Below are 57,054 nucleotides of genomic sequence, written 5' to 3' on the forward strand. Positions count from 1 at the left end.
AGGGAACGGCTCCGCTGACGCTCCGCCAGATTCCCCCGCGAGCGTGGAATCGAATTCCGCAAGCGGAATTCTGGGTGCGTGTCAATTCGCGCAAGCGCGAATTGGGGAATCCCGCAAGCGGGATTCCTGGGGCTGGCAGTGGGGGGTGGGTGCGTCAGGCGCGGGTCTGTGTAGGGCTTGGGATTCCCGGCTATCATCTCTGTAACGGATGTGACGGACCGTCGGACTGATGGGGTGCCGGCCTCGCGGTGGTGACGGGTTCCGCTGCGCTCCACCCTGAACTCCTCCCCCGCTGGCTGGCCTGTCCCGACATGTTTGCCAATGGCCTGTCAGCCTACAGGGTAACCGGCCGTTCGCGAGTGAGATTGAGTCACTGTGTCACCCTCGGGCGCAGGAGTTGGTGTGCGGGTGATGCATCACGAGTTGTGGCTGTGTAGAGTCTGGGATTAGGTGCTACACCCTACCGCCGCGCACCTTGCGCCTGGATTCTATTTGCTATTACGCGCTGCATTCCGCGAAAGGGAGAGCACGGGGCATGGCCGTGAAGTTGCGTGATCACCAGATCGAGGCCGTTGCTGCCATTGTGCGGGGTCTTGATGTTCCGCCGGGTGGTATTCCCTGGAATGGTCTTCGTGGGCAGGTGCACGCCGCGTGTGGGACGGGGAAGACCATCATGGCGGCGGCGTCGGCGAGGCGGCTTGTGCCCAGGGGGCGTGTGCTCGTGCTGGTGCCGACGCTGGATCTGCTGGCGCAGACGGTGAGGGCGTGGCATGAGGCCGGGCACAAGGGGCCGGCGGTTGCGGTGTGTTCGCTTCAGGACGATCCGGGGCTGTGGTCGTTGAAGGTGCGCTCCACGACGAACCCGATCCAGTTGGCGCTGTGGCATGGGCAGGGGCCGGTGACCATCTACGCCACCTACGCGTCTTTGGGTGTACTGGCGGAGGCTTTCGAGGGTGTCTACGGCCAGCAGTTGGCCCCGGTGGACTTGGCGGTGGTTGATGAGGCGCACCGGACGTCAGGGTCGATGGGGAAGGCTTGGGCGGCCATCCATGACCAGAGCGTCATCCCGGCGTACCGGCGGCTGTACCTGACGGCCACACCGCGGATCTGGGAAGAGCGGCTGAGCCGGGAGGTTGCTGAGGGAGTGCGGGATCCGCTGCCGCGGGAGATGGCAGCGTCCATGGACGACGAGACCGTCTTCGGGCCCGTCCTGTACAAGCTCAGCTTGGCGTCGGCCGTCTCGCGGGGGTTGCTGGCGCGGTACCAGATCATCGTCCTGGAGCTGAAGGACCCGGTCGTCACCCCGGAGAAGCTGATGGGCGAGGAGCGGCACAGCGAGGAAGTGCGCGGGCAGCGGCTCGGAGCCCTGCAGGCCGCGCTCCTGCACACGATGGCGCAGCACGACCTGTCGACGTGCATCACCTTCCACCACCGCACCATCGAGGCACAGGCCTACGCAGAGGGCTTGGAGCGAGTGGCGGCGAAGCTGCACGCGGATCAGCCGGAGACGTACCCGGCTCGGATCTGGGCCGACTGGCTGTGCGGCGAACACGTCCCCGAACGTCGGCGGGAGGTTCTCGGCTCGTTCGGGTCCACGGCGCAGCGGGCCGTGCTCTCCAACTGCCGTGTCCTGGGCGAGGGCGTCGACATCCGCGCGGTGGACTCCGTCGCCCTGCTGGACCCCAAGGGCGCGCCGCACGACATCGTCCAGGCCATCGGCCGGGCACTCCGCCAAAAGCCCGGACAAGGCAAACTCGCCTCCTTGATCGTGCCCGTCTTCCTCCAGCCCGGAGAGCAGCCCGAGGACATGTTCACCTCCGGGTCCTACCGGCCCCTGGTGAAAGTCCTGGAAGGACTGCGGGCCCACGATGAAGAAGCCGTGGAACTGCTGGCCATTCCCCAAGAGCCCCGGAAGGACGTCGCCCAACCGTCCGTGAACATCGGCACGCCGCCCGAGGAAGGCGAAGCCGAATCACGGCTGCTGCTCCGATTCGCCGCCCCCAGAGATCCCGTGACGGTCGCCGACTGGGTCAGCTTCAACGTGATCGACACCGAACGCCAGGACTGGGCCCGCGCCTGGACGAAACTCAAGACATACGTCGAACGGGTCGGGAACGCCCGCGTGCCCTACGCACACCGCGAAGGCGCCACACCACTAGGACAATGGATCGCAGAACAACGACGCGCCCACACAGCCGGACAGATGACCGGCCAACGCACCCGACGGCTCGAACAACTCGGCACATCTACGCGGGCGACCGCTGGAACACCGCCGATCTGGGCGCGTCGAAGCTGATGTGGCTTCCCCTGACCATCAGGGGTACTGACCGAGAACTGAACTGTTCCGGTTAATGGAACATGTTCTGCCGTGCTCGGGGTGTGTCGTCTATCCAAGGAGTGCCGCATTCGATTGCTGCACCCGCGCTTCCGGAGGTCGCCCATGCCGTCCCATTCGTCCCGCACGCCATCCCCGGAGACGAAAAAAACGGCCCACGCCCTCTGGGAGGCTGAGCAGTCCGGTACGCCATGTCCGCCGGTACGCGACCAGTTGCCTGCCGGAGATGTGAGCAGCGCCTACGCCGTGCAGCGCCTCAACGTCGAGCGCAAGCTCGCTCAGGGCGGTCGCCTCGTCGGTCGCAAGATCGGTCTGACCTCGCCTGCGGTGCAGGCCCAACTCGGCGTAGATCAGCCGGACTTCGGCGCGCTGCTGGCGGACATGGCGGTACCCGACGGCGGGACGGTGCCCTACGGACGGCTGCTCCAGCCCAAGATCGAGGCAGAGGTCGCGCTCGTGCTGGCGGCCGGCCTGCCGCACCCCGACACGACGGTCGCCGACGTGCTGCGAGCAGTGGACTTCGCCCTCCCCGCCCTGGAGATCGTCGACAGCCGGATCGCGGACTGGGACATCAGTCTGATCGACACGGTCGCCGACAACGCCTCCTCCGGCCTGTTCGTCCTCGGCGCAACACCAGTGCCGCTGACCTCTGTCGATCTGCGCGCCGTGCGCATGACGCTCAGTCGCGACGGCGAGGAGGTCTCGCACGGCACCGGCGCCGACTGCCTCGACGGCCCCCTGAACGCGGCCGTGTGGCTCGCGTCGACGCTGGCCGGGATGGGCGATCCGCTGCGCGCCGGCGACGTCGTGCTGACCGGCGCCCTCGGCCCCATGGCTGTCGCCACCCCCGGCAGCCGCTTCGAAGCGGTCATCTCCGGACTCGGCTCCGTACGCGTCGGCTTCGCACCCGCATCCGACCAGAAGGCAGGGCAGCAGTGACCACCACAACACCTTCTCCCCGTACCAAGGTGGCCGTCATCGGCTCGGGGAACATCGGCACCGACCTCATGATCAAGGTTCTGCGGCTATCGGAGAGCCTGGAGATCGCTGCCATGGTGGGCATCGATCCGGATTCCGACGGTCTCGCCCGGGCGAAGCGCCTCAAGGTCGCCACCACGCACGAGGGCATCGACGGCCTGGTCGGCATGGACGAGTTCCAGGACGTGAGGATCGTCTTCGACGCCACCTCCGCCGGCGCTCACCGCCACCACGACGAGGTGCTGCGCGCGCACGGCAAGACGGTGGTCGACCTCACCCCCGCCGCACTGGGACCGTACGTCGTCCCGCCGGTCAACGGCGCCGCGCATCTGGACGCGACGAACGTGAACATGGTCACCTGCGGCGGCCAGGCCACCATCCCGATCGTCGCCGCCGTGAACGCCGTCACGCCCGTGCACTACGGCGAGATCGTCGCCTCCATCTCGTCCCGCTCGGCCGGTCCGGGTACCCGGGCCAACATCGACGAGTTCACCGAGACCACGTCGTCTGCCATTGAGAAGGTGGGTGGCGCGGCGCGCGGCAAGGCGATCATCATCCTCAATCCGGCCGAACCGCCGCTGATCATGCGTGACACCGTGCACTGCCTGGTCTCCGACTGCGCCACGGAGGCCGTCACCGCGTCGATCGAAGAGATGGTCGGGCGGGTGCAGGCGTACGTGCCCGGTTACCGCCTGAAGCAGAAGGTGCAGTTCGAGCGGGCGGCCGCTGACGACCCGCTGCACACCCTCGCCCGCGGCGGTGGCGACGCACTGAAGGTGTCCGTCTTCCTGGAGGTGGAGGGCGCCGCCCACTACCTGCCGGCCTACGCCGGCAACCTCGACATCATGACCTCGGCCGCGCTGCGCACCGCGGAGCGCATGGCCGGCCTCCCCCACTCTCGGCTTCGCTCGAGCGGGGGGACCCCCATCGCCCCGGAGGTGGCGTCCCGATGACCCGTCTGTACGTCCAGGACGTCACCCTGCGGGACGGCATGCACGCCGTCCGCCACCGCTACACCGTCGACCAGGCCCGCACCATCGCCGCCGCCCTCGACACGGCCGGAGTGTCCGCCATCGAGATCGCCCACGGCGACGGATTGTCCGGCTCCAGCATCAACTACGGCGTCGGCGCGCACACCGACTGGGAGTGGATCGAAGCGGTCCTGGACGCCGTACACCAGGCGACCCCCACCACTCTGCTGCTCCCCGGTATCGGCACCATCCACGATCTGAAGCAGGCCCACTCCCTCGGCATCCGCTCGGTGCGCATAGCCACGCACTGCACCGAGGCCGACATCTCCGCCCAGCACATCGCCGCCGCGCGCGAGTTGGGCATGGACGTCGCCGGGTTCCTGATGATGTCCCACATGGCCGAACCGGCCGAACTCGCCCGCCAGGCCAAGCTGATGGAGTCCTATGGCGCGCACTGCGTCTACGTAACCGACTCGGGGGGCCGCCTCACCATGGACGGCGTCCGCGACCGCTTCCGCGCCTATCGGGACGTCCTGGACCCTGCCACCGAACTGGGCATCCACGCCCACCACAACCTCGGCCTGGGCGTGGCCAACTCGGTCGTCGCCGTCGAGAACGGCGTCACCCGCGTCGACGCCTCCCTCGCAGGGCAGGGCGCCGGGGCGGGCAACTGCCCCCTGGAAGCCTTCATCGCGGTCGCCGACCTGATGGGCTGGGAGCACGGCTGCGACCTGTTCCCCCTGATGGACGCCGCCGACGACATCGTACGACCGCTGCAGGACCGCGAGGTGCGGGTGGACCGCGAGACCCTCACTCTCGGCTACGCGGGCGTGTACTCGAGCTTCCTGCGGCACGCCGAGAAGGCCTCCGAGCGTTACGGCATCGACACCCGCGCCATTCTCGTCGAGGTCGGACGCCGCAAGATGGTCGGCGGCCAGGAGGACATGATCACCGACATCGCCCTCGACCTCGTGTCCCAGGCGTCGTCGGCCTGACGACGGGGAGGGGTGGGGCGGTGGGTGCCTTCGCGGGACACGCTGAGTGATCTCGTGTCTTGTGCCTGCTCCTCATCGCTGTTGGCGCGGAAACCCGGCAGGGGCCTGATCGACCGGGATCAGGCCCCTGCCCTGGTACTGGCTCCGGTGCCGGCCGTCGGCCCCTGATGCCTGCTTCAGTAGGCGACCGTGAATCGGTCGCGGATGTGTGAGGGACTCTCCAGCTCGTCGACGATCGCGATGGCGTAGTCGTCGAACGAGATCCCGGGCAGCGTCCCGTCCGGGGTTTGGAGCAGTTCCCGACCACCACGACGGAAACGGCCGGTGCGCTCACCCGGGCCGATTCCGGGCGGCGGAGCGAGGTAGATCCAGTCCAGGTCGTCGACCTGCTCCAGCAGCTTCCAGAAGTGCGCCGCGGCGGCGGCCGATTTCGCGAATTCCGCGGGGAAGACGTCCGTGTCCATGACGCGTGTCTTCGTGCCCGGCACGAGCAGGGTTCCGCTTCCGCCCGTGACGAAGTAGAGCGGCGCCTTCGATTCCCTGACGGACGAGATCAGCCGGGCGTGGTCTGTTTTGGCGTACTGGATCGCCGTGACGACCACGTCGTGGCCCGTGATGACGGGCACGAGCTGGGCGGAGTCGTTGGCGTCGGCCTCGACGGTCCGTACCGACGGGTGGGATGCGACGAGCTCCGGATGGGTTGTCACGGCGGTGACCCGGTGTCCCCGTGCGATGAGCTCGGCGATCAGGGGGCGGCCGACGCTGCCGGTGGCACCCACCACCGCGACGTTCAACGACGGACCGGACGTGCTGTGTGATTCAGCCATGGACTTTGCTCACTTTCATCACTGCGACCATCGGCGCTCCGTAGAGCATGTCCACCCACCAGATCGAATCCGCCCTGGCTCGCCTTCCGGAGCGCGGCGGGACAGTCGTCGTCCAGCCGGACGGCCTCGTCCGCTCCCCGCTCCTTGAGGGCGTCGAGCACGGCGGGGTTGCGGCCCGCCACCACCCGTCCGGCACCGAGGACTTTGGCCGCCTGGATCGCAATCCGACCGACGCTGCCCGTGGCCCCGAGGACCAGAACCTGCTCACCCTGGCGGAGACCGGCCTTCCGGGTCAGGGACAGCCGCGCGGAGATTCCGGCCACGCCGATCGCGAGCGCGGCACCGTCCGCCAGCGCGTCCGGGATCTCCTGCACCGAGTCCGCCGAGGTGACCGCCCGCTCAGCGAACGAGCCATGTGGCAGGTGCGTGCGTCCGAAGTCGACGCGAGTTCCGTCACCGACGGTGCCGACGCCCTCGGAGCCTGACACATAGGGAACCGGCGGAGGTTGGTTGACTCCGGCCGCGACCACCAAGTCATGCGGGTTGACCCCGGCGGCCGTGACGGTCACAACCGTGCCGTGCTCGGTCGGGCGGGGTTCGTCGACCTCCTGCAGCGCAGGGGCCCCTCTGGCTCTTGTAATGACAGCTGCTCGCATGACGGCGACGCTAGGCCGGACGGCCAGAGCTGCCGAGCGCCGGTTTCGGCTGCTGGAACCCCGGAGGCGGCACGATGACGCCCGGAGCCCGTGGCGTGGCCGGGGCGGCGCCGGTGCGCTCGGTCGAGACGTGCTCGACATGTCCAGGGGGATCGGATTCAGCTTTGTTTCTGCCGCGTGGACGCCAACGCGCGAGTGACGGGGTTCCGGGGGGTGGAACAACCTCCTGCCGTCACAACGGTGGCGTGTGAATCATGGCGGTCTGCAGCACATGTCAAGTGAGGAGTGAGCATGGCCGACGCACCGATCACCACGACCAAGGTCGCGGTCGGAGAGTACGAATTCCAGCTGAACGCTTCCGGTGACAAGTCCAAGCCGGCCCTCCTGTTCCTGCACGGTTCCGGACCGGGCGCGACCGGCCTCTCGAACTGGGAAGCGGTGCTGAAGGATCTCGGGAACGACTACTACTGCCTCGCGCCGGACGTCATCGGCTTCGGCGACTCCAGCCACCCCGAGCCGCCGCCGCAGGGCATGGCGGCCTTCACCCAGCTCCGAGTCGACACCCTGATCGGGCTGCTGGACGAGCTGGGACTGGAGAAGGCGGTCCTCGTCGGCAACTCCATGGGCGGCATATGGTCGCTCGGTGCGACGCTGCAGGCGCCGGAGCGGGTCGAGAAGATCGTTCTCATGGGTTCCGGCGGTTCGCCGATTCCGCCCGGTCCCGCGATCCCGTCGCTGGCCCTGTTCTACGACAATCCGACGACTGAGGCCATGCAGCACCTGCTGGAACAGTTCGTCTACGACCCGCAGCTGTTCGGCGGGGACCTGCGAAAGATCGCGGAGCAGCGGATCCCGCGCGCCGTGCGGCCGGATGTGGAACGCTCCCACCGGGCCACCTTCGTAGACGTCCTCGACCGGCCGTGGGCGCTGACGCCCGAGGACGCGGCCAAGATCGAGCAGGATGTTCTCGTCATCCACGGGCGTGAGGACCGGTTCGTTGTCTTCGACGGCGGCAAGTGGTTCTTCGACCACCTCCCGAACGTGCGGCTGTACGGCATCGGGAAGTGCGGCCACTGGACGCAGATCGAGCAGCACGACCGTTTCGTGGCCGCCGTGCGCGGCTTCGTCAGCGGGAGCCTGTGACAGTGCCGCTGTACGAGCTCGACGGGATCGCACCCGCCGTCCACCCGGACGCGTTCGTCGCGCCCACCGTCGTACTGATCGGCGACGTTGTCATCGAGGCGGGCGCGTCGGTCTGGTACAACGCGGTCCTGCGGGGCGACTACTCCCGCATCACAGTGCGCCGAGGAGCCAATGTGCAGGACGGCAGCGTGCTGCATGGACCACCCGATCTGCCCACGGAGATCGGTCCCGGCGCGACCGTGGGGCATCTGTGCGTCGTGCACGGCGCGGTCATCGGGGAAGAGGCACTGATCGGGAACGGCAGCACCGTGCTCGACGGTGCGCGGGTCGGGGCGCGGTCGCTCGTCGCCGCGCATTCGCTGGTACCGGCCGGTTCGGACTTCCCGGCGGAGGCCCTGGTGGCGGGTATTCCGGCGGTGGTCAAGCGGTCCATCGTCGGAACGACCGCCGAGCAGTGGATACTGAACAACCCAGGTGTGTACGAGGTGTTGGCGCGAAGACACGCCGCGGGAATCAAACCAGTTCGGTGAGCATGGGCGGGAGCTGCCCCGGGATCGGCCCGATCAAGGCCGGTTCCGGGGCACTGCCGTTATCGGTGGCGTTCATGGCGATGAGTTCCAGTGACCGGCACTCGACATTGTGGCCGCTGCCGGTAATTCCGACAGTGCATGCATGACTGTTCTGATCATCGGCGCCTCGGTGGCGGGCGTGCGTACGGCGCAGGCTCTCCGGCAGGGGGGCTTCCAGGAGCGCATCACCCTCGTCGGCGAGGAGCGGCACCAGCCGTACGACAAGCCGGCCCTGTCCAAGGAGGTGCTGGCCCCCGACCGTGCGGGCGAGCCTCCCGTCCTGCTGACGAAACAGGAGGCCGACGAACGCGGCATCGAGCTGATGCTCGGCGTGAAGGCGGTCGGTCTCGACCTCACCGAGCGGCGCGTGGCGACCGACGGGGGCGAGCGGTTGCCGTTCGACCGGCTGGTCCTCGCCACGGGGGTCACCCCGCGCACACTGCCGGGTACCGGCGACCTCTCGGGCGTCCACACACTTCGGACGGCCGACGACGCGTGGGCGCTGCGAGCCGAACTCGACCGTTCGCCCAGGGTGGTGGTCATCGGGGCTGGCTTCATCGGCGCCGAGTTCGCTGCAGCGGCCCGGGCGCGCGGGCTGGACGTCTGTGTCGTGGAAGCGCAGCCGATCCCCATGGCCCATCTGTTCGGTGAGCGGGTAGGTCGGATGCTGGCGGGCATTCACGCCATGAACGGCGTCGCGGTCGAGGCCGGCGTCGGATTCAGCAGCTTCACCGACGACGGACGGGGCCGGGTAACCGGTGTCGTCCTGGCCGACGGCCGCACCCTCCCTGCCGACCTGGTCGTCGTCGGCATCGGCGCACGTCCCGCCACGGACTGGCTGGAGTCCTCCGGGCTCGATCTCGCCAACGGGGTGGCCTGCGACAGCCGGCTGCGTGTCACGGGCGTGGGCGTGGGCGCGGTCTACGCCGCAGGTGACATCGCTCACCGGTATCACCCGATGTGCGGCAAGTCGCTGCGCATCGAGCACTGGACCAATGCCGGGGAGCACGGGGAGATCGTCGCGGCCGACATCCTCGGGCAGCAGGCGCCACGGGCCCAGGTGCCCTACGTCTGGTCCGACCAGTACGGTCGGCGCATCCAGATCGTCGGCAGGCCCGCTGAGGGCCGGCTGAGCGCGCTGCGAGGCGGCATCGAAGACAGCGGGATGACCGCCGTCTACGCCGATGAGGCGGGGCGGGCCGTCGGCGCCCTGGTCGTCGACGATCCGCGCACCTTCATGGCCTGCCGCAAGGCGGTCGCCTCCGGGGCGCAGGTCAGTGACCTCGGCCTGGGCCTGCTGGAAGCCGCGTGAGTAGTACGGCCCACGAGGCCGCCGGGCTGTTCCAGCCGACGGAACCACCGCTGTCCGGTGGCCGCGGGCCGCGCGAAGGTGCAGGACACCGCTGACGGGAGGGTGAAAGATGCTTCACGATGTCACCGTGGTCGAGGCCGGGAGCCGGGTCTCGACCATGTACTGCGGCAGGTTGCTAGCCGATGTCGGCGCCCGCGTGGTACGCCTTGAGCCGCGTGCCGGCGAACGGCCGACGGCGCAGGACGCCGGATACGAGGCCTACGTGAGTCATCTGCACCAGGGCAAGCGCGTGGTGCGGTGCGACTCCGATGAACTCGCAGACGCCCGGACCGCCGTCGCCCGGCTGGTGCCGGAACTCGCGACCGGCCCGGCCGTCGTGATCTGCGACGACGACCTGCCGGGATTCCGGGCGCTGGCGGAAGCCCTGCGCAGGGAGAATCCGCGGCTGGTCGTGGTCACCGTTTCCGACTACGGGCTCGACGGCCCGTTCGCCAAGTTGCCGGCGACCGAGTTCACACTCCAGGCCGAGGCCGGCCTCACCGTGCTCCACCCCAGAGGGGACCGTCCGCCGGTCGCCAGCGGCGTGGAGTTTGGCGAGCTCACGGCCGGAGCGTGCGCGGCCGTGGGTGCCGTGTCAGCGCTGTTGAGCACCGAGGCCGGGGCGGCCTCGGCGATCGACGTCGACGTCTCGCGTTTCGAGGCGCTGGTCGGACTGCTCCAGTTCCCCTGGCTGTTCTCCCAGCTCTCTCCCCACACGCGCTACCCGATCCCGCAGAACCCCGTTCCCGGTGTCGAACGCGCGAAGGACGGCTGGGTGTGCGTCGTCGCCGTCACGGACGCGCAGTGGAAGGCGTTCAAGGAGATGGCAAGGGTGCCCGAACTGGACGACTCCCGGTTCGACATGGTCTCGGACCGGCTGTACAACGGCACCGAGATCACCCCGTTGGTCCGGCGGTTCACCGAGCGCCACACGGTCGAGGAACTGACCGAGCTCGGTGTGCTCCACCGTGTGCCCGTGGTCCCGCTGACCTCGCCCGACACGGTCGCCGAGCTGGCGCCGTACGCCGAGCGGAACTCCTTCGTACGGCATCCGGAAGCCGGCTTCCTACAGCCTGCACCGCCGTTCCGGATCTCGCGCCCGAGCGTGCGGACTCCCGCTGCGGCCACTGCCGAGGCGGACCCCGCGCAGCCTCTGAAGGGCCTGCGCGTCGTGGAGTTCGGCACCTTCCAGGCGGGGCCCCTGGCCACGGCCCATCTCGCCTCCCTGGGCGCCGAGGTGATCAAGGTGGAGGCGGTGAACCGCCCCGACGCCATGCGCTTCTCGGGCAATCCCATGACCGTGAACCGCTCGTGGGAGCGCGCGGGCCCCTTCCTCGGCCCCAACATCGGCAAGCGGGAGGTCACACTGGACCTCTCCGACGCCAAGGGCCTGGACCTGGCAAAGCGGTTGATCGCCACCGCGCACGTGGTGCTGGAGAACTACACGCCTCGCGTGCTTGACGACCGGGGACTGGACTTCGACGGCATGCGCGAGGTCAACCCGGACCTCATCGTCGTCCGCATGCCCGCATGGGGGCTCACGGGCAGCTGGCATAACCGCCCGGGGTTCACCTACACCGCCGAAGCGGCCGCAGGGGTCACCCAGATGACCGGGTACGAGGACGGCGAACCGGTTGTCACCGGCACGGTCACCGACCCGTTCTCCGCGCACCTGGCGTCGTTGGTACTGCTGACGGCGATCCGGCGGCGCCGCCGTACCGGCGAGGCCGTGTGCGCGGAGCTGGCGCTGGGCGATGTCGCCATACAGCTGACCGCCCGCCCGGTGATCGAAGCGTCGGCCACTGGAGAGCCGCGCACACGTGCCGGTAACAGATCCCCGCTCGCGATCCCGCAGGGGATGTACCCGTGCGCCGACGACGACTGGATCGCGATCTCCGTCACGACCGACGCGCAGTGGACGGCCCTGTGCCGTGTCCTGGGCCGCGACGACTGGGCCGCCGACGCGGAGTTCGCGACGGCCGAAGGACGCCGCGAACGGCGTGCGCAGCTCGACGACGGCCTTGCCCACGCGTGTGCCGGGGAGCCCGCCGAAAAGATCGTGGCGGCCCTTCGTTCCGCGGGGGTGCCCGCGGCCGTCATGGCCGTCGGTCTGGATCTCGCCGACCACCCTCAACTCGTTCATCGGCAGCGGCCGTTCCCGGTGCACCATGCGGTCGCCGGTACGGTGCGACACCTCGCACCGGCCATGCGCTTCTCCCACGCCCCCCGTCCGCCGGCCGTGGGCCCCGCCCCGCTGTTCGGCCAGGACAACGAGGCCGTGCTGACCGAACTCGGGTGCACCGAGGCGGAGATACGGGAGCTCGCCGACAAGCGTCTGGTGGGCGACAGCCCGTACGGAATCGCGTACAAATGACGCACATTCCCGAAGATACGGCCGCACTTGCGGCGATCTGCCGCACGTGGGCGACACGCACACCCGAAGCTGCCTGTCTCACCTACGACGGTGTGACCCGGAACTGGCGCGAGGTGTACGAACGCAGTTGCCGTGTCGCACAGGGGCTCGCCGGTTCCGCGCCGGGTGCGAGGGAGCGGGTGCTCTACCTGGGCCGCAACAGGCCCGAGTTCTTCGAGGTCCTGTTCGGTGCGTCGATGGCGGGTTGGGTGAGCGTCGCCGCGAACTGGCGGCTCGCCCCGTCGGAGTTGCTCTGCGTGGTCAACAACGCGCGCCCCAGAGTGCTGTTCGTCTCGGAGGATCTCGTCGGCAAGCTCACCCCTGTCCGGGACGAGCTTACGACGGTGGAAACCGTCGTGGTCATCGGGGACGAGACCGACGACTACGAGAAATGGCTTCTCTGCCGGGACCCGCAGGAGCCGCCTGCCGTGACCACGGACTCCGATCCCGCGTTCATGATGTACACCTCCGGCACGACCGGAGTGCCCAAGGCCGCGCTGTTCGACGGCCGGGCCGTGCGCGCGACGTTCAGCGCCGCCGGCGTCATGGGCGTCACCCAAAAATCCGTTCTGCTGGCGGCGCTTCCCCTCTTCCACGCCGCAGGGCTGAACACAGCGATCGCGGCACTGGCCGTCGGGGCCCACTGCGTGCTGTCCGCCGATGCCAAACCCCGCTCGGTGCTGGAAGTCGTGGAACGCCACCGGGTGACCACGACCATGGTCGTGCCCGCGGTTCTGCAGGCCCTCCAGGACGAGGACGTCGACCGCTACGACCTCTCCGCCCTCGACACCATCGCCTATGCCGGCTCTCCCATGGACCCCGACCTGCTGCGGACCTGCCTGCGCCGCTTCCGCTGCAAGTTCCTCCAGTTCTACGGCTCGACGGAGACCATCGGCATCACGGTGCTGCCTCCCGAGGACCACGATCTGGCCGACACCGACGGCAGACTGGGCTCGGCCGGGCTCCCACTTCCCGAAGTGACGGTACGGGTCGTCGATCCCCTGACGGAGAAGGACGTCGCCGAAGGCGTGGTGGGCGAGGTCTGGGCGAAGACACCGACGGCGATGTCCGCGTACTGGGAGGCCCCGGAGGAGACGGCACACGTTCTCGCCCCGGACGCATTCCTGCGCACCGGCGACGCCGGGTTCCTGCGCGGTGGCTATCTCCATCTGTGCGACCGGCTCAAGGACGTCATCATCACGGGCGGCGAGAACGTGTACCCGACCGAGGTGGAGCACGTCCTCTCGACTCACCCGGGGATCGCCGAGGTCGCGGTGATCGGGGCCCCCTCCCGCCGGTGGGGCGAGACGGTGCGGGCCGTCGTCGTACGGGCGCCCGCACAGCCCTCGCTGACAGAGGGCGAGGTCATTTCGTACGCCAAGGAATACCTCGCGGGCTACAAGAGCCCGACCGTGGTGGATTTCGTGGCGCAGCTCCCGAGGAACGCCTCGGGAAAAGTACTCAAGAGCAAGTTGCGTGAGCCATAGAACGTGGCCGCCATGGAGGTACATGCGCATGGACATCGCATTTCCGCGGATCGAGCCGAGTGTTGCGGAGGACTCGTTCAGGCATGGATCAGGTAGGTCGCTGCCGGTGGCCCGGATCGAGCTCGGCGGTGTCCCGAGAGGCGCGGCGATCGTGCTCTGCGACGCCGGCGCCCTGGAACGGGACGCCGCCGGGTTCATGAACGGACTGGCCGAGCACGGATACGAGTCCGTCGCCGTCGACCTGTCGCCCACCGGTGGCGACCCGACCGGCACGACCGACCGGGATCTGGTGAGCGACGTCGCCGTGCTGGTGGGGCGGTTGGGTGAACGCGGCTGGTCGCCGGCGCAGGTGGGCCTCGTCGGCTACGGCTTCGGGGGCCGGACGGCACTCTTGGCCACCGCCGAGTTCGCACTCGGCGCGGCGGTGAGCATCGCCCCGTCCGGAGTGGCGGACGCATGGTCCGACGCCCTGCCGCCGCTGATCCAAGTGGCCCGGCACGTCCGGACGCCGTGGCTCGGACTGTTCGGTCAGCAGGACCCCGGTGCCCCTGCGGACGCCCTGGCCAGGCTGGGCTCGTACCTGGGCGGCTCGCCGGCCCACACGGAAGTGGTCACCTATCCGGGCGTCGCCCGAGATTTCTATCGCGACGCCCGCGAGACCCTGGCGCACGTGGCCTCTTTCGACGCGTGGCAGCGAACCATCGAGTGGCTCGATCGGCGCGTGGTGCCGCGGCCCACGCCATTGGCCGCGGAATGGCAAAGACGTGTCGCAAGCGCGGCCCGCGCGTAATTCCTTTCACTTCTGTGAATTCGACGCCCCGGTTCCAGCCGCCGGAACCGGGGGGAGCGCCACATGCAGCTCCACGGCACGGTGCCATTGGGACAGGAAAGGACGGACTACAGGTGTCTGAATACATCGAGGTCGACCAGGAAATCCCCCGCTTCAGGGTGAACCGGAAGGTCATGACGGATCCGGCTGTGTTCGCCGTGGAGCGCGAGCGCATCTTCGACCACAGCTGGCTCTACATCGGTCACGAGACCGAACTCGCCAAGCCCAACGACTACGTCACCCGAACCGTGGCCGGGCGGCCGCTGATCCTGGCCCGGGACGCCAAGGGGAAGGTGAGGGTCTGGGTCAACTCCTGCCCCCACCGCGGTGCGATGCTGTGCCGTGAGCCGAAGGGCAACGCTCGCTTCATGACCTGCTTCTACCACGGCTGGAGCTTCAACAACTCGGGCGAGGTCGTCTCGATCCCCGACGACGCAGGCTACGGGGCCGGCTTCGAGCGACCGGGGCTGGCGGCTCCCGCGAAGGTCGGCTCCTACCGCGGTTTCGTCTTCGTCAGCTTCGATCCGGACATCGTCGATCTCCCCACCTACCTGGCGGGCGCCAAGGAGTACCTGGACCTGGTGTCCGACCAGTCCGAGGTCGGCATGAGGGTCCTGCCGGGCACGCACGAGTACTCGGTGAAGGCCAACTGGAAGCTCCTGACGGAGAACAGTTACGACGGCTACCACCTCGTCTCCACCCATCAACGCTATCTGGAGATGATCACCGCCGCCCACGGCAAGGCCGACATCTCCTTCGCCTCGAACTCCATAGCCGTCAACCTGGGCGGTGGCCACGCCGTCATGGCCGGCACTCCCGCGAGCGGCGCCGCGCTGGGACGGCCGCTGTCCGAGGAGGCCAAACACGAGAAGGCCGAACACTTCGAGCGGCTCCGTCAGACGCACGGCGACGCGTGGGTGGATCGCATGGGCGGCACCCGCAACCTGGTGATCTTCCCCAACCTGGTAGTCATCGACCTGGTCATGGGCGTGCTGATCCGCAGGATCGAGCCCGTCACGCCCGACTACATGGAAGTCAGTGCCTGGCAGCTGGTGCCACCGGAGGAGGGCGAGGAACTGCACAGGCAGCGCCTGGACAACTTCCTCACCTTCTGGGGCCCGGGCGGACTCGCCTCGCCCGACGACGTGGAGGCGCTGGAGACGTGCCAGCGGTCCTACGCGGCCCAGCGGGAACTGCCCTGGTCCGACATCTCCCGTGGGATGCACACGCCTCACAAGGGGATGAACGGCGAATACCAGATGCGCACGTGGTGGCGCCGCTGGCACGAGCTGGTCACGGGGGAGGCACTCCCCGAAGAACCGCAGGCCCCGCTTCCGGACTTCTTCGCCGGACAGCGGCAGCGGTCGGCCTCCGCGACCGCAGAGGCCAAATAGCCCCTCCAACCGAAAGCAGAGAGTCGATCATGGATCTACAGCCCACTGAAGAGCATCTCGCCGTCGCCGAACTCACCCGCGCCATCGGACTCGACGTTCTGGCCCCCGCAGCGCGGAAGGCGGAGGAGGAACGAGCCGTACCGGACGACGTGTGGCGGACCCTGGTGGACACCGGTCTGACCATGCCGCTGTCGGAGGAACTCGGCGGCGGGGGGATTCCGGACACAGTGACGCAGATGATCGCCATCGAGAACCTGGCGTACGGCGATCCCGGTCTCACGATGGCGGCCTTGTGGGGTGGCGCTCCCGCGCTGCTGCTGTCCCGTCACGGTTCGCCGGAGCAGACCGCCGGCCTTGCCCGCCTGAGCGAGGACCCCAAGGCCCGCAGCGCCGTCGCCCTCTACGAGGGATACGGGCGTGGCCCCGAGGACTTCACCACCACCATCAGCACCGCGCCCGACGGAACCGTGCGCGTCAAGGGCCGCAAGGTCGCCGTAGCGTTCGCCGAGACGGCCGACCCCCTGATCGTGGTGGGCCGCGACGCGGACACCGGGGCGCTGCGCGCCTCGCTCGTACCCGTCTCGGCCGCCGGAGTCAGCGTGCGGGGAACGACACCCGGCCTCGCGCTGGATGCCGCCGCCCTGGCCACCGTGTCGTTCGACGTGACCTTGGCGGCCGCCGCGGCGATCGACGGCGAAGAACTCGCCGGAACCGTGCACCGCCTGCGTCTGGCCCTGGCCGCGGCTCAGGTGGGCACCGCGACGCGCGCGGTGGAGTACGCGTCGGCCTACGCCACCGAGCGTGTCGCCTTTGGAAAGCCGATCGCCGGATTCCAGGGCGTCGCCTTCCCGCTGGCCGAAGCGCTGATGCGGATCTACGAAGTGCGCGCTGAGGTGTTCGAGGCGGCTGTCCTGGTCGACGCGGAGCGGTACACCGAGGGCGCACCCGCCGTTACCCGAGCCGTGAACTACGCCAGTGAGGTGGCCGCAGAGGCGACGCGGACCGCCGTACAGACACTCGGCGGCCATGGCTTCATCGACGAGCACCCGGTCGAGCAGTGGTACCGGAGCGCGGCAGCGCTCTCCGCCATCGACTTCGACCCGCTGCGGTCGGCCTTCACCCCCGCGCTCTGAGCGCCCCACAGACCCGATCACAGAGAACGAGGAGTCATGAGCCTGCCCTTCGAGATCAGCAAGGAACTGGCCGACTACGCCAATACGGTACGTGAATGGTCGGTCGCCGAGTGCCGGCCCTACGCGCGAGAGGCCGACGACCGGCACGCCCCGCCGGCGAACTGGGCCGAGATCCTCGACACCAGCCCGGTCCCGCTCGGCCGCGCCGACAAGCCCGAAGAGGGTTCCGTACCGGACTTCGAGGAGGGCGGCTATGTGTCCAAGGCGGTGATCACGGAAGCGCTCGTCTACGGCGACGTGTGGGTGCCGCCCGTGCTGGGCGGCGGCATCGGCGAACTGGTCGTGGAAGCCATGGGCACGCCCGAGCAGGTCGCCAAGTGGTACGACCCCATCGTGGAGGGGGGCGCCCCGACGGGCTTCGCACTCACCGAGCCGGGCTTCGGTTCGGACACCTCCCTGGTGTCCACCACCGCGACCCGCGAGGACGACACCTGGGTGATCAACGGCACCAAGATCTTCTGCACCAACGGAGCCACCGGTGAGTACGTCACCGTGTTCGCCACGGTCGACAAGTCGCTGGGCGCCAAGGGCATCAGCTCCTTCGTGGTGCCCAAGGGAACGCCGGGCTTCACCGTTCCCAAGGTCAGCGAGAGCAAGCTGGGCATCCGCAGCTGGGTGACGTCCGAACTGTTCTTCGACAACTGTGTGGTCCCGCTGGAGAACCGGCTCGGCTGGACGGCCGAGGGCGAAGCGGAGACCAGGGCCAGCGGCCGCAGCGGTGCGTTCGCCGCTCTGGTCCACAACCGTCCTCGCATCTCCTCCATGGCCATCGCCCTGGCCCAGGCGTCGCTGGATGTCACCAAGGGCCTCCTGGTCGGGCAGAAGGCGGGGTTCACTCCGCAGCGGTGGTCCCAGATCGAGACCGAGCTGGAGAACATGGAGTACACGCTGGAGCGGGGCCGCCGACTCGTCCTGCGCGCCCAGTATCTCGTCGACATCGGCAAGGACCGCAGCGACACCGCGGCCGCCGCCGCGGCCAAGGGCTACGCGCCGCAGTCCTGCGAGCGCGTGGTCCGGCGCTGCATCCAGCTCCTGGGGCCCGAGGGCTGGAGCAAGGAACTGCTCCTGGAGAAGTGGTACCGGGACATGAAGATCATGGACATCTTCGAGGGGTCGGGCCAGATCCAGCGCATCATCGCCGGCCGCTCACTCATGGGCCGACTGGTCGGCTGAACCGAGCGCAGACACGTAACAAGGAGTCGCAATGGCCACCCAAGCCCCCACCCCGCCGATCGCACCGGCGCATGTCCCCGACAGCCTGGTCCGCTCGGTGGAACGCTACCTCTACGAGGAGGCCGAGCTGCTCGACACATGGCGGCTGCACGAGTGGCTGGAGCTGTTCGCCCCGCACGGGCAGTACCAGGTTCCGTCCACCGACAAGCCGGACGGCGACCCCGCGCGGGATCTCTTCCTCATCCAGGACGACCGCTTCCTGCTGGAGCAGCGGGTGAACTCGCTGCTCACCCGCGCCGCACACGCCGAGTACCCGCACTCCCGTACCCGGCACCTGATCACCAATGTGCGGGTCACCGACGCCACCGACGGACGGCTGACCGTCACTGCCAACTTCGCGGTGTACCGGGTGCGTTCGGGCACGGTCGACACGTATGTCGGCCAGTACCGGCACATCCTGCTCCAGGACGAGGACGGATCTTTCCGCTACGAGCTCCGCAAGTCCGTACTCGACCTCGACGCGCTGCACCCGCACGGCAAGGTGAGCGTGATCCTGTGAACCGCCTGCAGGACAAGGTCGCGATCGTGACCGGTACCGGCCCGCTCATCGGCGGTGCCATAGCGGCGGGACTCGCCGCCGAGGGCGCCCGGGTGGTGTGCACCGGGCTCGACGAGGAGTCGGTCAAGCCGTCCGTCGCGGCCATCGAGGCGGCGGGCGGCGAGGCGATCGCCGCCATCGGCGACGTCACCGACCCGGCGCACGCCCCGGAGGTCGTGGAGCAGGCGGTGGCCCGTTGGGGGCGCGTGGACATCCTGGTCAACAGCGCCGTGTGGTTCCACAAGCGCGGGCTGCTGACGATGACCGTCGAGGACTACCGTCGGCAGCTCGACGTGATCCTTGGCGGATCCTTCCTCTTCACCCGCGAAGTCGCCATGCACATGATTGACGCCGGCACTCACGGTAGCGTGATCAACATCCTGTCCACGGCGGCCTGGCAGGGTGAACCGGGCAACATCGGCTACTCCACCGGCAAGAGCGGGCTGATCAACTTCACCCGCTCCGCCGCCATGGAACTCGCCCGCCACAGCATCCGGGTCAACGGCTTCACCCCCACCGTGACCCTTCCCGACGACCCCGAACAGGCCCGTGAACTCGTGGGACTGATGGCCGGGCCCAGCGAGTACCCGATGGATTTCCAGGGTCTTTTCCCGATGGGCCGGCTGCCCACTCCCCAGGACTACGTCCCCGCGGTGGTGTTCCTCGCCTCGGACGAGTCCTCGATGATCACCGGAAGCAACATCACCGTCGACGGCGGAGCCACCGCCAAGTACTGGCCCTGGCTCTCCGGCTCGGGTCAGGAAGGACGGCTTGGGTCATGACCACCGAACGCCGCTTCGCCTGCCTGGCCGAGGACGTTGCGCCGGGCACGGCCATCACCGTGCCCGGGGACCCGCCGATCGCCGTGTACCACACGGAGGAAGGCGAGTTCTACGCGACGGCCGACACCTGCACCCACGAGAAGTGGTCGCTCGGGTCCGACAGCGACCTGGAGGGTTGCGAGGTGACCTGCCCGCTGCACATGGCGCGGTTCGACATCCGCACGGGCGAGGCACTCTGCTTCCCCGCCACCGTGGCGCTCCGGACGTACGCGACAGAGATCGACGACGGCAAGGTGTTCGTCGTCGGCTGAGCGCGAGCCGGCTCAGCGACGGTGAGGCCCACAGCGCAACGCTGTGGGCCTCCCTGCCGGTCTCACGGCAGAAACGTCTCATGGAAGAAACAACGTGCCGCGCAGTTCCAGGCTCTCGAGGAGGTGGCCGCGGAGCAGGTGCGGATCGGCGGCCATACGGCGGCAGTGCTCGACTCCCTCAGCGAACCGCTCCGGGCTCTCGGTGAGGAACAGCAGACGCATGGCCTGCGCCGACAGCGGGGACACGGACTCCTCGAAGACCTTGCGGCGGTCCTCCGCGTACTGGTCGAGAACCGTGTGGTCCGCGTCGCCGTGCACCACGGAGGCCAGCAGCCGGGCGAGTACGAGGGCCTCGAAGACCCCGCAGGCCAGGCCGAAGCCACGGCTCGGGTTGGTGACGTGGGCGGCGTCTCCGGCGAGTACGACCCGTCCCGACCGGAAGCTCTCGGCCGCACGCTCATGGACCCTGGAGGCCGCCCAGCTCTCCAGCAGCGGGTCGGCCCCGTGCGGCAGCACGGCCTTGAACACGGCGGACATGCGGTCGGCGATCGTCTCCTCCGGCAGCAGCCGGCTCTCCGCGAAGGTGTACCGCCACAGGCCCGTGTCGTCGGCCAGACCGATCAGCGCGCCGTTGTCGAGATCGAGCTGCCAAGAGGAGGGAGACATCCCGAGCCCGGCGAGGTCGAACCGGATATCGGCGGCCACGAACCGCTTGGGCCAGGTCACGCCGGGGAAGCCCATGCCCAGCGACCGCCGGACCTGGCTGTGCGCCCCGTCGGCACCGACCAGCCACGCTGCCCGCAGGGTGGAGACGACGTGCGGGGTATCTGCCGTCGCAGTTACGCCGTGCGAGTCTTGCCACACATCGGTCAGGCGTGTGCCCCATTCGAACCTGACCCGGGGATGGCGGGCCAGCCGGTCGACCACGATCCTGGCCAGCACATGGGACGGGACGAGCAACTCGAAAGGATGCTCGACCTCGTCCGTGAGGGACCGCAGGTCGAGGACCAACCGCTCACCGGTGCTTGGAACGACGAAGGATCTGGTGTGTGCCACGACGCCGGCCTGGCAGAGCTCCTCGAGGAGGCCGAGGTCCTCCAGCCCGGGCAGAACCGCCCAGTGGTAGACCATGTCGTACGGTCGCGGCTCGATCCCGGACGCTGCTTCGAGCACCGTGACGTCCAGGCCTGCCCTGGCCAGTCCCAGGGCAGTGAGCAGCCCCACGGGGCCAGCTCCTGCGACGACGACCTGTGCGTCCTGCATAGCGGCTTCTCCTTTCCGCCTCATCGGCTGCGCGAGCGCAGAGCAAGCCGTCTACTTACGCTACGGACCGGTGACCAGGGATGACATGGAGTGTTCCAGTGGCTGGAACCTGGACCGCACGGCCTGGGTGGGGGTTTCATACTGCTGAGATGCGGACGAAACCTGGGTGTGCGGTCCCTCGTATGTGCCAGGCCGAACGGAGGGCTGATGCTGATCGCCGAGAATCCGCCGTCGATCCTCTCCAAGGCTTTCGACGTGCTGCGGGCGTTCAACAGTCATGAACGCGTGATGACCCTGACGGAGCTCTCCCGTGCCTCGGGGCTGCCCAAGTCCACCGTGCACCGGCTGCTGGCCCGGTTGATCGAACTGGGCGCGATCGAGCACCACCGCGCCGGGTACCGGATCGGGATCGAGCTGTTCCAGTTGGGCAGCACCACTCCGGCGGGCGTCATGCGGGATGCGGCCATGCCGCACATGGCCAGGCTTCACCGATGGACGGGACACACCGTGCAACTGGGGGTCCTGCGCCAGTTCGATGTCGTGTACCTGGAAAAGGTGGCGCGCAACAGCAAATCGTCCGACCCGGACGGTGTCGGTGTACGGTTGCCGGCCAGCTGCACTGCCGTGGGCAAGGCCATGCTGGCGCACGAGAACCTGGAAGACCTGAAGCACTTCCTGCCCAGCCCTCTCCCCGGCCTGACACCGCACACCATCACAGGCGTCGACAAGCTGATCCCCGAGCTGCGGCGCATCCGCCAGGGCGAACTGGCTCGTGAACGCGAGGAGGCCAGGCTGGGCCTGGCCTGTGTCGCCGCGCCGATCGTGGTGCGGGGCTTTGCCGTGGGTGCGCTCTCCGTGGCCTATCCGTCCGACGTGGAGCTCGACCCCAAGACCGGGACCGTGCTTCGGGACACCACCGCACAACTGGCCAAGGAGCTCAAGCAGCAGTTGCCGGAACACGCCCGCTGGTTCCCGCGCGACGCATGACCCGCGGTGGCGGCCACACGTCGCGCGAGAACGTCGTCACTGGTACAGCGCGAAGACCTTGTTGGAGTTGAGGATCTCCGTCTGGACGAAGTCGCTCCACTGCAGTTCGAGACCGAGTTCCGACATCGCACCCAGCAGACAGAACCAGTTGAGCATCTCGTGCTGGCCGGCGTCGACCACCTCTCGCGTGGTCACCTTCTGCCAGGTGTCGTAGTCACCCGCGACGAGGGCGTCGTAGAGCCTGATATCGGCGTCGGAGTCCGGGCGCAGGTGCCAGTCCTTGTCGTTGAGGAAGGCATGGGACCAGCTCGCCGACGCGACCAGCGCCACACGCTTGTCGCCGGCCGCCACCGAACGCGCCACCGCCCGGCCCAGCTCGAAGCAGCGCACCGGCGACGGACCCGGCGGGTCGAGCTGCTCACCGGCCTTGATGTCGGCGAACTTGGCCATGCCGCCCTGCCGGGCGATGACGTGCTCGCCGTAACAGTTCACCGCGATGGGCACGATCGGGTACGGGAATTCCTTTCCCACGTGCTCGTAGTCGAGGAAGATCTGCGTGTTGGCGAACGCGTGCGGGAAATGGACGCCCTTGCGATGCTCGTAGGAGTAGGCGACGTCCACCCCTGAGGTGAGCACGTCCGTCGCGAGCTGCTTGGCGAAGGCCGGCAGGCCACGCATCCGGTAGGTGGTGTCGTTGGGCAGGCCCCAGGCGTTCGGCACCTTGATCATGTCCAGTACGGCGAATGCCTCGACCTCGGTGTCGTCGTAGGCCAACACGCAGAATGAGGGGATGACTTCCTCGCGGAAGTTCTCGTACTGGTCGTCGCCCCAGACCACGACGACATCCGGACGGAACTCGTCGAGTGCCTCACGGCAGCGGGTCAGACCGCTGAGCAACCGGGCCCGGTGGGCGGCGGCAGCGGCGACACCCTGGTCGTCTCCCCATTCACGCTGCGCGAGCTCGGGCCAGTTGCGGACGTCCTTCCGGTCGGCGGGGATGTCGGGATCCTTCAGGGTGCTCTTGAGCAGATTCGCCATATGTGTGTCGGCACCCGCCAACATCGGATAGTGCGTGATGCCGAGACCAAGCACCTCAGCCATGGTCGTTCCTCCCGAAGATCCATACGGGGAGGCGTAGGACACCTCCGTCGTATCGGCCGCGGTGCGCGGCCTCGAACTCCGGTCTACCTGTCAGCAGCTCCTACGCCGATGGTGAGTTCTACTGCCCGGAACCGTTCGTTGGCGGGGTACGTGGCGGTGCACAGGATAAGGGCATGCCTGGTCTTCCGGCCGCGCACGGTCATCCGGCCACCGGACGCAGGGAGGCCGGAAGGTGGTGGGCACGGAAATCTACGGCCCGGCGTAGTCGCTACCGTCGCCGCAGCGGCCGACCAGCATGTCCTCGACGAGTCGCAGGCGGACCGCGTCCTCGGACGAACGAGCTTGATTTCCTGGGCCTGTGAGCCCGGCCTCACGACGGCGAAAGGAAGAGTGATGGACCTTCGGCTCGGCGGCAAGCGGGCGATCGTCACAGGTGGGGGTCGTGGAATCGGCTTGACGGCAGCCCAGGCGTTTGCCGCTGAAGGAGTCCGTGTCGCCTCGGTCGCCAGGGACGAGTCCGTCCTCAAGTCGGCCCGTGACCAGGTGGCGGCACACCGTGCGCGGCACGGTGCAGGCGGACATGAAGCGCAGCCAGCTCAAGCGCGTCCAGGACTTTCAGGCCCGCCACCAGGAGCCGGCGCACACGGCCCTGACCGCCCTCAAGGACGCGGCGGTCAGGGCCGTGTGCGCCGTCCTCATGGACGCCGCCCGGGTCTGCTCGCTCCAGCAGATCACCTGCGCCTTCTTCGAGGTCGGCGGCCAGTACCGCCGTCACGTCTGAAAGGTAGGACCCCCCATGGATTCCGTCACCCGCCCGGCCCGGCGTGGTCGGCTGCGGCCTCATGGGGTCCGGTATCGCCTGCTCCTCGCTCAGGAGATCGCATCCCGAGCTGCGGTCCACATCGACAATGCGCGCCAGTTCGCCCGCGAGCGTTCGACCGCACTGACTCTCCAGCACAGCTTGCTGCCAAGGCGCGTGCCCCAGCACTCGGCTGTCGAGACCGCGGTCCGCTACCTTCCCTGTGAGGCCCGGGCCGAGGTGGGCGGCGACTGGTACGACGTCATTCCCCTGTCCGGAGGCCGTGTCGCCCTGGTCGTCGGGGACGTGGTCGGCCGTGGTCTGCGTGCCTCAGCCACCATGGGCCGACTGCGTACGGCCGTTCGTACCCTTGCGGACATCGATCTGATGCCGGACGAACTGCTCACGCATCTCGACGACGTCGTCATTCGCCTGCAGAAGGAGGAGGAACAGGGCACTGACGAGACCAGCGCCACATGCCTGTATGCGGTGTACGACCCCGTGTCCCGTGTGTGCTCCATGGCCAGTGCCGGGCACCTTGTACCCGCGGTGGTCACTCCTGCGGGGGTGTCCGACGGTCTCGCGGTCTCCCGTCGGGCGCACTTCCCGGAGCTGCGGGTCGGTCCGCCACTGGGACTGGGCGGTCTTCCCTTCGAGATGAGTCAATTCCAACTCCCAGAAGGCAGCTTGCTCGCTCTGTACACGGATGGGCTCATCGAAAGCCGCACTCGTGACGTCGACACCGGCCTGGACCTGCTGCGTCACGTTCTCGAAGAGGCCTCAACGGAGCTGGAGGACACCTGTGACCAGCTGCTGTCGGAACTCAGGCCCGTCCGGTCACCCGACGACGTGGCACTTCTGGTCGCCCGCACCCGGGTGCTCGATGCCGATCATGTCCTCACGCTAGACCCCCCCTCCGACCCGGAGATCGTCGCCCAGGCCCGTGCGTGCGCAGTCGGACAACTGACCTCCTGGGGTCTGGTCGAGATGGCGTTCGCAACCGAGCTCATCGTCAGCGAGCTGGTGACGAACGCGATCCGGTACGGACGGCCGCCCATTCAACTGCGACTGATCCTCGAGTCCACTCTCATAGTCGAGGTCTCCAACTCCAGTAGCACAGCTCCGCACCTACGCCGGGCCCGTGTTTTCGACGAGGGCGGCCGCGGACTGCTCCTGGTCGCCAAGATCGCGGGTCATTGGGGCACTCGGCACACCGCGAGGGCAAGGTCATCTGGGCCGAAACATCGCTTCTCACCGGGGATCGCTCCGCGGAGGCGGCAGCAGTCCGGGCATAGCTCAGGCTGCACGGACTGCTCGGGGCAAGCCGTCCGGACGGCGCTGTCACGTTGTTGGGTGCGTGAGTGCCTGACAGCGTGACAGCGCCGCTCGCTGAGCTCCTCGTCCTCCAGCACGTGGAGCAGCCGTCCGTAGCCGTCTCCCGGGGCCGCTGCCCCAGGCTTCGTAGAGCTTGGTGCGCAGCTGGTGCATGGTGGCGATGAAGTCGCCGTACACCCGCCGTCGCGATTCCATGACCTGCAGTAGGTGCGCCGACTGCAACTGACCCGCCAAAAGGACCTGCTGGGACTGAGTCTGCTCCCGCTGGCTCTGGCGGCTCCACCAGGCGTAACGCGGGGCGCCCATCGGTCGCCGTGTACGTTGGGTCAGCGGATTGGAACTCGGCGAGTCGAAGTCGCCTACGCCTTCGGTGGCGAACGGAACTCGCCACCGGGGCAAGCGTTCCATCGAACGGAACCGCACTTAGCTTGTCTTTTAACCAGTTCGGCGCGGTTTTGTGCCCACCATGTGAGGGCAGGCCGGCTGAACGCCTCGCCGGTGGCAAGGACTCTACCCACGTCGTGACGGGTGGCCGGGCCAGGGCTCGTGCGTTCTCGGGCGGTGAGATGCCGCTGCCGGGTGAGGGCGGGTTGTCGGGGTGGGGGTAGGTGATCAACTGAAGGAAGCGGTTCGTGATGATGGAGGTGTCTGACGCCTCATCACAACGAACCGCTTCCGGATGCCATCCTCGCTGATTACCGCTGTGTCCCGCCACCTTGACCACGATGCGGGCTCCATCCCCGACGACCCCGACCGCATGCTGGACCTTGCCGACGTCCTCGACGTGCTGCCCGATCCGCGCCGTCGACAGGGCCGCCGTTTCCGGCTCGGCCGCCCGGCGCTATGGCCCGCCTCACCGGCTGGACCAACACCGCCCACGCCAGCGACCAAACGCCCTCTCACACCGTCCTCTGAGAAGCTGTTGTCTTTTCGGGCGTGATCGGTGCGTTTCCGCTGGTCGGGGATAGCAGTGGTGATTCCGTGGGAGTCGTGGCCTGTCGGGTCGTCGCTCCCCGGGAGGTCACGAATGCCGTCCGTCGTCGGACTGCTGGAACAGCACGAGGTCGCCGCTCGCCGTCGAGTCGACGGGCTGCGGGAGGAGGCCGACCGCATCCAGGCCGAACTGGCCGCGGCCGAGCAGGAATGGCAGGAGTGGGCGATTGCCCGCAGGCGGGTCGACACGGTGCTGGCTCCGGACGGCGGCAACACCGCCGGCACAGAGGTCACTGAGGAAGCGCGGGATGCGGACGCGCCGCCGGAACCCCGGGACGCGGCGAAGCCGAAGTCGCAGGTTCCGGTGTGGCGCCAGGGGCTGGCCTGGTCGGTGCTGTCGGTCGACTACCAGCGCATCCTCACGACGCTCGCAGACCGGGACCGGCTCCATCAAGGGCCGCTGACCTGCCAGGAGATGGCCCAAGCGTTCGGCATGGACGTGGTGCCGGCACGAGTGGAGGCACTGCGGTCGAAGGCGAAACGCCTGGTCGCGCGGGGCTGGCTGGCCGAGCGGCAGCCGGGCCGGTTCACCCTCGCGGCAGGCGTGACCGGGCCAGGCGGCGCGTCATGAGCAGGGTCATCGACCAGTAGACCATCGCCTCGGCGCTGGCCGTGCGCCGCTCGAAGTCGCGCACCAGACGGCGGCTTCGCATCAGGTGGGCGAAGAACCGCTCGACGATCCACCGCTTGGGCAGCACCACGAAGCCGCGCATGTCGTCGCTGCGTTTCACGATCGCCAGGACCAGCGCGAGCGTGGCCAGGCAGTGCTCGACCAGGCTGCCGGTGTAGCCGCCGTCGGCCCAGACCAGTTCCAGCCGGTGGTGCACGTCGGCGACCTGCCCAAGCAGGCCCTGGGCGGCGATGCGGTCACCGGTGTCCGCGGCGGTGACCATCACACCCAACAGCAGGCCGAGCGTGTCGACCACGACATGCCGCTTGCGCCCGTTGACCAGCTTGCCGCCGTCGAAGCCCCGGCTGTCCGCGCCGACCACCGCGTCCGCTTTGACGGACTGCGAGTCGATCACCGCGGCCGTCGGCTCCGCATCCCGCCCCAGTTCCTCGCGGGCCCTCGCGCGCAACCGGTCGTGGAACTCCTTGACCAGAGCGTTGTCCCGCCAGCGGCGGAAGAATGCGTAGACGCGGTCCCACGGAGGGAAGTCGGCGGGCATCGCCCGCCACTTGATCCCGTTGTCCACGAGATACCGGATCGCATCGAGCATCGCCCGGTGGCAGTACCCCTCCGGCCGGCCTCCCCGGCCGCGCATCCAGCCCGGCACCGGCAGCAGCGGGCAGACCGCGGCCCACTCTCCGTCCGTCATGTCGGTCGGGTAGCGAGGCTGCCGCTTCCCGTTGTCGGCGGCGTTTCCGAACCGGTGAGCCAGGCAGTCACACTCCCAGGTGACCGCGCTGGACTGCCCGGCCATCGGCACGCAAGACTGCTGCACCAGGGCCTCCTGCTGCTCGGTGATTCGACACCAACGAGCTGTTCAGGAGGCCCTGTTCGTATGCGCCCAGCGTCCCGCGACCACCCGATCGGGACTCCCGTTCGACGCGCATCCCTCAAGATCGAAAAGACAACAGTTTCTGAGCGTTTTACTTGGCGAGTGAGTTGGCCACAACGCTGGCCAGTTTCCGTGCGGAGGAATCGGCGGACAGCAGGTGTTCGGTGCCATGTTCGATGGCCTGGGCCGTCTCGGTGGAGCGGGGGAGCATGGTCTTCTCGTAGACGCGGATGGCGTCGTCGACAGTGGCTGCGTTCGCGAGGGCGAGGGCGAGTTCGCCGGCGTCAAGCATGGCGAGGTTGACGCCGGTGCCGAGCGGGGGCATGAGGTGGGCGGCGTCGCCGAGCAGGGTCACCGTAGGGTTGTGGTCCCAGGTGTGCAGGACAGGAAGCGCGAAGATCGGCCGGTGGATGTAGAGGCCGTCGTTCTCGGTGATCATCCGGCGCATGCGGGGCGACCAGTGCGCGTACTCGTCGCGCAGCACGGCGCGGATGCCATCGGTGTCCTCGGCGGTCAGCCCCTTGGCCCTGATCCAGTCGACGGGAAGGCGTTGGATGAATGCGACACGGATCTGGTTTCCGCTGTTGCGCTGGGCGAACAGGCTGCGTTCGCCATCAGCTGCGTGGGCGCTGCCCAAGCCGACCAGTTCGGCGATCTCGGGGTGCCGGTCGTCGACGTCGGAGAACCATGCTTCCAGGAAGCTGATCCCGGTGTACTCGGGGATGGCGGTGGACACGGCCGGACGTACCCGGGAGAAGGCGCCGTCGGCGCCGATGACCAGATCGGTCTCGATGCTCGTGCCGTCGGCGAAGTGCATTTGCCGCGGCCCATCGGCGGGTCCGCTGATCGTGTCGAGGGAGCGGCCCCAGCGCACAGTTCCCGTCTCCAGGGAGTCGAGCAGCAGGTCGTGCAGGTCGCCGCGGTCGATTTCCGGCTTCAAGAGTTCGGTGGCCGCCGGGACTTGGTGGAACGTGATCGCGCCGGTCGGGTCCATCTGGCGCATTTCCTGCCCATCGGGGCGGGCGAGGGCGAAGAACTCGTCGAGCAGGCCGGCTTCGCGCAGGGCGACCTGGGCGTGGTCAGCGTGCAGGTCGAGGGTGCCGCCTTGGTTGCGGGAGTCGCGGCCCGGGTCGCGGTCGTAGACGGTGACCGCGATGCCGCGATGCCGCGCTGCTGGAGGATGCGTGCGCAGGTCAGTCCGCCGGGTCCGGCGCCGATGATGCTGATCCTGGCGTTAGCGGGTTCTGGGGACTTCATGGGATGTTCCTTTCGGACGGAGAAGAGGGGAGTCACCGGGCGAACAGGGCGGGGCGGCGGCGCTCAGAGGTCGCCTCGGTCATGGAGGTGCCTCGTGAACAGAACCAACCCGCGGAGGGAACGTCGCTGGGCGACGATGGGCGGCAGAGCGAGATCTGTTGGCGGAGTGGGGTGCGAAGGGCGGTCCACGCGGGCGGCCTTGACCGGACACCGCGGCCGTCATCCCGGAGTCGCCCTGCCGTGCCGCCAGTAACCGACGAAAGTGATGTCGGACTTGTCGACGCCGCGCTCATGGACGAGGTGCCGCCGCAGTGTCGTGGGCAGGTGATTCTCACCCGCCACGAAGGTGGCGAAGCGCCCTGCCGGCAGGGCGGCCTTCATCACGGTGTCGAGTGCGTAGCGCCCCGGAAGTCCGGCGCGGCCGTCACGCGGAAGCCAGTGCACGCTGACGTTCTGTGGCGTGTTCAACTTCTGGATGTCCGCGCTGCTGGGTACCTCCAGGAACACTTCGCTGGGCAACGCGCCCTCGTCGGAGTCCAGGATGGACAAGATGGCCGGCACCGCGGTCTCGTCCCCTACGAGCAGTTGCCATTCCACGCCACGGGGCGGGCTGTAGGTGGCTCCCTCGTCGAGGATGCCGACCGGTTCGCCGGGGCGGGCACCCCGCGCCCAGATGGAGGCCGGACTGTCCCCTTCGTGGAGCACGAACTCGATGTCCAGTTCGTTGCGGTCGGGCCAGAAGTGCCGGACCGTGTAGAAACGGACGTAGGGGCGTGCCGCCTTGCCCGTCATCATGTACTGCGCCATCCATGTGGCGTCGGACCGGGAGGGCAGCCAGAGCGGGCCCTGGCCGGGCCGCCGGAACAGGAGCCTGAAGGCCTGGTCGACTCCGATCGGCCGGAAGTCCTTGAGGTCCTCTCCGCCCACGGTCACCAGCAGGAAGTTTCCGGGCCTCCACTCCTTGCGCACGACTTCGACCGACAGCATCCGACGGCTGACGGGCTTGATCCGGTTCATGGTGACGTCCTCTTCCCATGCATCGACGCCGCAACGGAAGGTGGGTACGCACCACGCCCGGGCATCAAGTTAGGCATGCCTAACCGTAGAATGGCGCTCGTGCGCATGGTGGCCACGCGATACCCCGGAACGGCCAGATCGTGATCGGAGCACGGGGCGAACGGAACTGCTGGGCCAGGACGGGACGGATCGGCGGATGGAGAGGCGAGCGTCATGGCTCAGGTGACAGCTCTGGGCGAGGGAGCCGCCTCGCCGATCCTGACCATCGAGCACCAGCATGCGCATCCGCCTCTCCAGGTGGCACCCCATACCCATTCGGAGCCAATGCTGCTGTGGGCGTCGACCACTTCCGTCACCCTGCGCACGGTCTCGCACGACTGGCTGGTGCCTCCGGGGCACGGCCTGTGGATTCCCGGCCGTGTCGAGCACACGGGGACGACACGGCACGCCGGTGAACTGTGCGTCATCCGGTTCATGGCCACGCGCTGCCCCATCGACTGGACGCAGCCCACCGGCGTCGCCGTCCAACCGCTGCTTCGTGAGCTCATCCGATACCTGCGGGCCGAGCCGGACGCGGCGAGCCGCCGGCATGCCGAAGCCCTCCTCTTCGAGGTCCTCCAGCCGCTGCCGACCCACTCGATCCAGGTGCCCATGCCCGCCGAACCGCGCTTGCGTACGATCACCGAGCGGCTCATCGACTCGCCCGGAGATCAGCGAGAACTTGCGATGTGGGCGGCGGAGGTGCACAGCGGGGTGCGTACTCTGTCACGGCTCTTCCTCGCCGAGACGGGGCTGACCTTCTCGCAGTGGAGGACTCGGATCCGTGTCCGCGCCGCAGTAGGCCATCTCGCGGCCGGCGCGTCCGTCAAGGCCACCGCGCGGGCTGTGGGATACCGAAAGCCCAGCGCCTTCATCGCCGCCTTTCAGCGCGTGACCGGGCAGACGCCCGGTACCTACGGGGGCGAGTAGGAGCCATGCAGCGAGTGCGGTTTGGTGTCACATGATGTGACGCTCGGGTTGAGCGGGTTGTCAGCTGTGCTGGGCTTGGTCCCCTTTGACGGACATCTTCCTTCTGGAGCGGCAGCCACTGATCTTCGATGTCCGCCAAACGGGATCAAGCCCAGGTGTGGGCCCAAGGCTCCTGCGTGCTCACCTGCCGGGTTGGATGAGGTCGAGTGCATGGTCGGGGTGTGACTTGTAGTAGTCGGTGGCGTGGGCGGTGTTGGTCCAGCCGGTGAGGCGGGCCAGGGCGATCGCGATGTTACGGAAAGTGGCCATTGCGCGGGGCGTGTTCCCGGTGCGGATCTTGGAGGCGTCCTCGGCGAGGGTGGTGTCCCGGACGTGGTGATGGGCTTCGACGTGCCAGTGCTCGGGCGAGCTGAGCGTCGGTCGCGGAGAACGCGTCGTGGCTGGTGACGGCATAGACGTGCTCGATCTGGATCTTCCCGCTGTACAGATCGCGTCGGCGGCGGGTGACCTTGATCGCCTGGGCGGCGTGCGGGAGCCGCAGCCGGCGCGGGACCTGGACGGCTTTGAGGCGGCGGATCTCATCACGGCCGTGCCCCTTCTCCCGGGTGGCGTGGCCGAGGGGGACCTGGTTCCAGGGCAGCGACTTAAGGAAGTCTTGCAGCTTTTGTCCTTCACGATCGCGATGTAGTCGGCCTTCTTCTCCTCAACGAGGAACTGCGCGTGAGCGTGCTGGGTATACAGGGCGTCGAACGTGACGGTGCGGCCGACCAGGCCGAGCGGAGCGAGAAGAGGCTTGAACTCGCTGATCTCGCCCTTCTTCCCGGCGACCTGCCGCTGGTTCAGCGTCGCGCGTTCGCCGTGGGTGACGGCTGCCAGCAAATGCACCGCCTTCGTCGCCGCAGTGCGCGATCCGCGCAGGCTCTTGCCGTCGACGGCGATCGCGCACAGCCCTTCGTCCTGGTCGGGGCGGCTGCAGTGTCCTGCAAGCCACGCACCCACCGCCGCGTCCACCGCGTCGCCGTCCAGACATGCCAGGAGTCGGCCGAACGTGGTCGCCCGCAGTGCGGCCCGCAGCCCCAGACGGTGACGGACCTCGTCGGGCAGGTAGGCGGCATGCCTTGCGATGGCGGCGAGGGTGGTGGCGCCGGCGAGTACGGCGATCGTGCACAGTGCCAGGACCAGGCCGAGCCGGTAACGGCGGCCCTGTCGACGGCGCGGATCGGGGAGCACGTCGAGGACGTCGGCAAGGTCCAGCAGGCGGTCGGGGTCGTCGGGGATGGAGCCCGCAGCGTGGTCGAGGTGGCGGGACACAGCGGTAATCAGCGAGGATGACATCCGGAAGCGGTTCGTTGTGATGAGGCGTCAGACACCTCCATCATCACGAACCGCTTCCTTCAGTTGATCACCCACCCCCACCCCGACAACCCGCCCTCACCCAGCAGTTCAGGGCATCTCACCGCCCGAGAAGGCGCTGTCACGTTGTTGGGTGCGTGAGTGCCTGACAGCGTGCTGGGGTGTGACAGGCCCGGGTGTCGGCCTGGGTCAGGTTGTTGCGGGCAGGCCGGTGATGCCGGTCATCTGGTCCCAGAGGGCGAAGCGGATGATCATCTCGGCTCGGTAGTGGGTAGCGGACAGGCTGTGGCGGTGGGGTCGGAAGTGGGGTGAGATCCCGCTGAACGCGGCGAGGAATCTCTGCGCTCCGCCGGTGCTGCGGAAGCCTTTCATAGCCCGTTCGCGCTGCCGGGTCGGTTGGTGGGAGTTCTCGGCCCGGTTGTTCAGGCCTTTGTGGGAGCGGTGCTCGACCGAGGGCATGACCTCGCGGTGGGCGGCTCCGTAGGAGCGGAGCTTGTCGGTGACGACCACCCGCGGCACCATGCGCGTCTTTGTGAGAAGGCCACGGAAGAATCGCCTGGCCGCGGCCTTGTCGCGTCGGTTCCGCACCAGAATGTCCAGCACGTTGCCGTCCTGGTCGACGGCCCGCCACAGGTATTTCTGCTCGCCGTTGATCTTGATGAAGACCTCGTCGAGGTGCCACTTGTCGCCGGGGCGAGGGCGCCGGCGGCGCCGGCTCGTTCGTCACGGCCTGGGTCGTCGACGGCGCACACGACTCGGAAACGTTCACCGACCGGCTGATGAACGTGGTCGGCCGGTTCGCCGAGGAGGACCGATGATCAGCCGCCTGATCCTGCGCAAGCTCGAGCGCAAGCTCCAGCTCGACCCGCCGCTGACGCGGAGGATCACCGTCCAGCGGAACCTGCGCATCCCGATGCCGGACGGCGTCGAGCTGCTGGCGGACCGGTGGCTGCCGCGGTCCGGTGGCGACGGGCTGCCGACCGCGTTGCTCCGCACCCCCTACGGCCGGGGCACGTACGGCGCGATCCTGGCCAGGCCGCTGGCTGAGCGCGGATACCAGGTGGTGACCAGAGTGTGCGCGGCGGGTTCGGCTCCGGTGGCACGTTCGACCCGATGCGCCAGGAACGCGCGGACGGGCTCGCGACCCTCGACTGGCTGGTGGCGCAGCCGTGGTCCGACGCGATCGTGCTGTACGGCCCGAGCTACCTCGGATACGTCCAGTGGGCGGTCGCCGACCAGTTGCCGCCCCAGGTCAAGGCAATGATCCCGGTGGTGACGGAGTCCGCGCTGACGCTGGAGTCCCTGCGTCCCGGCGGCATGTCGCTGGAGGCGTCGTTCGAGTGGAGTGTGCTGGTCGGCACCCAGGAACGTCCGCTCTCGGGGCTGCGCAAGATGTCGCAGGACAAGAAGACGGCGCGAGCACTGTGGACGCTTCCGCTGGCCGAGGCCGACATCGCCGCGTTCGGTGAGCGTTCCCCGTACTTCCAGGACACCCTCACCCACGACGCCTCCTCCCCGCGGTGGGACGGGATCGACCACAGCCACCGGGTCGCCGACGTGACCGTGCCGGTCAGCTCGGTCGGCGGCTGGTACGACATCTTCCTGCCCGGCCAGCTGCGCGACTTCCAAGTGCTGCAGGAGAAGGGGCGTTCCGCACGGCTGACGGTCGGCCCGTGGACGCACGCGGAGTTCACCGGCACGCCGGTCGAGGAGGCGGTGGACTTCGGTCTCGCCCACGCCCGCGGCGTCCAGCCGCCACACCGCGCGCCGGTCCGGCTGTACGTGATGGGCGAGGACGCGTGGCGCTCGTTCGACTCCTGGCCACCGGCCGGGTACTCGCCACAGCGTTTCCACCTCGGTGCCGCGGGTGCGCTGACTTCGGAGCCACCTGCTGAGTCCTCGGTGGACACTTACCGCTACGACCCGGCCGACCCCACCCCGACGGCCGGCGGCGTGCGGCTGGCTGTGGGCGCCGCCGGACGGGCCGAGAACACCGAGCTCGAGGCCCGCCCGGACGTGCTCACCTACACCACACCGGTACTCGACCAGGACGTCGAGGCCGTCGGTGAGGTCAGCGCCGAGATCTGGTTCTCCTCCAGCCTGCCGCACGCCGACGTGTTCGTGCGGCTCTGCGACGTCGACCAGGAGGGCCGGTCGTGGAACGTGTGCGACGGCCTGGTGAGCCTTACCGACGCCGCCGAACCACAGGGCGTCTCTGTGACGTTGTGGCCGACGGCGTACCGCTTCCGGCGCGGGCATCGCATTCGCGTCCAGGTCGCCAGCGGCACTTTCCCGCGGTACACCCGCAATCCCGGCACCGGCGAGTCTCCAGCCACCGCCACCACGCTGCTCGCCGCCGACCAGACCGTCCACTTCGGGCCAGATCGGCCGTCCGCCATCACGCTTCCGGTCCTCGGGTCAGCCTGAGGACAGCTGTCACGCGGTCCGGCACGGCGACACCGTCCGGACCGCGATGTCGGCCGACCTCGACAACGCCCAGGGCGCTGGGGCGACAGAGATTGTCAGTGCCCGGCGCCACGGTTTTCGAGTCACTGACCGAAACGACGGGATCGTCGTGGACAAAGTGACCAAGGCCGCCGACTCCTCGCAGGTCACCGCCGCGACCAACCCTGTCGAGACAGGGACGATCAGCCGGGACGGCACCACGGTCATCGCCACCGTCAACTACAAGGTGGCGCACGACAAGCTCACCGACGCCACCAGGAACACGCTCCAGGAGGCAGCCCAGCAGGGCCGGGACGGGGGGCCTGACGGTGGAGATCGGTGGCGATGCGCTGCACGAGTCGGCGTCCGACAAGGCGGTGGCGGTCAGCATCGCCATCGACGCGCTGGTGCTCCTGATAACGTCCGGTTCACTGGCCGCGGCCGGCATGCGGTCAACGCGGCCGTCGGCGTGGGACTGCCTCGGATCAGGGACGGCCCTTCAGCGCCTGGAGGCCGCGTCACAGGAGCGCGCTGATGCCGACGATGTGTCTGACCTGCAGCACCACACTGTGGCGGCCACGCGAAGACCGGGCACGGCGACGGAGTGTCTCGCCGCCATCCGTCACGGCTAATCCTGCCGATCATCGACAGGAGATGAGCGGCCCCTCGCTCGGCGACGACACGGCCTGAACCGGATTGCCACCGTCGAGTCCCAGCCTCCCCTTGGTCCATGTCAGCTCCGTCGCCGTGACCGCCGGTCTCTGCGTTGTCCGGTCGAGGAGCCCGGGTACGCCAGAGCACATCTCTGTCTGGCGACGGCGCTGGTTGCAACAGGTGGAGACTTCCTTTGTACCCGGCGTCGGGTGGCCGGACGAGTGCGTTCGGGACCCCGCGGCGACGGGGAGTTCTACTGCCCGGAACCGCTTGTTGGCGTGGTGTCCGGGGGGCGGGAACATAGCGGGCATGCCTGATCTTCCGGCCGCTCACGGTCACCCGGTCGTCGATATCCACGCTCATTACTTCCCGTCCGCGCTGCGTCCGCCGACTCGGGTGGCTGACGATCCGCGTTGGCCGTTCCTGGTCATCGACGAGGGCGGCGGGGCGGGGCGGATCATGCGCGGCACCGAGGTCTTTCGGCGTGTGAAGCCCGCCCTGTGGGACATGCAGGCCCGGCTGGCCGAGCTGGATGCGGCAGGCGTCGACATGCAGGTGATCTCGCCGGTGCCGGTGACCTTGTCGATGTGGGCGGAGGGCAAGGACGCCGCGGAGTTCCTGCGCCGGCAGAACGACCTGTTCGCCGAGGCCGTGTCCGCGTCGGGGGGCCGGCTGCGCGGTCTGGGTGCCGTACCTCTGCAGGATGTCGACGCGGCCATCACCGAAATGCTGCGCGTCAAGGAGGAGCTGCGGCTGGACGGAGTGGAGATCGGCACCCGCATCGGTGATCTGGAGCTGGATGCTCCGATGCTCAGGCCGTTCTTCGCGGCGGCGCAGGAGGCGGGGGTGCCACTCTTCGTCCATCCCACGGACGTCGCGCACGCGGTACGCCGTGCGGAGCCGATGTACTCGTTCGGTGTCGGCATGCTGACGGACACCGCTCTGGCGGCGACCGCGCTGGTCTTCGGCGGGGTGCTGGAGGAGTTTCCGGAGCTGCGGGTCGCCCTGGCACACGGTTGCGGCGCGTTCCCCTGGACGTATCCGCGTACGGCGTACGGGGACGCGCTCCTGCGGGGCGGCCCCGATCCCGAGCGCACCGCCCAGCTCAACCGGCTGGTTGGCTCGTTGTGGGCGGACGCGTTGGTCTTCGACCCGGAGCATCTGCGACTGGTGGCCGAGCGTGTGGGTGCCGGCCACCTGATGCTCGGCACCGATCATCCCTTCCTGACGGCACCGTTGGAGACCGCCCTGACCACCGTCACCGGGGCAGCCGAGCAGAACGTGCTCAGCGAGTCAGAGACGGCACGTGTCCTTGGCCGCAACGCCCTCGAATTCCTGGGTCTGTGAGCCCGATGCACCGCAGGCCGGAGACGACCGAGCAAGGAGAAAAAGCGCGTGAGTATGAAGATCCTCGCCCTCGTGAAGTACGTGCCGGATGCGACGGGTGACCGGCGGTTCACCGAGGAGATGACGACTGACCGGGACGCCGTGGACGGGCTTCTCTCGGAACTCGACGAGTACGCGGTGGAACAGGCACTGCAGATCTCCGAGTCGCACGGGGACGCCGAGGTCATTGTTGTCACGATGGGGCCGGCCGACGCCAAGGACGCCTTGCGCAAAGCCCTTTCCATGGGGGCGGACAGGGCCGTCCACATGGACGACGGAGACCTTCACGGCACCGACGTTTTCGGTACCTCGTCCGTCCTGGCCGAGCTCGTCCAGCACGTCGACTTCGACCTGGTCGTCTGCGGTATGGCCTCGACCGACGGCGGCATGGGCGTCGTCCCGGCGCTGCTTGCCGAGCGGCTGGGAGTCCCCCAGGTCACTCTGCTCTCGGAGGTGGCCGTCGATGACGGCGTCGTCAGCGGTCTGCGGGACGGCGACACCGCCACGGAGCGGCTCCAGGCGGAGCTGCCGGCGGTGGTGTCGGTGACCGACCGCTCGGGCGAGGCTCGTTACCCCTCTTTCAAGGGCATCATGGCCGCCAAGAAGAAGCCGGTGGAGTACCTCGACCTGGACGACCTCGGCATCGACGCCGCCACCGTGGGCCTGGCAGGCTCCTGGACGGCCGTCGACACCGCCACCGCCCGTCCGCCGCGGACCGCGGGGTCGGTCGTCAAGGACGACGGCGACGGAGGAACCCGCCTCGCGGAGTTTCTGGCGTCCCAGAAGTTCATCTGAGCCGGCCCCACGAGATTCAGGAGAGTAGATCAATGGGTGAGGTTCTCGTCCTGGTCGAGCACGCGGACGGTCGCGTTCGCAAGCCGGCCCTCGAACTGCTGACACTGGCCCGTCGTATCGGCGAGCCGTCCGCCGTAGTCCTCGGAGCCGGCGAGGCCGCCGACAGCATCCGGGCCAAGGCCGCCGAGTACGGCGCGGTGAAGGTGTACGTCGCAGACGCGCCGCAATTCGCCGACTACCACGTCGTCCCCAAGGTCGACGCGCTGGCGCAGATCGCCCGGGCTGCCGATGCTGTCGCCCTTCTCGTCACTTCCAGTGGTGAAGGCAAGGAGATCGCCGCGCGAGTGGCACTGCGCCTGAACTCCGGCATCATCACAGACGCGATCAATGTGCATGCCGGGGAAAGGGGCCCGATCGCCACTCAATCGGTGTTCGCCGCCTCCTACCAGGTGACCTCCACGGTGACCGAAGGGACCCCGGTCATCACGGTCAAGCCCAATGCGACCGGTCCGGAACCGGCACCTGCCGAAGGTACGGTGGAGAACGTCTCCGTGACCTTCTCCGCAGCTGCCACTGGTACCAAGGTCGTCTCGCGTGTGGCGCGAGTGTCGTCCGGCCGCCCGGAGCTGACGGAGGCGGCGATGATTGTCTCCGGCGGCCGTGGTGTCGGGGCCGCCGAGGGCTTCTCGGTCGTGGAGGAACTCGCCGACTCGCTGGGCGCGGCCGTCGGCGCCTCGCGAGCTGCGGTGGACGCCGGCTGGTATCCGCACAGCAACCAGGTGGGCCAGACCGGGAAGCAGGTCTCGCCGCAGCTGTACATCGCCAACGGCATCTCTGGGGCGATTCAGCATCGCGCGGGTATGCAGACGTCCAAGACCATCGTCGCGGTGAACAAGGATCCGGAAGCACCGATCTTCGACCTCAGCGACTTCGGTGTCGTGGGTGACCTGTTCGATGTGCTGCCCCAACTGACCGCCCAGATCAAGGCACGGAAGAGCTGACGTGCGGGTGCTACGAGCCCGGCGGTGAAGTGCCCTGTATCGGTTCCCTGCGAGAGGGGAGCAATTGTCAAGACCTGTGGATGGGAGCTGTGCCGACCCAGCGGTGGTAGGCGTCTACGTCGACGTTGCTGCCGCACACGATGGTGAGAACGTGTCGGCCGGCGAAGCGGTCGCGGTCTTCGAGGATCGCTGCGATGCCGAGCGCGGCCGAAGGTTCGACGACGAGGCCGGCGTGGTCAAGGAGCATCCGCATACCGAAGATGATCGACGGCTCCTGGACCAGGACGGCGTCGTCAGCGACCAGGAGGAGATCGTCCAGGACGGCCGGGATGGGACGTCGGCCGGCGACGCCGTCAGCGATGGTGTCGGTCGAGTCGGTGGTGACGACACGCCGCTGGCGCCACGAGTGTGTCAGCGCCGGTGCGCCCAGCGGCTGAACACAGATCACCTCGACTTCGGGTGCCAATGCCTTCACCACATGCCCCACGCCGGTGGCCAGCGCCCCACCGCCGAGAGCAATCAGGACGGTGTCGAACGACGGCGCGGTGTCCACCAGTTCCAGGCCGATGGTCGCCGCGCCCTCGCAGGTCTCGATGTCCAGGCTGTCTTCGACCAGCCGGATGCCGTCGTACCGCGCGATGGCCGCCGCCCGCTCGCGAGCCATCTCGTGGTCGCCGTCCACCAGCTCCAACCGGGCGTCCAACGCGCGGATGCGATCAAGCTTGGCCCGAGTCGCAAAGCGGGATGCTACGACGGTCACGTCGAGTTCCCGGCCGCGACCGGACCACGCGAGGGTTTGGCCGAGGTTGCCCGCGCTGGCGCACACCGCGGCTCGCGACGCATTGTCGGCCAGCAGGCTCGCGACTACCTCGGTGCCGCGGGCCTTGAAGCTGCGGACCGGGTTCGCCGTTTCGAGCTTGATGCTCACCGTGCACCCGAGGCCGGGCTCCAGCGCCTCACAGCGGTACAGCGGAGTGTCGAGAAAGACCGGGTCGATCACCCGGCGAGCCGCCCGGATCCGAGCAGTGTCGAGACGCGTCTCCTGCACGACAGAGCAGCGTAGTGCCACCGGGTCCATAAGCAACGCCACACCGAACCCAAAGTCCTCCGCGGGCCCCGGCACACAACCGGTGCCTCCTGGCCAGGTGCAGGAACCATGCAGGCATTTGCCCGTTCATCACATAGCAAAGAGTACTTGATCACTCTTTCGTTTCCAGTTTGCCTGCTTTCCCTGACGCTAAAGGCGGCTTCGCCGGGGACACATCAGGGCGTTCCGTGTGGGTGGTCGTGGATCCAGGACAGGCCTCCGAGGTCGAGGCGGGTGCGGGTGACGGCGACGTAGGCGAGGCGGGCCTCCCCGTCGTCGATGGGACCGGGTACGGCCTGGCCCGCGTCGTCGTGCTGGTCGGAATCTTGGGGTGGGGTGAAGTCGTCCGCGATTTTCACGCGGGGCCATTCGCGGCCTTTGGCCTTGTGGGCGGTCGAGACGGTCACCTGGGCGTGCTGCTCGGGGGCGAGTTGAGCGACGGCGGTGAGGATGGCGTCGTTGCCGTGGGTGTCGACGAGGTCGACCAGGGGCTGCAGGTCGCGGCCGGCCGGGTCGTGGGCGGCGTAGTCCTGCAGTTCGCCCCAGGAGGGGAACAGGAGCAGTTCGGGGTGGGTGGTGCGGCGGCCTTCTTTGAGGTCGCGGGCGGCGAGTGCCAGGGTGCGCAGGCTGTCTCCTCCTCCGGCCAGCGCCACCCGGCATCCGGCGGTCATCAGGCCCATGACGTGGGACATGGCGCCGACGTTGGTGCGGCACAGCACCGCGTCGGGCCGGGTGAGGGGGCCGAGTTCGGTGGGGACGGTCTCGGTGCCGGTCAGACGGAGGGGAGCGTCGGCGATGGCCAACCACCGATTGGCTTCCTCGGCGAGGTGGGGGCCGAAGCGGAATGACTTCGACAGGGCGAGCTGGGTGCCGTCGAAGCCGGTCATGATGTCCTTGGCGCCGCGCCAGTGGTAGATGGCTTGGGCGGAGTCGCCGACCATGACGAGTTGGGCGTGGTCGCGCTGGCTGAGGAAGATGTGTTCGACGACGGGGTTGGTGTCCTGGGCCTCGTCCAGCAGCAGGAAGTCGGCGTCGATCCTGGGCTGGGTGAGGGCCCACAATTTCAGGTAGTGGTCGTGGTCGAAGCGGACCGCGCCGGCGTCGGGGTTGTGCAGGTCGCTCCAGGCTTTGCGAGCGAAGGGCACGATGTGGGCGGCGAGTTGGGTGTGGAGATCGTTGTTCTCCAGGCCGCGCAGGCGGGGTACGTGGTGGCGGGTGATGGCCTCGTCGGCGGTGTGGCAGAAGCTGGCCACGGTGCGCAGCAGGGTGTGGCAGAGGGCTCTTTGGGAGATGTCGCGCTCTGCGATGCGGATGGCCTTGGTGACGCCGAGGGCTGGCCGGTCTGCCAGGCCGGGCGGCGGGGTGCGTTCAGGCGGCGGGTGTAGCCGTGGCCGATGGCCGCGTAGGCAAGGGCGTGCGCGGTCTTGCACTGGACGGTGTTCGGAAAGCGGGTTCGTGCGTCCTGGGCGATGGCCCGGTTAAAAGCGAGGTAGCGGCCGCGGCGGGTGGTGGTGCGGGCGAGGAGGGCGAGGGTAGTGGTCTTCCCGGTGCCGGCGCCTGCCTGCAGGGCGAGGTGGTCGCCGGCGGGGAAGGCGTCGGCTGCTGCCGTCTGTTCGTCGGTCGGTTTCATGGCGTGGGCCTCTCGGAAAGCCGGGTGAGCGCGTGTCCGACGGTGGACAGCAGGTAGGCGGGGGTGGTGTGGGCCAGCAGCTGGCGTACCGCGTGGTCGAGGCGGTCGATCTCCTGGTCGGCGTGCTCGGCCAGGGCGCGGTGCAGGGCCAGTTCCACGTACCGCTCCGGAGTCTGCTGCGCACGGCGGGCATCGGCTGTGAGGACAGCGTGCGCGGCGGGCGGGAAGGCGACATTGAGCAGCACCTTGTGGTCTGCGTCCGGGTAGTGCGTGGTGATCACGTCGATCGGCAGCCGTGCGCCGAGCCGGTGGCGCAGCCGGCGGGCGGCCCGGTGGGGGGTCTTGGCAGGTACGAGGGCCATCAGACGGGTGGCGTCGTGGTTGGCGGCGAGCGGCAGCACGCGGGCGGCGCGGAGCAGGGCCGCCGGGGACAGGGGGCGGGTGAGCACGATTTCCAGGGCGTGATGCGGCATCGTCATCCCCTGCCGTGCCGACGGGCCCGGGGGTGGGGCAGGCGGGTGTGGATGTGCGCCGCGTGCAGGAAGGCGTCGAAGGGCTGCCATCCGGCCAGGGCGAGGTCTGCGACGCCGGGGGCGGCGGCGTGTGTGGGGCAGTGCTGGGCGCGCCAGCGCAGTCACACTGACCTGGCTCTTCTCCGGTCAGCGCAGCAACGAGATCGCGCGCCTGCGCCTGGGTTGCGTCCGCTGGCAGCGCGACGGGGACCCCGTCGCCGGCAACTCCACACAGATCCTCGCCCGCGACGCCGTCTGCCTCCTGGACGTGCCCGCTCACAAGACCGGCACTGCGTTCACCAAGCCAGTGGACCCGCTGCTCGGGCAGGCCATCAACGCCTGGCAGGCACTCCGCCCCAGCCAGCCCAAACGCACCGACAAGCGCACGGGAGAACAAATCGACTTCCTGTTCTCCTACCGCGCGCGCACCGTCTCCAGCGGCTACATCAACAGCACCGTCATCCCCATGCTCTGCCGCAAAGCAGGCGTACCGGCTGTCGATGCCCGCGGCAGCATCACCAGCCACCGCGCCCGCTCCACCATCGCCAGCCAGCTGTACAACGCGAAAGTGCCCATGGCCCTGTTCGAGCTGCAGGCGTGGCTCGGACACCGTTCCCCGGAGTCCACCCAGCACTACGCGAAGATCAGCCCCAACACACTGACCAAGGCATACGAAGACGCCGGGGACTTCGCCCGAAACGTACGCACCATCGAGGTCCTCGTCGACCGCGACGCGGTCGCCTCTGGCGCCGCCGCGGCCGGCGAACCCTGGCAGCACTACGACCTCGGACACGGCTACTGCACCTACACCTTCTTCGAACAGTGCCAGCACCGCATGGCCTGCGCCCGCTGCGACTTCTACACCCCGAAGGACTCCACGAGAGCCCAACTCCTCGAAGCCAAAGGCAACCTGCAGAAGATGGCCATCTCGATCCCGCTCACCGAGGACGAACAGGCCGCTCTCACCGACGGTCAGAACGCGATCGACGAACTCCTCGGCAGACTCGCCGATACCCCGACCCCGGCCGGGCCGACACCCCGGCAGATCACGGCACCCGGCACAGCTCAGCTCCTACCGATCGTCGGCGTCCGACAGGGCAAAGCGGCGCAAGCATGACAAACCTGATTGCACAGAAGAGTCGTACATCTGGCGGGCCCTGTCGCGCGCCCGTCGTTTACGGGTGCGTGCGGAGTCCGTCGAGGATGAGCGCGAGCATGCGGGGTGCCCGGTCCTCGGGGCCGGACGGGGCGCGCCACAAGGCGCCGGCGTGACGGCCGAGAGCGGCAAGCAGTACAAGGGCCAGCCCCAAAACCTGCAAGCAGGTGCCCGGCCGCGCCGGACCCGACTCCGAAGAAGAGCGTCGCACCGATAGCCGGAAAGCACTGACCGCCCGCCGTCCGGGTTGACCTCGTCGGCGATCAAGGGATACTTTCGATACGCAACGGTAGCGTAGCGAAAGTGGGGCGGTCACTCTTGGCCGAGGCATCGAGCGGGCCGCGTAGCGGCGGGGCGGACGTGGCGGCCGGCATGGGTCGGCCGCGGGATGCTCGTCGGGATGCGGCGATCTTGGAGGCGACGTTGTCGCTGCTGACGGAGCTTGGGTACGAGCAGTTGTCGATCGAGGCGGTTGCGGGGCGGTCAAGGGTCGCGAAGACGACGATTTACCGTCGTTATCGGGACAAGGCCGACCTGGTTGCTGCGGCGGTGCAATATCGCTCGCATGCCACGCCGCCCTCGCCTGCTGCGGTCGACCTGCGGGAGAACCTGCTTGCGCTTGCCGGGTGGCTGGCTCGGCAGATTGCTGAGCAGGAGATCGGACTGCTTGGGGCGCTGTTTGCGGGGATGCGGGGGGACCCGCGGCTTGCTGAGGAGATGCGTCGAATCCTGCGCCGGGACGAGGCGGCGATGACTGATGAGGCGTTCCGCAAGGCGATCGGGGACGGCGAGCGGTTGACTCCCCGGGCCGCCGAGCTCTTTGCCGAGATCGCTCCGGCGGTCATCGTGCACCGTGTGGTCGTCGCGGGCGAGCCGTGCGATGAACGCTTCGTCGAGCACCTCGTCGACGACATTCTTCTGCCGTTGCTACTTGAGGGCCGCTGAGGCAATCCCATTCCGTGCGTACTGAGTGCGGCGGGTGTGACAAGTGAAAGGGGATTCATCATGATCGTTGTCACCGGGGCCACTGGCGCGTTGAACGGCGCCACTGTTGAGCACCTTCTCAAGCATGTTCCTGCGGAGCGGATCGGCGTAAGCGTGCGCGACGTCGGCAAGGCGCGGCACTTAGCCGAACGCGGGGTGCGGGTGCGTCAGGGCTCCTATGCGGATCCGGCCGCACTGCGCCACTCCTTCGAGGGTGCTGAGCAGGTCCTACTCGTGTCCTCCAGTGACCCGCATGCCGACCATGTTGGCTTGCACCGCGTTGGCATCGAGGCTGCCGTTGCAGCGGGAGCCCGGCGCATCCTGTACACCAGCCATCAGGGTGCCGGGGCCGACAGTCCCTTCCACCCGGCCCGCGATCACGCCGCGACCGAGGTGCTCCTCGCCGAATCCGGTGTCGCCTGGACCTCGCTGCGCAACGGTTACTACGCCCACAGCGTCCTTTGGCTGCTCAGCCCCTGGCGGCAGACCGGCGAGATTGCAGCTCCGGCCGATGGCCCGATTTCCTGGACCGACCGCGCCGACTCCGCCGAAGCGGCAGCGGTCATCCTGGCCGGTGACCGGAGGTTCGACGGGCCGGTCACCCTCACCGCGCGGCAGGCCGTGACCCTCGCCGACGTCGCCGCGATGGCCTCCGAGATCAGCGGCCGCGAGGTCAAGCGAGTCGTGCTGGACGACGAGAAGTGGATCGCGGACAAGGTCGCGGATGGCATGCCGGAGGGGATGGCACGGATGATGCTCACCAGATACCAGGCCGCTCGCGAAGGCCGCTTCGCCGGGGTCGACCCTCTGCTGGCCAATCTGCTCGGCCGCGAACCCCGCAGCGTCGCCGAGCAGTTGGAAGACGGCAGCACCGGCTGAAGGATCGCCGAGGCAAGGGAAAGGGGCTGGGCTCCATCGGTGATATCAGCGATATCGGCTATATCAGAGATATCGGTGATGGAAGCCAGCCCCTAGAGGTTGTCCCGTATGGGGCGTGAGCTATCCGGTGAGGGCCAGGTTGTGGAGCCGGGCGATGCCGAGCATGGCCTGGTGAACGCCGTTGCCCTTGAGGCGGCAGTCCCGAAGGATCTTCCAGTTCTTCAGCCGGGATAGGGCGTGTTCGACTCGTGCCCGTGCCCGGCGGTGGACGGCGTTCTCTGTTGCGGGCTGAGGTGTCTCTGGCCTCGTCGCCTGCGGTGCGGGATGAGAAGGCCAGTGCCCTGGTAGCCACCGTCGGCGATGGTCGGGGCACCGCGGCAGACCCGGTCCACACCGGACTCGGTGAACGCCCGGCAGTCGTTGCGACTGCCGGGCAGCGGCAAGCCGATCGCCACCACCAGGCGGCTGTTGGCGTCGATGACGACCTGCAGATTCGTCGAGTACCGATAGTTCTTGCTGGACGCGGCGACGCTGCGGTCCCGGGTAGGCACCAAGGTGCCGTCGACGATATAGACAGTGTCCCTGCGCGGACGTCGGGCCGGCGCGATGGCCAACAGCGGTGCCAGGTGATCGAGGATACGGTCGGCCGCGGACTTCGAGACCCCGAACAACGGTGCCACCTGCCGCAACGTCAGGTTCGTGCGCCAGTACGTCGCCACCAGCAACACCCGGTCCTCCAGCGGCAACCGCCAGGGACGGCCCCGCTGAACGTCACCCCCGCGACGCCGCACCAACGCCACCAGCCTGGCGAACTGCACCTCGCTCAACCCGGAGAACGGCTCGATCCACTTCGGATCATCAGCTGAAATCACCCCACCCATGCCCAGCCAACGCACCAACCACCCCACCGGTTACGGGACAACCTCTAGCCTCGCGCTTTCACGTGGCAGGGCGTCCGGTAGGTGATCAGAAACGCGGAGAGTGCTCCTGACCTGCAACGATGGGACTTGTCTAGGGTCCAGGTCGTCGCGTGAAAGAAGCACTCTCCAGGTGAAGAAGCGTATCGGGTCCTACCCGTGTGTCCGTACCGAAGGTGGTGGTCGCGGGGTGGTCTCCCAGGCCGGCGGTGTGCTGCTGGTGGAGACGATCCGCAAGACTGGCCTGGACAGGGCGATATCGGCGGCGTTGGCGCCGTGGCGCAAGTCGCGGGCGGTGCATGATCCGGGCAAGGTCCTGCTGGATGTGGCGCTGGCGGTCGCGCTGGGCGGGGACTGCCTGGCAGATGTGGGCATGCTTCGGGCCGAGCCAGCCGTGTTCGGGCCGGTCGCCTCCGACCCGACAGTCTCCCGCCTGATCGACACCCTTGCCGCCTCGGGCGAGAAGGCACTGACCGCAATCCGCACAGCCCGGTCCGAAGTCCGTTGCCGGGTCTGGAAGTTGGCCCGCGACGGGGCTCCGGACGCTGGTGGGCAGGTGACCGTGGATCTGGACGGAGTGCTGGTCATCGCCCACTCGGACAAGCAGGACGCCGCCCCGACCTGGAAGAAGACCTACGGTCACCACCCGCTGATGGGTTTCGTCGATCACGGCTCCGGTGGCACCGGTGAACCTGTCGCGTCCCTTCTCAGGGCGGGCAACGCGGGCTCGAACACGGCCGCCGACCACATCGAGGCCGCCCGCCTCGCCCTCGCTCAGCTGCCCACGAAGTACCGGCGGGGGCGACAGACCTTGATCCGCTGCGATTCCGCGGGCGGCACCCACGAGTTCGTCGCCTGGATCGCCCAGCGCGGGCGCTGGCTGTCCTACTCGGTCGGCATGGTGATCACCGAAGCCATTCACCAGCACGTCCTGAAGATCCCGGCATCGGCATGGACGCCGGCCGTCGAGACCGGCGGCGAGGTCCGCGACGGGGCCTGGGTCGCCGAGCTCACCGGCGACCTGCTTGAGGGCTGGCCGAAGGGCATGCGGCTGATCGTCCGCAAGGAACGGCCGCATCCCGGGGCCCAGTTGAGGATCACCGATGCGGACGGCATGCGGATCACCTGCTTTGCTACCAACACCGCCGGCCGTCCCATCGCCGAACTCGAGCTCCGTCACCGGCTGCGGGCCCGGGCCGAGGACCGTATCCGAGCTGCCCGCGCGACGGGCCTGCGCAATCTGCCCCTGCACGACACCGCGCAGAACAAGGTGTGGCTGGAGATCGTCCAGATCGCACTCGACCTGCTGGCCTGGATGCCCATGCTCGCCCTGACCGGCCAGACCCGTCTCTGGGAACCCCGCCGCCTCCGCTTCCGCCTGTTCTCCGCAGCCGCCCAGCTCGTCACCACCGGCCGGCGCCGCATCCTCCGCCTCGCGGCCCACTGGCCCTGGACCAACGAGATCACAGACGCCCTCGCACGGCTCACACTCCTGCCGAACCCCGGCTGACCAGCAGCTTCCCTACCCCTGCGAGTAGCACCACCCCACCCGGAGCAGTGGAACCCGGCGCCCACCCGACGCGACACTCGGGCCCACGGCCTGCCCGCAATCAGCCACCGAAAGCGAAACGGTCCACCGACTCCCTCGCGGACCGTCAAGAAAGATCGAGGCTAGAGGCCGAGTTGGACCGGCTGGGCCGGCGTCCCTGTGGTGAGCAGTTCGGCCAAGGGCGTTGCGAGGTCGCGGGGCGAGAACAGGTCAGGTCCGGTATAACCGGCGATCTCCGAGAACTGCCACCAGCGGAACGCGGCCAGGTTCTCGGCGGCGAGCTGGTCGTCTGTCAGCTCGCCTCGGGGCTCGAAATGGTTCGCCCTGACGAGGAAATAGCCGTTGATGATGCCGTCGAAGCCGGGCGCATAGTCGGCGGCAACGACTACCTGCTGCCAGACGTGCGGCGGGTCAGCGGTGATGGCCAGACCGGTCTCCTCGCGGAGCTCGCGGCGTAAGGCCGTCAGCGGGTCCTCGCCGGGTTCGATGCCGCCGCCTGGAGCTGCCCACACGACCTTCGCCTGCCCAGGCACTGCCGGGTGAGGGAAGACGAACCGGCAGAGCAGGATTCGATCGTTCTCATCGAGGATGATCGCACGGGCGGAGGGACGTAGGTTCAGGTTCATGCCAGCACAGTAGATCGGCATGCTGACAGAAAACGCCCCCGGTCACGGCTGCACGTCCACGACGCGGGCTTCGAGGTCGGCGAGGCGGCGGTGTGCGAAGCGGTTGTTCTCGCGGGCGGCGGCCAGCTTGTCGGTGAGGTTTCGGATCTCCGTCTCCCGATCGCGGACGGCACGCTTGATCGCGAGGTTCTCGCCGGTCATGCGGATGCGGTCCTTCAGTCCAGTCAGTGGCCAGTTCGCGGATCTGGCCGAGGAGCTCGGCGATCTGCTCGCGCTGGCGCAGGATCTCCCTGTGCGCGGTCTTGAGCGCGTCCTCACTGTTCAGAGCTCGCCAGCGCCAGGAGGCTTCCAGCGCCTGCTGTTCGGCTCCGCGGCCTTCGGCCGGCGTGGCCGGTGCGGCGGGAAGTCCGGCGGGTGATGTGTCTGGTCATCAGGGTGGTGGCAGCCCACGTGATCAGCGACTCGCGCTCTGAGCTGCCTCTAGCGCACCCTCGACCATCCCGTCGGAGCCGCCCACGCAAACTGGCTTCCGTCCGTATGGCGGCCCCGCACTGCATGCCGAGCTGCTTGACAGACCCTGATTCCACAGAATGCGGGTGTGGCATGCCCTGTGGCTGAACCGCATCGACGCGAAGATCACCCTGCTGGAACGCCGCAAGACAGAAGAGGAACACGGGCGGCGCACCCGGCCGCAGACGCCGGAATGGGTCGTCGAAGTCGGCACCGGCAAGCCGCCCGTCCAGGTCCACGCCGACACCTGCCACATGATCGGCTCCCGCCACCGCCCCGTCAGCCGCGACGAAGCCCGCCGCCTCCTGACCGAAGGCCTGCACGCCTGCACCCACTGCCAGCCCGACACCCAGCTGCACATCATCGACTTAGCCGCCCGCGGCCCACGCGCGCGCCATCGACCACCTCACCGGCTGCGCCCCCGACGGCTCCTGACACCGGCCGCCGCACCGTCGGCGGCCCTGGCGCAGCGGCTCCGCCCGGCGCGCAACACCAGCGAACGCGCCCCGATCCCCGGCAGCGTCCGCGCCGCCCATCCCGCCCCTCCCACTCCTCAACTCCAGCCAGGGACATGGGCAAAGCGGCCGCAACGGGGATGTCTGCAGCCCGACCACGCCCTGTGCCTGTGGTGACGTGGGCGGACTCCCGGGACACTGTGACGGCCCGCGCAACCTCCACCGCAACACCCAGCGCAACCCGGGGTCCTACAAGGCGAGGCGGCCAGCGGGCGGGCGGGCGGGTCACCGTGTCGGCCGGGACTACTCGGTCGGGTGAAGGCGCCAGGGACAGAGAACCTCTGCGGGCTGTGGCGCGTAGTCCAGGCATGAGGGAGATCATGGACGCGCACGTGGCGGAGCCGGGCCTGGCTGTCGTGGGGGTCGCGGCCGCCGATGACGAAACCGCCCTTGCGGTCCAGGAGCTGCTCGCCGCGCGGTGCGCGATCGCAGCGGCGGACCGTACGACCCGGGAGCCTGGCGAGCCCGGTGTACGGCTGCGCTGCTTCCTGGACCTGCGCCAGGAGCCCGGCTCGTAGCGCTGCGGGCGGCCAGCCGCGTCCCGCTGACCAGCCATGGTCGGGGCCCCGGTCGGGGGTGGGCGGCAGCGTGGTGCTCTGCCATCGGCGGAGACGGCATCTCGTGGACGTCGGCGTCCTCGCCGCGGGAGGCCTTGGCCTGCTGGACGGACTCGTTGAGGGCGGCCATGAGATCGAGGACCTTGCCCGGCTGCTCGGTCTCCGGGGCTTCGGGAAGGGGCTTCTCTTCCCGCTTCGACTCGATGATCTTCGCCAGGGCGTTGGTGTAGGTGTCGGTGCGTGTTTGTCACGACTATCCCCTTTTCTACCATGGTTCGTAGCGTCTGGTTCCCGGATATGTGAGCGGTGGCCGGTGCAGGCCGGGAGGGGACGCGGATCGGCTTGAGAGGCAGCCGCCCTGGTCACCACCCGGGGCGAAATGGCGGGGCGTAACCCGGATTGGACAGGATCGGAGCGGCTCACCGATGCGCGGATGGGTTCACAGCGACGCTGAACGCAGCTTCCGCCTTGAGCACTGGGAGTACGACCGCGATCGCATCGACGGCTTCGACTACGACATCGGAGCAGTCCTCATCGGGTCCGCTGACGCCACGGACGAGTCCGAACTGATCACGGTGCTCGACGCATGGGGCGCCCGGCCTGGCCTCTTCGTCTACCCCTGGGAGAGCGAGGACCCCACGCAATACGACGGGGAAGCCGTCAGCTCGTGCAGACGATCAGCTGGCGTTGCCCAACCGAGCGTCTTGCGAGGGCGGCTGTTCAACTCGGCCGCTACCGCATCAAGGTGCTCGCGAGTGTGGACCGAAAGGTCGGTGCCCTTGGGTGCCTCTGTGTTTGTCAAGCTGGTTGGGGTGTCGGCGTAGGCTCGGGTTCGGCGGGTCCGGGAAGTGACTTGTCCGAAGAGTCGGTCGTCGGGGTTGGGCCGGCCGCGCTGGATGCTGTAGTCGCCCCCGGTTGTCCTCCCGGGCTCGTCGTCTGGGAAGATCGGCTACATCGACGCCAACACTCGCGCGATCTTCGGCCGTTCCTACGCCGCCGAGCCCGACGTGCTGGTCAAGCAGCTCGCCGAGGACGAAGCGGTCGCCGCCGCCGACACACTCCTCCTCACCGTGCCGAACCAGCTCGGAGTCGCCTACAACGCCCATGTGATCGAGAGCATCCTGACCCACGTCGCTCCGGCCCTGGGCTGGCGCTGAGCACGGCGGGAGGCCATGCACAGAAAGAGGTGAGCCCGCCAGCCCCAATGAGCCCGCCGCCCCCACACCCCTGATCCGTCGACTCCGCCTGAACCCACCACGAGGAGAACGACGTCGCTGGCAGCGTCGGAGGGGTTTCTCAAGGTGGGCTCCGGCGCGCTCACGACTAGTTTTCGCCCTCATCGTCCAGGCGGGCGCGGCCGGACTCGGGTTCAACCGGCTGGCCGACTACCGACGTCCTACCTGGCCGGCTGCATCCCAGGAAAAGCAGGCCCACATCGAACTGGGCGACGATGACTTGTATACCGCGCAGGCCCGGCTGCCGGCCCCGGGGGCTGTCAAGCCCGAGTTGCACCCGAACCCCGACCGGTCGCGGGTCCTGCTGGACTAACCAGGTCGGGAACGGACACCAACTCACGAACCGCCCACTGAGCGAGGGGGGCGGGGCAGTACGGCAAGGGCTGTCCTGGCGATATCGGTCAGCGTCTCCTCGCTCGCTCCGGCCTTGCCCAGAGCTTCAATGCCGCGCAGTACGGCGAGCACCAGCGCAGCCAGCTTTCCCGGATCCGCGTCCGCGGCGATTTCGCCATTGCGCTGACAGGCTGCGATGTCGCCCTCCAGCAGGGCCTGCAGCGCCTCGATGGCCGCGCGCGCCCGCTTGGCCACCGTCTCGTCGTGTTCGGCCAGCTCGGCGACGCCCTTGGCCAACAGACATCCGCGGTGGGCGGTGTCTGCGGCAGTCGCCGCCGCCACCGCGTACACGTGGGCGGACAGCCGCGCGTAGGCGTCGGCGTCGTTGCCGCGCAGCTGTCGGCTCACAGCATCGACGACGGAGGCGCAGTAATCGTCGAACACGCGGTGGAACAGTTCCTGCTTTCCGCCGAACGCGCCGTACAGGCTGCCTTTGCCGAGCCCTGTTGCCTCGGCGATGTCTTCCATTCGCGTGGCGGCGTACCCGCCCGACCAGAACCGGTCCCGGGCAGCGTCCAGTACCTGCTGCTCGTCGAACTTCCTGGGTCGTGCCATGCGGGACAGCCTACCAATTCTTGACTGGTTCGTCCATAACGGCTAGCGTTATGGACGAACCAGTCAAGAATTGAGGAGTGGGCGCGTCATGACGGAAGTACTCGCAGGCAAGGTGGCGGTGGTCACCGGAGCCACCAGCGGCATTGGGCTTGCCATCGCCAGGCGGTTCGCCGCGGAGGGGGCACGGGTGTTCCTGGCCGGTCGCCGTCAGGAGCCGCTCGACGCGGTCGTAGCTGAGATCGGGCCGGCGGCCACCGGTGTGAGGACCGACGTTTCGGTGCAGACGGACCTCGATGACCTCTACTCGGTCGTGCGCGAGGAGGCGGGCCGCATCGACGTGCTTGTCGCCAACGCCGGCAGCGCTGTCCCTCAGCGTCTCGGTGAGATCACAGAGGAAGCCATCGACGCCACCTTCGGCACGAATGTGAAGGGCACGATCTTCACCGTACAGAAGGCTCTGCCTCTGCTGTCGGACGGCGCCTCGATCGTAGTGACAGGCTCGACCAACGCCCTCCGCCCCGGACCGAGTCTGGAAATCTACGGCGCATCGAAGGCAGCGGTGCGCAACCTGGTGCGCAGCTGGGCGCTCAGCGCGCAGGAACGGAAGTTCCGGGTGAACGTGCTGAGCCCCGGCCCGACCGAGACCCCGGGCCTGGTGGGCGCCGTAGGCCCGGACCACCAGCTCGCCTCGCAGGTGCCGCTCGGCAGGATCGGCCGCCCGGATGAGATCGCCGCCGTGGCGACGTTCCTGGCCTCCGACGCCTCCAGCTTCGTCAACGGCGTCGACTGGTTCGTCGACGGAGGCCAGGCGCAGGTCTGACCGCGCCCTTCAACCAGCGCGAGAGCGCACCACGCACCATGTACCAGGAGGAAAAGTGAACGCCAGCGATATCCAGAGGCGTCGCGAAGAGATTGCTGTCAACTACTTCCGTATGGTGGACGCTGGCAATCCTGCGGTCATCGACATCTTCACTGAAGATGCTCGTATGTTCTACCCGAAGTTCGGCATCGCGCACGGGAAGGCACAGATCGGAGCTTTCGCTCAGGGTCTTGGACGGGGAATCGCGTCGCTGGAGCACGAGATCGAGAGCTTCACCGTGTTGTCGTCCGGGAACTACGTGATCGTCGAGGGCGCGGAAAAGGGAACAACGACGTCAGGCGCGGACTTCCCTGACAACATTTCCTCCTTCGGGTTGTTCTGCAATGTGTTCGAGTTCGAGGGTGAACTCATCAAGAGAATCCACATCTACGTGGACCCGGACTTCGCCAACACGCACGCCGAAGGTGTGGCTTGGGGTAAGTCGGTCCGGGACAGCATCGCCAGCCTGTAGTCGTGCGGGCGCGGGTGGCCTTGAAGACGGTGACGACCACGGGGTCGCCACCGTCGTCGTTCAGGCCGAGGAAGCCCAGGTCGGCCAGGGCGCCGAGGCTGGCAGTGCGCAGGTGGGCCAGGATCCGACCTGGGATGGCTGCTCATCGAGTCCTTGCTGCCGGTGCCGGCCTGCCAGACCCCCCCGCGGCGGCAGGCCAGAGACCCACCCGCGGCGCGAGATCGTGCGCTAGCTCGTCGACACCGGCTGTAAACGGTCCGCCCTGCCGAGCGACTACCCGCCCTTCCAGACAGTCTTCGGCTTCTTCAGCCACTGAACCGCCGCAGGGGTCTTCAACCGCATCCTCGACCAGCCGCGGTGCCGAATCCGCCGGACGACGCTGAGGGCGGCACCTCCACCCCCATGCTGCTGGCCCGCTACCGCCACGCCTCCGTCCGCTCCCTGGAACGCTACGCCCGCCCCAGCGTCGACGCAGTCGCCCGACACGTCGCCGAACGCGACCCTGCCGCCCGCCGGAAGCGCTGGCGCCTCCAAGATCAACTACTGGCGGCTTCTGGGTCCACCTCGGTGATCCCCCTTGAGCGGCGACGGCAGGAACGCCTGACGAGCCGTTCGGGCGCTGTCGCGAGGCGAGGATCGAGCCGAACGTAGGCAACCATCCCGACGGTCCTCACCAAGGTCTGGGGCGCCACGACCGCCGCGGCCGCAGCCATGCCGTCCGACATAGGTCGACGCCTCGCCGAACCGCTGGCGTATCGCTTAGCGGGGCCTGAGTCCGTCGACGACGACGTCCAGCATGCGGTTCAGCTGGGGGCGCTGCTCGGGTGCGCCGGCCACGGAGAGCAAACCGGCGAGGATGCCGCCTACCTCGACCGGGTCGATGTCGCTGCGCAGTTCTCCTGCTGTGGCGCCGGCCTCGAGCACCATCGCCAGGACCTGCTGTACCTCGTCGCAGACGGGTCCGGTGCCGAAGCGGCCGGAAGCGCTCATGGCGACCAGGGCCTCGCAGATGCCGCGTCGTTCACCGGCCCAGTCGGCGAATCGGAGCATCCACGCGTGGAGGGCCTGCGCGGGCGGCTTGGCAGCCAGCAGGGTGCGCGCATCTTCGCGCAAGGGCCGGATCTGGTCCCGGTAGACCTCTTCGACCAGATCCTCACGGGTGGGGAAGTGCCGGTACAGGGTGGCGTTCCCCACGCCCGCGCGTTTGGCGATCGCGTCCAGCGAGATCGCGCGTCCGGACGCGAAGGCTTCGGCGGCCGTGGCGATCAGCTGCTCGCGGTTGCGCTGCGCGTCGGCGCGCAGGGTGCTGCGTGGAGGGGTCATGACCTTCGCGATCGTGAGTGTCGGATGAGGCTCGGGAACGATTCGGGGATGTCCCCGGTTCAGTGTACGCTGAGACAACCGGGGAGGTCCCCGATTACGGGTGGTCTCACCCATCCCTTCAGCGACGAAAGGTTTGCCATGCCTACAGCTCTCATCACCGGGGGGACGACCGGGATCGGCAGAGCGACGGCCGAGCTGCTGCACTCCCGCGGCTACCAGGTCGCGGTCACCGGACAGAATCCCGACTCCCTCGCGCGGGCGCAGTCCGAACTCCCCAGCGACGTGCTCGTCGTCCGATCCGACGGGCGCGTGCTCTCCGACACCGACGCCCTGATGTCGGCGGTGTCGGCGCGGTTCGGATCGCTGGACCTGCTCTTCCTCAACGCCGGGATCTTCCGTCCGGCACCGGTTGCCGAGGTGACGGAGGAATCGTTCGACGAGCACGCCGACCTCAACTTCAAGGGCCAGTACTTCACCCTCCAAAAGGCCCTTCCCCTCATGAACGACGGCGGCTCGATCGTGCTGACCGTCGGCATCGGATCCCGTCGCGGCACCCCTGGCGCCACGGTGGGGGCGGCGACACGCGGCGCGCTGCTGGCCATGCTGCCCTCGCTCGCGCTCGAACTGGCCCCGCGCAGGATTCGCGTCAACGCCGTGAGCCCCGGGGCCACCGACACCCCGCTGCTCAACAAGCTGGGGGTGCCCGAGAGCGGCCGGGACGCCATGCGCTCGAAGATCCCCTTCGAGCGCTTCGGATCCAGCCAGGAGGTCGCGGAAGCAGTCGCCTTCCTCGCCTCGGACGCCGCCGGCTACATCACCGGCCAGGACATCACCGTGGCCGGCGGCTACGGGCTCGGCGCCTGAAACCCGGGCGAGCCGACCACCGATCCGTACCTCTCGAACGCCACGAACCACACCTCACAGGAGAACACGATGGCACTCACTCTCGACACCTACCGGCTGCTGGGCCGTTCCGGACTCCGGGTCTCACCGCTGGCGCTGGGCACGGCCACCTTCGGCACCGAGTGGGGCTGGGGCGCCGAGCGCGACGAGGCGCGCAAGCTCTTCGACCGCTACACCGAGCTCGGCGGCAACTTCTTCGACACCGCCAGCACCTACACCAACGGCAGCTCCGAGCGGCTGCTCGGCGAATTCGCCCGCACCAACCGCGACAAGATGGTGCTGGCGACGAAGTACTCGACGCTGCGTCAGCCCGGTGACCCGAATTCCGGGGGTACCCACCGCAAGAGCATGCTGGCGTCGGTGGAAGCCAGTCTGCGGCAGCTGAACACCGACTACATCGATCTGCTCTACGTGAACGTATGGGACTTCAGGACGCCGGTGGAGGAGATCCTGCGGGGCCTGGACGACCTGGTGAGGCAGGGCAAGGTGCTGTACGTGGCGATCTCCAGCGCCCCGGCCTGGCAGGTGTCGCGCATGCAGGCGATCGCCGACCTGCGCGGCTGGTCGCCACTGGTCGCACTGGAGACCGAGTACAGCCTGATCGCGCGCACCGCGGAGCGTGACCTGATCCCGATGGCACGCGAGATGGGACTCGGAGTGGTCCCCTTCTCCCCGCTGGGCGGCGGGGTGCTCACCGGCAAGTACAGCCGGGAGGACCAGAACCCGGCGGGCCCGATCGCCGGCGAGACCGCCGGCAACCGCAAAAGCCTCAACGCCGCCCTGGGATGGGTCACCGACCGCAATCTCGCCATCGCCGATGCGGTGAAGGAGGTGGCCTCGGAGCTGGGCCACACACCCGCCCAGGTCGCACTGGCCTGGACCCTGAACGCCCCGGGCGTGACGGCACCCATCATCGGCGCCCGCACCATCGCGCAACTGGAGGACAACCTGGGCGCCCTGCAGGTCGACCTCGCTCCTTCCCAGCTGGCCCGCCTCGACGAGGTCAGCGCCATCGACCTCGGCAATCCGCACGACCTGCTCGCCAGCGATCACATCCGCACGGTCACCACAGGCGACATGAAGATCGAAACCCTCGGCTGATTCGCTTCATAAACAGCGACATCCAGATATATCGACATGTTTTTGATGATGGAGCGGAGCAATCTCGGTATGGGTAAGTACAGCGACAAGAATGTGGTGATCACGGGTGGCAGCAGCGGCATGGGGCTCGCGCTGGCGGAGCTGCTGGTGCAAGGCGGAGCCCGCGTGGTGATCACCGGCCGTTCTCCGGCCAAGCTCGACGCGGCACGCGAGCGGCTCGGCGAGAATGCCGTGGCCGTCCGGGCGGATGTGGCCTCACTGTCCGACCTGGATATGCTCGCCGGCCGTGTAAAGAGCGACCTCGGCTCGATCGAGGCTTTGCTCGTCAACGCGGGCATCTCACCTCTCACGCCCCTCGAGTCGACGACCGAGGACGTGTACGACGAGCTGTTCGCGATCAACGTCAAGGGCGCCTTCTTCACTGTGCAG

46 protein-coding genes and 9 pseudogenes (1 of these 55 only partly in view) are annotated in these 57,054 nt (G+C 68.4%); 38 read left to right on the forward strand and 17 right to left on the reverse strand.

Going from position 1 to position 57,054, the window contains the following annotated elements; genetic code table 11:
• Positions 1-535: 535 nt before the first annotated feature.
• The 4 genes and pseudogenes from OG841_RS00005 to dmpG all read left to right on the forward strand — a co-directional run.
• Positions 536-2,242, forward strand: a pseudogene (locus OG841_RS00005) (DEAD/DEAH box helicase family protein); the annotation flags it as partial.
• Between the two features lie 198 nt (positions 2,243-2,440).
• Positions 2,441-3,274: a 2-keto-4-pentenoate hydratase gene (gene mhpD, locus OG841_RS00010; RefSeq protein WP_328635670.1), complete on the forward strand. Its 834-nt coding sequence runs from the start codon at positions 2,441-2,443 to the stop codon at positions 3,272-3,274.
• The gene (locus tag OG841_RS00015) at positions 3,271-4,266 is read left to right on the forward strand and encodes an acetaldehyde dehydrogenase (acetylating) (protein WP_328635671.1); all 996 of its coding nucleotides are present in this window, start codon (positions 3,271-3,273) and stop codon (positions 4,264-4,266) included. Before mhpD ends, OG841_RS00015 begins: the two co-directional genes overlap by 4 nt.
• Complete coding sequence (gene dmpG, locus OG841_RS00020; RefSeq protein WP_328635672.1) at positions 4,263-5,279, forward strand: 4-hydroxy-2-oxovalerate aldolase; 1,017 nt, start codon at positions 4,263-4,265, stop codon at positions 5,277-5,279. Before OG841_RS00015 ends, dmpG begins: the two co-directional genes overlap by 4 nt.
• A gap of 176 nt (positions 5,280-5,455) precedes the next feature.
• On the opposite strand, the gene OG841_RS00025 is transcribed toward dmpG, so the two are convergent.
• Both OG841_RS00025 and OG841_RS00030 read right to left on the reverse strand, forming a co-directional pair.
• Positions 5,456-6,106, reverse strand: coding sequence for an NAD(P)-dependent oxidoreductase (locus OG841_RS00025; RefSeq protein WP_328635673.1), 651 nt, complete (start codon positions 6,104-6,106; stop codon positions 5,456-5,458).
• The gene (locus OG841_RS00030) at positions 6,070-6,762 is read right to left on the reverse strand and encodes a zinc-binding alcohol dehydrogenase family protein (RefSeq protein WP_328635674.1); all 693 of its coding nucleotides are present in this window, start codon (positions 6,760-6,762) and stop codon (positions 6,070-6,072) included. Before OG841_RS00030 ends, OG841_RS00025 begins: the two co-directional genes overlap by 37 nt.
• 291 nt (positions 6,763-7,053) lie before the next feature.
• Here OG841_RS00030 and OG841_RS00035 point away from each other — a divergent pair, with 291 nt between their 5' ends.
• The 12 genes from OG841_RS00035 to OG841_RS00090 all read left to right on the forward strand — a co-directional run bounded on the left by OG841_RS00035 (position 7,054) and on the right by OG841_RS00090 (position 20,005).
• Positions 7,054-7,905 (forward strand): alpha/beta fold hydrolase, encoded by an 852-nt coding sequence (locus OG841_RS00035; protein WP_328635675.1) that lies wholly within the window; start codon positions 7,054-7,056, stop codon positions 7,903-7,905.
• Between the two features lie 2 nt (positions 7,906-7,907).
• Positions 7,908-8,435, forward strand: a complete 528-nt coding sequence (locus tag OG841_RS00040; RefSeq protein WP_266802490.1) for a gamma carbonic anhydrase family protein — start codon at positions 7,908-7,910, stop codon at positions 8,433-8,435.
• Positions 8,436-8,577: 142 nt separating this feature from the next.
• Complete coding sequence (locus OG841_RS00045) at positions 8,578-9,786, forward strand: NAD(P)/FAD-dependent oxidoreductase (RefSeq protein WP_328635676.1); 1,209 nt, start codon at positions 8,578-8,580, stop codon at positions 9,784-9,786.
• Positions 9,787-9,895: 109 nt separating this feature from the next.
• A complete protein-coding gene (locus OG841_RS00050) occupies positions 9,896-12,199 on the forward strand; it encodes a CaiB/BaiF CoA-transferase family protein (RefSeq protein ID WP_328635677.1) in 2,304 nt (767 codons plus the stop codon).
• A complete protein-coding gene (locus tag OG841_RS00055; protein ID WP_328635678.1) occupies positions 12,196-13,725 on the forward strand; it encodes an AMP-binding protein in 1,530 nt (509 codons plus the stop codon). The genes OG841_RS00050 and OG841_RS00055 overlap by 4 nt, the downstream gene beginning before the upstream one ends.
• A 28-nt stretch (positions 13,726-13,753) precedes the next feature.
• Entirely contained in the window at positions 13,754-14,515 is a 762-nt protein-coding gene (locus tag OG841_RS00060) for a dienelactone hydrolase family protein (RefSeq protein WP_328635679.1), read from the forward strand.
• A gap of 113 nt (positions 14,516-14,628) precedes the next feature.
• Entirely contained in the window at positions 14,629-15,948 is a 1,320-nt protein-coding gene (locus OG841_RS00065) for an aromatic ring-hydroxylating oxygenase subunit alpha (protein ID WP_328635680.1), read from the forward strand.
• A 29-nt stretch (positions 15,949-15,977) separates the two neighbouring features.
• Positions 15,978-17,081: an acyl-CoA dehydrogenase family protein gene (locus OG841_RS00070; protein ID WP_328643417.1), complete on the forward strand. Its 1,104-nt coding sequence runs from the start codon at positions 15,978-15,980 to the stop codon at positions 17,079-17,081.
• A 36-nt stretch (positions 17,082-17,117) separates the two neighbouring features.
• Positions 17,118-18,314 (forward strand): acyl-CoA dehydrogenase family protein, encoded by a 1,197-nt coding sequence (locus OG841_RS00075; protein ID WP_328643416.1) that lies wholly within the window; start codon positions 17,118-17,120, stop codon positions 18,312-18,314.
• A gap of 31 nt (positions 18,315-18,345) precedes the next feature.
• Complete coding sequence (locus OG841_RS00080; RefSeq protein WP_328643415.1) at positions 18,346-18,873, forward strand: aromatic-ring-hydroxylating dioxygenase subunit beta; 528 nt, start codon at positions 18,346-18,348, stop codon at positions 18,871-18,873.
• Complete coding sequence (locus tag OG841_RS00085) at positions 18,870-19,694, forward strand: SDR family NAD(P)-dependent oxidoreductase (protein ID WP_328643414.1); 825 nt, start codon at positions 18,870-18,872, stop codon at positions 19,692-19,694. The genes OG841_RS00080 and OG841_RS00085 overlap by 4 nt, the downstream gene beginning before the upstream one ends.
• Positions 19,691-20,005: a non-heme iron oxygenase ferredoxin subunit gene (locus tag OG841_RS00090; protein WP_165340142.1), complete on the forward strand. Its 315-nt coding sequence runs from the start codon at positions 19,691-19,693 to the stop codon at positions 20,003-20,005. Before OG841_RS00085 ends, OG841_RS00090 begins: the two co-directional genes overlap by 4 nt.
• Before the next feature lie 78 nt (positions 20,006-20,083).
• Here OG841_RS00090 and OG841_RS00095 read toward each other — a convergent pair whose 3' ends face one another.
• Positions 20,084-21,268: an FAD-dependent oxidoreductase gene (locus tag OG841_RS00095; RefSeq protein WP_328643413.1), complete on the reverse strand. Its 1,185-nt coding sequence runs from the start codon at positions 21,266-21,268 to the stop codon at positions 20,084-20,086.
• A 207-nt stretch (positions 21,269-21,475) separates the two neighbouring features.
• Here OG841_RS00095 and OG841_RS00100 point away from each other — a divergent pair, with 207 nt between their 5' ends.
• Complete coding sequence (locus OG841_RS00100; RefSeq protein WP_328643412.1) at positions 21,476-22,255, forward strand: IclR family transcriptional regulator; 780 nt, start codon at positions 21,476-21,478, stop codon at positions 22,253-22,255.
• 36 nt (positions 22,256-22,291) lie between these two features.
• Here OG841_RS00100 and OG841_RS00105 read toward each other — a convergent pair whose 3' ends face one another.
• Positions 22,292-23,356, reverse strand: coding sequence for an extradiol ring-cleavage dioxygenase (locus OG841_RS00105; protein ID WP_328643411.1), 1,065 nt, complete (start codon positions 23,354-23,356; stop codon positions 22,292-22,294).
• Positions 23,357-23,749: 393 nt separating this feature from the next.
• On the opposite strand from OG841_RS00105, the pseudogene OG841_RS00110 reads away from it, so the two are divergent.
• The 4 genes and pseudogenes from OG841_RS00110 to OG841_RS00125 all read left to right on the forward strand — a co-directional run.
• A pseudogene (locus tag OG841_RS00110) lies at positions 23,750-23,851 on the forward strand (3-oxoacyl-ACP reductase); the annotation flags it as partial.
• An 88-nt stretch (positions 23,852-23,939) separates the two neighbouring features.
• Positions 23,940-24,137, forward strand: a pseudogene (locus OG841_RS00115) (hypothetical protein); the annotation flags it as partial.
• Between the two features lie 78 nt (positions 24,138-24,215).
• Positions 24,216-25,450 (forward strand): annotated as a pseudogene (locus OG841_RS00120) (SpoIIE family protein phosphatase); the annotation flags it as partial.
• Between the two features lie 1,067 nt (positions 25,451-26,517).
• Positions 26,518-27,054 (forward strand): hypothetical protein, encoded by a 537-nt coding sequence (locus OG841_RS00125; RefSeq protein ID WP_328635796.1) that lies wholly within the window; start codon positions 26,518-26,520, stop codon positions 27,052-27,054.
• On the opposite strand, the gene OG841_RS00130 is transcribed toward OG841_RS00125, so the two are convergent.
• The 3 genes and pseudogenes from OG841_RS00130 to OG841_RS00140 all read right to left on the reverse strand — a co-directional run bounded on the left by OG841_RS00130 (position 27,011) and on the right by OG841_RS00140 (position 30,259).
• A complete protein-coding gene (locus OG841_RS00130) occupies positions 27,011-27,928 on the reverse strand; it encodes an IS5 family transposase (protein WP_328635795.1) in 918 nt (305 codons plus the stop codon). The genes OG841_RS00125 and OG841_RS00130 overlap by 44 nt on opposite strands.
• A 148-nt stretch (positions 27,929-28,076) precedes the next feature.
• Positions 28,077-29,242: pseudogene (locus OG841_RS00135) on the reverse strand (FAD-dependent oxidoreductase).
• Positions 29,243-29,461: 219 nt separating this feature from the next.
• On the reverse strand, positions 29,462-30,259 hold the full coding sequence (locus OG841_RS00140) for a siderophore-interacting protein (RefSeq protein WP_371562378.1): 798 nt from the start codon (positions 30,257-30,259) through the stop codon (positions 29,462-29,464).
• 213 nt (positions 30,260-30,472) lie between these two features.
• Here OG841_RS00140 and OG841_RS00145 point away from each other — a divergent pair, with 213 nt between their 5' ends.
• Positions 30,473-31,228 (forward strand): helix-turn-helix transcriptional regulator, encoded by a 756-nt coding sequence (locus tag OG841_RS00145; protein ID WP_328636917.1) that lies wholly within the window; start codon positions 30,473-30,475, stop codon positions 31,226-31,228.
• 180 nt (positions 31,229-31,408) lie between these two features.
• Here OG841_RS00145 and OG841_RS00150 read toward each other — a convergent pair whose 3' ends face one another.
• The gene (locus tag OG841_RS00150; RefSeq protein WP_371562382.1) at positions 31,409-32,539 is read right to left on the reverse strand and encodes an ISAs1 family transposase; all 1,131 of its coding nucleotides are present in this window, start codon (positions 32,537-32,539) and stop codon (positions 31,409-31,411) included.
• A gap of 231 nt (positions 32,540-32,770) precedes the next feature.
• Positions 32,771-33,292 (reverse strand): annotated as a pseudogene (locus OG841_RS00155) (IS6 family transposase); the annotation flags it as partial.
• A 402-nt stretch (positions 33,293-33,694) separates the two neighbouring features.
• Between OG841_RS00155 and OG841_RS00160 the strand changes: the two are divergent.
• The 4 genes from OG841_RS00160 to OG841_RS00175 all read left to right on the forward strand — a co-directional run bounded on the left by OG841_RS00160 (position 33,695) and on the right by OG841_RS00175 (position 38,862).
• Positions 33,695-35,008 (forward strand): CocE/NonD family hydrolase, encoded by a 1,314-nt coding sequence (locus OG841_RS00160; RefSeq protein ID WP_328643405.1) that lies wholly within the window; start codon positions 33,695-33,697, stop codon positions 35,006-35,008.
• 981 nt (positions 35,009-35,989) lie between these two features.
• A complete protein-coding gene (locus OG841_RS00165; RefSeq protein ID WP_328643404.1) occupies positions 35,990-37,027 on the forward strand; it encodes an amidohydrolase family protein in 1,038 nt (345 codons plus the stop codon).
• A 54-nt stretch (positions 37,028-37,081) separates the two neighbouring features.
• Positions 37,082-37,861 carry an electron transfer flavoprotein subunit beta/FixA family protein gene (locus tag OG841_RS00170; protein ID WP_371570492.1) on the forward strand — a complete coding sequence of 260 codons (780 nt, stop codon included), beginning with the start codon at positions 37,082-37,084 and terminating at the stop codon, positions 37,859-37,861.
• Between the two features lie 32 nt (positions 37,862-37,893).
• Positions 37,894-38,862 carry an electron transfer flavoprotein subunit alpha/FixB family protein gene (locus OG841_RS00175; RefSeq protein WP_328643402.1) on the forward strand — a complete coding sequence of 323 codons (969 nt, stop codon included), beginning with the start codon at positions 37,894-37,896 and terminating at the stop codon, positions 38,860-38,862.
• Between the two features lie 67 nt (positions 38,863-38,929).
• Here OG841_RS00175 and OG841_RS00180 read toward each other — a convergent pair whose 3' ends face one another.
• From OG841_RS00180 to OG841_RS00190, 3 genes and pseudogenes are all read right to left on the reverse strand, one after another.
• The gene (locus OG841_RS00180) at positions 38,930-39,910 is read right to left on the reverse strand and encodes a threonine ammonia-lyase (RefSeq protein ID WP_328643770.1); all 981 of its coding nucleotides are present in this window, start codon (positions 39,908-39,910) and stop codon (positions 38,930-38,932) included.
• 215 nt (positions 39,911-40,125) lie between these two features.
• A pseudogene (locus OG841_RS00185) lies at positions 40,126-41,579 on the reverse strand (UvrD-helicase domain-containing protein).
• On the reverse strand, positions 41,576-42,058 hold the full coding sequence (locus tag OG841_RS00190) for a hypothetical protein (protein WP_328643401.1): 483 nt from the start codon (positions 42,056-42,058) through the stop codon (positions 41,576-41,578). The pseudogene OG841_RS00185 and the gene OG841_RS00190 overlap by 4 nt, the downstream one beginning before the upstream one ends.
• A gap of 124 nt (positions 42,059-42,182) precedes the next feature.
• Here OG841_RS00190 and OG841_RS00195 point away from each other — a divergent pair, with 124 nt between their 5' ends.
• From OG841_RS00195 to OG841_RS00205, 3 genes are all read left to right on the forward strand, one after another.
• The gene (locus OG841_RS00195; RefSeq protein WP_328643400.1) at positions 42,183-43,208 is read left to right on the forward strand and encodes a tyrosine-type recombinase/integrase; all 1,026 of its coding nucleotides are present in this window, start codon (positions 42,183-42,185) and stop codon (positions 43,206-43,208) included.
• A gap of 399 nt (positions 43,209-43,607) precedes the next feature.
• Complete coding sequence (locus OG841_RS00200) at positions 43,608-44,192, forward strand: TetR/AcrR family transcriptional regulator (RefSeq protein WP_371562390.1); 585 nt, start codon at positions 43,608-43,610, stop codon at positions 44,190-44,192.
• Positions 44,193-44,252: 60 nt separating this feature from the next.
• Positions 44,253-45,110, forward strand: coding sequence for an SDR family oxidoreductase (locus OG841_RS00205; protein WP_328643399.1), 858 nt, complete (start codon positions 44,253-44,255; stop codon positions 45,108-45,110).
• A 120-nt stretch (positions 45,111-45,230) separates the two neighbouring features.
• On the opposite strand, the pseudogene OG841_RS00210 reads toward OG841_RS00205, so the two are convergent.
• Positions 45,231-45,991: pseudogene (locus OG841_RS00210) on the reverse strand (transposase).
• Positions 45,992-46,160: 169 nt separating this feature from the next.
• On the opposite strand from OG841_RS00210, the gene OG841_RS00215 reads away from it, so the two are divergent.
• Positions 46,161-47,537 (forward strand): IS1380 family transposase, encoded by a 1,377-nt coding sequence (locus OG841_RS00215; RefSeq protein ID WP_266697342.1) that lies wholly within the window; start codon positions 46,161-46,163, stop codon positions 47,535-47,537.
• A 161-nt stretch (positions 47,538-47,698) separates the two neighbouring features.
• On the opposite strand, the gene OG841_RS00220 is transcribed toward OG841_RS00215, so the two are convergent.
• Both OG841_RS00220 and OG841_RS00225 read right to left on the reverse strand, forming a co-directional pair.
• Positions 47,699-48,202 (reverse strand): NUDIX hydrolase, encoded by a 504-nt coding sequence (locus tag OG841_RS00220; RefSeq protein WP_328643398.1) that lies wholly within the window; start codon positions 48,200-48,202, stop codon positions 47,699-47,701.
• 42 nt (positions 48,203-48,244) lie between these two features.
• A complete protein-coding gene (locus OG841_RS00225) occupies positions 48,245-48,403 on the reverse strand; it encodes a hypothetical protein (RefSeq protein ID WP_328643397.1) in 159 nt (52 codons plus the stop codon).
• A gap of 389 nt (positions 48,404-48,792) precedes the next feature.
• On the opposite strand from OG841_RS00225, the gene OG841_RS00230 reads away from it, so the two are divergent.
• From OG841_RS00230 to OG841_RS00240, 3 genes and pseudogenes are all read left to right on the forward strand, one after another.
• Positions 48,793-49,344, forward strand: a complete 552-nt coding sequence (locus tag OG841_RS00230) for a DUF6233 domain-containing protein (RefSeq protein WP_328643396.1) — start codon at positions 48,793-48,795, stop codon at positions 49,342-49,344.
• A 203-nt stretch (positions 49,345-49,547) separates the two neighbouring features.
• Positions 49,548-49,745 carry a DUF6207 family protein gene (locus tag OG841_RS00235; protein ID WP_328643395.1) on the forward strand — a complete coding sequence of 66 codons (198 nt, stop codon included), beginning with the start codon at positions 49,548-49,550 and terminating at the stop codon, positions 49,743-49,745.
• Between the two features lie 986 nt (positions 49,746-50,731).
• Positions 50,732-50,941, forward strand: a pseudogene (locus OG841_RS00240) (LLM class flavin-dependent oxidoreductase); the annotation flags it as partial.
• A 414-nt stretch (positions 50,942-51,355) separates the two neighbouring features.
• Here OG841_RS00240 and OG841_RS00245 read toward each other — a convergent pair.
• Positions 51,356-51,967: a TetR/AcrR family transcriptional regulator gene (locus OG841_RS00245; RefSeq protein ID WP_328643394.1), complete on the reverse strand. Its 612-nt coding sequence runs from the start codon at positions 51,965-51,967 to the stop codon at positions 51,356-51,358.
• A gap of 88 nt (positions 51,968-52,055) precedes the next feature.
• Between OG841_RS00245 and OG841_RS00250 the strand changes: the two genes are divergently transcribed.
• Both OG841_RS00250 and OG841_RS00255 read left to right on the forward strand, forming a co-directional pair.
• Positions 52,056-52,787, forward strand: coding sequence for an SDR family NAD(P)-dependent oxidoreductase (locus OG841_RS00250; protein WP_328643393.1), 732 nt, complete (start codon positions 52,056-52,058; stop codon positions 52,785-52,787).
• 55 nt (positions 52,788-52,842) lie between these two features.
• Entirely contained in the window at positions 52,843-53,298 is a 456-nt protein-coding gene (locus tag OG841_RS00255; RefSeq protein WP_328643392.1) for a nuclear transport factor 2 family protein, read from the forward strand.
• Between the two features lie 759 nt (positions 53,299-54,057).
• Here the strand turns inward: OG841_RS00255 and OG841_RS00260 are convergent.
• Positions 54,058-54,621 (reverse strand): TetR/AcrR family transcriptional regulator, encoded by a 564-nt coding sequence (locus tag OG841_RS00260; RefSeq protein ID WP_328643391.1) that lies wholly within the window; start codon positions 54,619-54,621, stop codon positions 54,058-54,060.
• Between the two features lie 138 nt (positions 54,622-54,759).
• On the opposite strand from OG841_RS00260, the gene OG841_RS00265 reads away from it, so the two are divergent.
• The 3 genes from OG841_RS00265 to OG841_RS00275 all read left to right on the forward strand — a co-directional run.
• Entirely contained in the window at positions 54,760-55,485 is a 726-nt protein-coding gene (locus OG841_RS00265; protein WP_365121872.1) for an SDR family oxidoreductase, read from the forward strand.
• A gap of 69 nt (positions 55,486-55,554) precedes the next feature.
• Complete coding sequence (locus tag OG841_RS00270) at positions 55,555-56,625, forward strand: aldo/keto reductase (protein ID WP_365121869.1); 1,071 nt, start codon at positions 55,555-55,557, stop codon at positions 56,623-56,625.
• Between the two features lie 69 nt (positions 56,626-56,694).
• A protein-coding gene (locus OG841_RS00275; RefSeq protein WP_328643388.1) for an SDR family oxidoreductase crosses the window boundary here: on the forward strand, positions 56,695-57,054 show its 5' end (the start). The gene runs 387 nt beyond the window's last position; the window shows 360 of its 747 coding nt (coding positions 1-360); its start codon is at positions 56,695-56,697; its stop codon lies beyond the right edge, outside the window.

The sequence above is a fragment of the Streptomyces canus genome (assembly GCF_041435015.1).
In the GTDB taxonomy this organism is placed as follows: Bacteria; Actinomycetota; Actinomycetes; order Streptomycetales; family Streptomycetaceae; genus Streptomyces; species Streptomyces canus_G.

What these genes read in the sequence shown, in the direction of transcription:
- OG841_RS00060 (WP_328635679.1), top strand. Translation starts at nt 13,754, where the DNA reads ATGGACATCGCATTTCCGCGGATCGAGCCGAGTGTTGCGGAGGACTCG.
- OG841_RS00075 (WP_328643416.1), top strand. Translation starts at nt 17,118, where the DNA reads ATGAGCCTGCCCTTCGAGATCAGCAAGGAACTGGCCGACTACGCCAAT.
- OG841_RS00030 (WP_328635674.1), bottom strand. Translation starts at nt 6,762, where the DNA reads ATGCGAGCAGCTGTCATTACAAGAGCCAGAGGGGCCCCTGCGCTGCAG.
- dmpG (WP_328635672.1), top strand. Translation starts at nt 4,263, where the DNA reads ATGACCCGTCTGTACGTCCAGGACGTCACCCTGCGGGACGGCATGCAC.
- OG841_RS00070 (WP_328643417.1), top strand. Translation starts at nt 15,978, where the DNA reads ATGGATCTACAGCCCACTGAAGAGCATCTCGCCGTCGCCGAACTCACC.
- OG841_RS00270 (WP_365121869.1), top strand. Translation starts at nt 55,555, where the DNA reads ATGGCACTCACTCTCGACACCTACCGGCTGCTGGGCCGTTCCGGACTC.
- OG841_RS00125 (WP_328635796.1), top strand. Translation starts at nt 26,518, where the DNA reads ATGCCGTCCGTCGTCGGACTGCTGGAACAGCACGAGGTCGCCGCTCGC.
- OG841_RS00095 (WP_328643413.1), bottom strand. Translation starts at nt 21,268, where the DNA reads ATGCAGGACGCACAGGTCGTCGTCGCAGGAGCTGGCCCCGTGGGGCTG.
- OG841_RS00170 (WP_371570492.1), top strand. Translation starts at nt 37,082, where the DNA reads ATGAAGATCCTCGCCCTCGTGAAGTACGTGCCGGATGCGACGGGTGAC.
- mhpD (WP_328635670.1), top strand. Translation starts at nt 2,441, where the DNA reads ATGCCGTCCCATTCGTCCCGCACGCCATCCCCGGAGACGAAAAAAACG.
- OG841_RS00235 (WP_328643395.1), top strand. Translation starts at nt 49,548, where the DNA reads ATGGACGCGCACGTGGCGGAGCCGGGCCTGGCTGTCGTGGGGGTCGCG.
- OG841_RS00250 (WP_328643393.1), top strand. Translation starts at nt 52,056, where the DNA reads ATGACGGAAGTACTCGCAGGCAAGGTGGCGGTGGTCACCGGAGCCACC.
- OG841_RS00265 (WP_365121872.1), top strand. Translation starts at nt 54,760, where the DNA reads ATGCCTACAGCTCTCATCACCGGGGGGACGACCGGGATCGGCAGAGCG.
- OG841_RS00145 (WP_328636917.1), top strand. Translation starts at nt 30,473, where the DNA reads ATGGCTCAGGTGACAGCTCTGGGCGAGGGAGCCGCCTCGCCGATCCTG.
- OG841_RS00045 (WP_328635676.1), top strand. Translation starts at nt 8,578, where the DNA reads ATGACTGTTCTGATCATCGGCGCCTCGGTGGCGGGCGTGCGTACGGCG.
- OG841_RS00225 (WP_328643397.1), bottom strand. Translation starts at nt 48,403, where the DNA reads ATGACCGGCGAGAACCTCGCGATCAAGCGTGCCGTCCGCGATCGGGAG.
- OG841_RS00165 (WP_328643404.1), top strand. Translation starts at nt 35,990, where the DNA reads ATGCCTGATCTTCCGGCCGCTCACGGTCACCCGGTCGTCGATATCCAC.
- OG841_RS00230 (WP_328643396.1), top strand. Translation starts at nt 48,793, where the DNA reads ATGCGGGTGTGGCATGCCCTGTGGCTGAACCGCATCGACGCGAAGATC.
- OG841_RS00100 (WP_328643412.1), top strand. Translation starts at nt 21,476, where the DNA reads ATGCTGATCGCCGAGAATCCGCCGTCGATCCTCTCCAAGGCTTTCGAC.
- OG841_RS00140 (WP_371562378.1), bottom strand. Translation starts at nt 30,259, where the DNA reads ATGAACCGGATCAAGCCCGTCAGCCGTCGGATGCTGTCGGTCGAAGTC.
- OG841_RS00105 (WP_328643411.1), bottom strand. Translation starts at nt 23,356, where the DNA reads ATGGCTGAGGTGCTTGGTCTCGGCATCACGCACTATCCGATGTTGGCG.
- OG841_RS00245 (WP_328643394.1), bottom strand. Translation starts at nt 51,967, where the DNA reads ATGGCACGACCCAGGAAGTTCGACGAGCAGCAGGTACTGGACGCTGCC.
- OG841_RS00080 (WP_328643415.1), top strand. Translation starts at nt 18,346, where the DNA reads ATGGCCACCCAAGCCCCCACCCCGCCGATCGCACCGGCGCATGTCCCC.
- OG841_RS00175 (WP_328643402.1), top strand. Translation starts at nt 37,894, where the DNA reads ATGGGTGAGGTTCTCGTCCTGGTCGAGCACGCGGACGGTCGCGTTCGC.
- OG841_RS00050 (WP_328635677.1), top strand. Translation starts at nt 9,896, where the DNA reads ATGCTTCACGATGTCACCGTGGTCGAGGCCGGGAGCCGGGTCTCGACC.
- OG841_RS00055 (WP_328635678.1), top strand. Translation starts at nt 12,196, where the DNA reads ATGACGCACATTCCCGAAGATACGGCCGCACTTGCGGCGATCTGCCGC.
- OG841_RS00205 (WP_328643399.1), top strand. Translation starts at nt 44,253, where the DNA reads ATGATCGTTGTCACCGGGGCCACTGGCGCGTTGAACGGCGCCACTGTT.
- OG841_RS00260 (WP_328643391.1), bottom strand. Translation starts at nt 54,621, where the DNA reads ATGACCCCTCCACGCAGCACCCTGCGCGCCGACGCGCAGCGCAACCGC.
- OG841_RS00190 (WP_328643401.1), bottom strand. Translation starts at nt 42,058, where the DNA reads ATGACGATGCCGCATCACGCCCTGGAAATCGTGCTCACCCGCCCCCTG.
- OG841_RS00090 (WP_165340142.1), top strand. Translation starts at nt 19,691, where the DNA reads ATGACCACCGAACGCCGCTTCGCCTGCCTGGCCGAGGACGTTGCGCCG.
- OG841_RS00160 (WP_328643405.1), top strand. Translation starts at nt 33,695, where the DNA reads ATGCGCCAGGAACGCGCGGACGGGCTCGCGACCCTCGACTGGCTGGTG.
- OG841_RS00025 (WP_328635673.1), bottom strand. Translation starts at nt 6,106, where the DNA reads ATGGCTGAATCACACAGCACGTCCGGTCCGTCGTTGAACGTCGCGGTG.
- OG841_RS00035 (WP_328635675.1), top strand. Translation starts at nt 7,054, where the DNA reads ATGGCCGACGCACCGATCACCACGACCAAGGTCGCGGTCGGAGAGTAC.
- OG841_RS00220 (WP_328643398.1), bottom strand. Translation starts at nt 48,202, where the DNA reads ATGAACCTGAACCTACGTCCCTCCGCCCGTGCGATCATCCTCGATGAG.